The 56,465-nt window shown below is 71.5% G+C and carries 52 protein-coding genes (2 of these 52 only partly in view); 33 read left to right on the top strand and 19 right to left on the bottom strand.

From position 1 onward, the window contains the following. On the top strand, positions 1-17 hold the end of the coding sequence (locus ACM26Y_RS08045; protein WP_416063121.1) for an SDR family oxidoreductase. The gene continues 1,024 nt to the left of window position 1, outside the view; the window shows 17 of its 1,041 coding nt (coding positions 1,025-1,041); the start codon falls outside the window, past its left edge; it ends in the stop codon at positions 15-17. Positions 18-87: 70 nt separating this feature from the next. Further along, positions 88-2,001, top strand: coding sequence for a DEAD/DEAH box helicase (locus ACM26Y_RS08050; RefSeq protein ID WP_289380609.1), 1,914 nt, complete (start codon positions 88-90; stop codon positions 1,999-2,001). A 46-nt stretch (positions 2,002-2,047) separates the two neighbouring features. Here ACM26Y_RS08050 and ACM26Y_RS08055 read toward each other — a convergent pair whose 3' ends face one another. From ACM26Y_RS08055 to ACM26Y_RS08065, 3 genes are all read right to left on the bottom strand, one after another. After that, on the bottom strand, positions 2,048-2,851 hold the full coding sequence (locus ACM26Y_RS08055) for a DUF1206 domain-containing protein (protein ID WP_003936165.1): 804 nt from the start codon (positions 2,849-2,851) through the stop codon (positions 2,048-2,050). A gap of 109 nt (positions 2,852-2,960) precedes the next feature. Beyond that, positions 2,961-3,476, bottom strand: coding sequence for a DUF664 domain-containing protein (locus ACM26Y_RS08060; RefSeq protein ID WP_289380611.1), 516 nt, complete (start codon positions 3,474-3,476; stop codon positions 2,961-2,963). Next, complete coding sequence (locus ACM26Y_RS08065) at positions 3,473-5,374, bottom strand: ABC transporter ATP-binding protein (protein ID WP_289380612.1); 1,902 nt, start codon at positions 5,372-5,374, stop codon at positions 3,473-3,475. The genes ACM26Y_RS08060 and ACM26Y_RS08065 overlap by 4 nt, the downstream gene beginning before the upstream one ends. Positions 5,375-5,573: 199 nt before the next feature. Here ACM26Y_RS08065 and ACM26Y_RS08070 point away from each other — a divergent pair, with 199 nt between their 5' ends. Beyond that, on the top strand, positions 5,574-6,035 hold the full coding sequence (locus ACM26Y_RS08070) for a PPOX class F420-dependent oxidoreductase (protein ID WP_289380613.1): 462 nt from the start codon (positions 5,574-5,576) through the stop codon (positions 6,033-6,035). Between the two features lie 9 nt (positions 6,036-6,044). Here ACM26Y_RS08070 and ACM26Y_RS08075 read toward each other — a convergent pair whose 3' ends face one another. Further along, a complete protein-coding gene (locus ACM26Y_RS08075; protein WP_003936169.1) occupies positions 6,045-6,653 on the bottom strand; it encodes a hypothetical protein in 609 nt (202 codons plus the stop codon). A gap of 47 nt (positions 6,654-6,700) precedes the next feature. Beyond that, positions 6,701-7,471, bottom strand: coding sequence for a deoxyribonuclease IV (locus ACM26Y_RS08080; RefSeq protein ID WP_416063122.1), 771 nt, complete (start codon positions 7,469-7,471; stop codon positions 6,701-6,703). A gap of 127 nt (positions 7,472-7,598) precedes the next feature. On the opposite strand from ACM26Y_RS08080, the gene ACM26Y_RS08085 reads away from it, so the two are divergent. The 5 genes from ACM26Y_RS08085 to ACM26Y_RS08105 all read left to right on the top strand — a co-directional run bounded on the left by ACM26Y_RS08085 (position 7,599) and on the right by ACM26Y_RS08105 (position 14,243). Next, positions 7,599-8,357, top strand: a complete 759-nt coding sequence (locus ACM26Y_RS08085; protein ID WP_003936171.1) for an ABC transporter ATP-binding protein — start codon at positions 7,599-7,601, stop codon at positions 8,355-8,357. 12 nt (positions 8,358-8,369) lie between these two features. Continuing rightward, complete coding sequence (locus ACM26Y_RS08090) at positions 8,370-10,892, top strand: ABC transporter permease (protein ID WP_416063123.1); 2,523 nt, start codon at positions 8,370-8,372, stop codon at positions 10,890-10,892. Positions 10,893-11,074: 182 nt separating this feature from the next. Then, on the top strand, positions 11,075-12,658 hold the full coding sequence (locus tag ACM26Y_RS08095) for an alpha/beta hydrolase (RefSeq protein WP_416063124.1): 1,584 nt from the start codon (positions 11,075-11,077) through the stop codon (positions 12,656-12,658). Further along, positions 12,655-13,134, top strand: coding sequence for a hypothetical protein (locus ACM26Y_RS08100; protein ID WP_416063125.1), 480 nt, complete (start codon positions 12,655-12,657; stop codon positions 13,132-13,134). The genes ACM26Y_RS08095 and ACM26Y_RS08100 overlap by 4 nt, the downstream gene beginning before the upstream one ends. A gap of 122 nt (positions 13,135-13,256) precedes the next feature. Next, on the top strand, positions 13,257-14,243 hold the full coding sequence (locus ACM26Y_RS08105) for a hypothetical protein (protein WP_416063126.1): 987 nt from the start codon (positions 13,257-13,259) through the stop codon (positions 14,241-14,243). 24 nt (positions 14,244-14,267) lie between these two features. Here ACM26Y_RS08105 and ACM26Y_RS08110 read toward each other — a convergent pair whose 3' ends face one another. Genes ACM26Y_RS08110 through ACM26Y_RS08120 form a run of 3 tightly spaced genes read right to left on the bottom strand, consistent with a single transcriptional unit; the run spans position 14,268 to position 17,403 of the window. After that, positions 14,268-15,245, bottom strand: a complete 978-nt coding sequence (locus ACM26Y_RS08110; protein WP_416063127.1) for a glycerate kinase — start codon at positions 15,243-15,245, stop codon at positions 14,268-14,270. Next, positions 15,227-16,180: a hydroxymethylglutaryl-CoA lyase gene (locus tag ACM26Y_RS08115; protein WP_416063128.1), complete on the bottom strand. Its 954-nt coding sequence runs from the start codon at positions 16,178-16,180 to the stop codon at positions 15,227-15,229. The genes ACM26Y_RS08110 and ACM26Y_RS08115 overlap by 19 nt, the downstream gene beginning before the upstream one ends. Then, the gene (locus tag ACM26Y_RS08120; protein ID WP_003936178.1) at positions 16,177-17,403 is read right to left on the bottom strand and encodes a CaiB/BaiF CoA transferase family protein; all 1,227 of its coding nucleotides are present in this window, start codon (positions 17,401-17,403) and stop codon (positions 16,177-16,179) included. Before ACM26Y_RS08120 ends, ACM26Y_RS08115 begins: the two co-directional genes overlap by 4 nt. Before the next feature lie 316 nt (positions 17,404-17,719). Here ACM26Y_RS08120 and ACM26Y_RS08125 point away from each other — a divergent pair, with 316 nt between their 5' ends. From ACM26Y_RS08125 to ACM26Y_RS08205, 17 genes are all read left to right on the top strand, one after another. After that, complete coding sequence (locus ACM26Y_RS08125) at positions 17,720-17,911, top strand: hypothetical protein (protein ID WP_003936179.1); 192 nt, start codon at positions 17,720-17,722, stop codon at positions 17,909-17,911. Positions 17,912-18,072: 161 nt separating this feature from the next. Next, the gene (locus tag ACM26Y_RS08130) at positions 18,073-18,315 is read left to right on the top strand and encodes a helix-turn-helix transcriptional regulator (protein WP_416063129.1); all 243 of its coding nucleotides are present in this window, start codon (positions 18,073-18,075) and stop codon (positions 18,313-18,315) included. A 5-nt stretch (positions 18,316-18,320) separates the two neighbouring features. Continuing rightward, positions 18,321-19,556 (top strand): type II toxin-antitoxin system HipA family toxin, encoded by a 1,236-nt coding sequence (locus ACM26Y_RS08135; RefSeq protein ID WP_416063130.1) that lies wholly within the window; start codon positions 18,321-18,323, stop codon positions 19,554-19,556. A 138-nt stretch (positions 19,557-19,694) separates the two neighbouring features. Continuing rightward, complete coding sequence (locus ACM26Y_RS08140) at positions 19,695-21,746, top strand: hypothetical protein (RefSeq protein ID WP_416063131.1); 2,052 nt, start codon at positions 19,695-19,697, stop codon at positions 21,744-21,746. Positions 21,747-21,750: 4 nt separating this feature from the next. Further along, entirely contained in the window at positions 21,751-23,406 is a 1,656-nt protein-coding gene (locus ACM26Y_RS08145) for an NERD domain-containing protein (RefSeq protein WP_416063132.1), read from the top strand. Further along, the gene (locus ACM26Y_RS08150) at positions 23,403-24,026 is read left to right on the top strand and encodes a hypothetical protein (RefSeq protein ID WP_416063133.1); all 624 of its coding nucleotides are present in this window, start codon (positions 23,403-23,405) and stop codon (positions 24,024-24,026) included. The genes ACM26Y_RS08145 and ACM26Y_RS08150 overlap by 4 nt, the downstream gene beginning before the upstream one ends. Positions 24,027-24,038: 12 nt before the next feature. Continuing rightward, positions 24,039-25,034, top strand: a complete 996-nt coding sequence (locus ACM26Y_RS08155; RefSeq protein ID WP_416063134.1) for a hypothetical protein — start codon at positions 24,039-24,041, stop codon at positions 25,032-25,034. Positions 25,035-25,068: 34 nt separating this feature from the next. Further along, entirely contained in the window at positions 25,069-25,992 is a 924-nt protein-coding gene (locus ACM26Y_RS08160; RefSeq protein ID WP_289380454.1) for a LysR substrate-binding domain-containing protein, read from the top strand. Between the two features lie 321 nt (positions 25,993-26,313). Then, positions 26,314-27,501 (top strand): acyl-CoA dehydrogenase family protein, encoded by a 1,188-nt coding sequence (locus ACM26Y_RS08165; RefSeq protein WP_371383852.1) that lies wholly within the window; start codon positions 26,314-26,316, stop codon positions 27,499-27,501. Then, positions 27,498-28,751 carry a CaiB/BaiF CoA transferase family protein gene (locus ACM26Y_RS08170; RefSeq protein ID WP_416063135.1) on the top strand — a complete coding sequence of 418 codons (1,254 nt, stop codon included), beginning with the start codon at positions 27,498-27,500 and terminating at the stop codon, positions 28,749-28,751. The genes ACM26Y_RS08165 and ACM26Y_RS08170 overlap by 4 nt, the downstream gene beginning before the upstream one ends. After that, complete coding sequence (locus ACM26Y_RS08175; protein ID WP_416063136.1) at positions 28,748-29,929, top strand: mandelate racemase/muconate lactonizing enzyme family protein; 1,182 nt, start codon at positions 28,748-28,750, stop codon at positions 29,927-29,929. The genes ACM26Y_RS08170 and ACM26Y_RS08175 overlap by 4 nt, the downstream gene beginning before the upstream one ends. Before the next feature lie 71 nt (positions 29,930-30,000). Further along, the gene (locus tag ACM26Y_RS08180) at positions 30,001-31,140 is read left to right on the top strand and encodes a CaiB/BaiF CoA transferase family protein (RefSeq protein ID WP_416063137.1); all 1,140 of its coding nucleotides are present in this window, start codon (positions 30,001-30,003) and stop codon (positions 31,138-31,140) included. Positions 31,141-31,434: 294 nt separating this feature from the next. Continuing rightward, the gene (locus ACM26Y_RS08185; protein ID WP_416063138.1) at positions 31,435-32,895 is read left to right on the top strand and encodes a benzaldehyde dehydrogenase; all 1,461 of its coding nucleotides are present in this window, start codon (positions 31,435-31,437) and stop codon (positions 32,893-32,895) included. A 51-nt stretch (positions 32,896-32,946) separates the two neighbouring features. Then, positions 32,947-34,272: an MFS transporter gene (locus tag ACM26Y_RS08190; protein WP_416063139.1), complete on the top strand. Its 1,326-nt coding sequence runs from the start codon at positions 32,947-32,949 to the stop codon at positions 34,270-34,272. A gap of 224 nt (positions 34,273-34,496) precedes the next feature. Then, a complete protein-coding gene (locus tag ACM26Y_RS08195) occupies positions 34,497-35,432 on the top strand; it encodes a LysR family transcriptional regulator (protein WP_054374948.1) in 936 nt (311 codons plus the stop codon). Positions 35,433-35,566: 134 nt separating this feature from the next. Continuing rightward, a complete protein-coding gene (locus ACM26Y_RS08200; protein ID WP_416063140.1) occupies positions 35,567-36,907 on the top strand; it encodes an MFS transporter in 1,341 nt (446 codons plus the stop codon). Positions 36,908-36,910: 3 nt separating this feature from the next. Next, positions 36,911-38,827, top strand: a complete 1,917-nt coding sequence (locus ACM26Y_RS08205) for an FAD-dependent monooxygenase (protein ID WP_416063141.1) — start codon at positions 36,911-36,913, stop codon at positions 38,825-38,827. 86 nt (positions 38,828-38,913) lie between these two features. Here ACM26Y_RS08205 and ACM26Y_RS08210 read toward each other — a convergent pair whose 3' ends face one another. The 5 genes from ACM26Y_RS08210 to ACM26Y_RS08230 form a co-directional block, all read right to left on the bottom strand. Further along, positions 38,914-39,933 (bottom strand): alpha/beta hydrolase, encoded by a 1,020-nt coding sequence (locus ACM26Y_RS08210; protein WP_416063142.1) that lies wholly within the window; start codon positions 39,931-39,933, stop codon positions 38,914-38,916. Between the two features lie 437 nt (positions 39,934-40,370). Then, complete coding sequence (locus tag ACM26Y_RS08215; protein WP_416063143.1) at positions 40,371-40,901, bottom strand: flavodoxin domain-containing protein; 531 nt, start codon at positions 40,899-40,901, stop codon at positions 40,371-40,373. A 57-nt stretch (positions 40,902-40,958) separates the two neighbouring features. Next, the gene (locus ACM26Y_RS08220; protein ID WP_416063144.1) at positions 40,959-41,807 is read right to left on the bottom strand and encodes an alpha/beta fold hydrolase; all 849 of its coding nucleotides are present in this window, start codon (positions 41,805-41,807) and stop codon (positions 40,959-40,961) included. Next, a complete protein-coding gene (locus tag ACM26Y_RS08225) occupies positions 41,804-42,325 on the bottom strand; it encodes a flavodoxin domain-containing protein (RefSeq protein WP_416063145.1) in 522 nt (173 codons plus the stop codon). Before ACM26Y_RS08225 ends, ACM26Y_RS08220 begins: the two co-directional genes overlap by 4 nt. A gap of 78 nt (positions 42,326-42,403) precedes the next feature. Further along, a complete protein-coding gene (locus ACM26Y_RS08230) occupies positions 42,404-43,057 on the bottom strand; it encodes an NAD(P)H-binding protein (RefSeq protein WP_416063146.1) in 654 nt (217 codons plus the stop codon). 160 nt (positions 43,058-43,217) lie between these two features. On the opposite strand from ACM26Y_RS08230, the gene ACM26Y_RS08235 reads away from it, so the two are divergent. Both ACM26Y_RS08235 and ACM26Y_RS08240 read left to right on the top strand, forming a co-directional pair. After that, on the top strand, positions 43,218-43,925 hold the full coding sequence (locus ACM26Y_RS08235) for a type 1 glutamine amidotransferase (RefSeq protein ID WP_416063147.1): 708 nt from the start codon (positions 43,218-43,220) through the stop codon (positions 43,923-43,925). Between the two features lie 88 nt (positions 43,926-44,013). Further along, a complete protein-coding gene (locus ACM26Y_RS08240; protein ID WP_416063148.1) occupies positions 44,014-44,661 on the top strand; it encodes a dihydrofolate reductase family protein in 648 nt (215 codons plus the stop codon). Between the two features lie 10 nt (positions 44,662-44,671). On the opposite strand, the gene lhgO is transcribed toward ACM26Y_RS08240, so the two are convergent. From lhgO to ACM26Y_RS08255, 3 genes are all read right to left on the bottom strand, one after another. After that, entirely contained in the window at positions 44,672-45,877 is a 1,206-nt protein-coding gene (lhgO, locus tag ACM26Y_RS08245; RefSeq protein ID WP_416063149.1) for an L-2-hydroxyglutarate oxidase, read from the bottom strand. A gap of 108 nt (positions 45,878-45,985) precedes the next feature. Beyond that, positions 45,986-47,182 (bottom strand): FAD-dependent monooxygenase, encoded by a 1,197-nt coding sequence (locus ACM26Y_RS08250; RefSeq protein ID WP_416063150.1) that lies wholly within the window; start codon positions 47,180-47,182, stop codon positions 45,986-45,988. Between the two features lie 37 nt (positions 47,183-47,219). Next, positions 47,220-48,470, bottom strand: coding sequence for an MFS transporter (locus tag ACM26Y_RS08255; protein WP_416063151.1), 1,251 nt, complete (start codon positions 48,468-48,470; stop codon positions 47,220-47,222). Positions 48,471-48,518: 48 nt separating this feature from the next. Here ACM26Y_RS08255 and ACM26Y_RS08260 point away from each other — a divergent pair, with 48 nt between their 5' ends. The 4 genes from ACM26Y_RS08260 to ACM26Y_RS08275 all read left to right on the top strand — a co-directional run bounded on the left by ACM26Y_RS08260 (position 48,519) and on the right by ACM26Y_RS08275 (position 52,111). Continuing rightward, positions 48,519-49,361 (top strand): IclR family transcriptional regulator, encoded by an 843-nt coding sequence (locus ACM26Y_RS08260; RefSeq protein ID WP_003936206.1) that lies wholly within the window; start codon positions 48,519-48,521, stop codon positions 49,359-49,361. Between the two features lie 124 nt (positions 49,362-49,485). Beyond that, positions 49,486-50,556: a cupin domain-containing protein gene (locus tag ACM26Y_RS08265; protein ID WP_416063152.1), complete on the top strand. Its 1,071-nt coding sequence runs from the start codon at positions 49,486-49,488 to the stop codon at positions 50,554-50,556. A gap of 6 nt (positions 50,557-50,562) precedes the next feature. After that, on the top strand, positions 50,563-51,384 hold the full coding sequence (locus ACM26Y_RS08270) for a fumarylacetoacetate hydrolase family protein (protein ID WP_416063153.1): 822 nt from the start codon (positions 50,563-50,565) through the stop codon (positions 51,382-51,384). Positions 51,385-51,394: 10 nt separating this feature from the next. Beyond that, a complete protein-coding gene (locus tag ACM26Y_RS08275; protein ID WP_140188432.1) occupies positions 51,395-52,111 on the top strand; it encodes a maleylpyruvate isomerase family mycothiol-dependent enzyme in 717 nt (238 codons plus the stop codon). Positions 52,112-52,166: 55 nt separating this feature from the next. Here ACM26Y_RS08275 and ACM26Y_RS08280 read toward each other — a convergent pair whose 3' ends face one another. Next, on the bottom strand, positions 52,167-52,919 hold the full coding sequence (locus ACM26Y_RS08280) for an ABC transporter permease (protein WP_416063154.1): 753 nt from the start codon (positions 52,917-52,919) through the stop codon (positions 52,167-52,169). Further along, positions 52,916-53,845: an ABC transporter ATP-binding protein gene (locus tag ACM26Y_RS08285; RefSeq protein ID WP_416063155.1), complete on the bottom strand. Its 930-nt coding sequence runs from the start codon at positions 53,843-53,845 to the stop codon at positions 52,916-52,918. Before ACM26Y_RS08285 ends, ACM26Y_RS08280 begins: the two co-directional genes overlap by 4 nt. A 132-nt stretch (positions 53,846-53,977) precedes the next feature. Between ACM26Y_RS08285 and ACM26Y_RS08290 the strand changes: the two genes are divergently transcribed. Together ACM26Y_RS08290 and ACM26Y_RS08295 are read left to right on the top strand one after the other, a co-directional pair. Then, positions 53,978-54,355 carry a hypothetical protein gene (locus tag ACM26Y_RS08290; RefSeq protein WP_416063156.1) on the top strand — a complete coding sequence of 126 codons (378 nt, stop codon included), beginning with the start codon at positions 53,978-53,980 and terminating at the stop codon, positions 54,353-54,355. Positions 54,356-54,523: 168 nt separating this feature from the next. Further along, a complete protein-coding gene (locus ACM26Y_RS08295) occupies positions 54,524-55,300 on the top strand; it encodes an alpha/beta fold hydrolase (RefSeq protein ID WP_416063157.1) in 777 nt (258 codons plus the stop codon). A gap of 85 nt (positions 55,301-55,385) precedes the next feature. Here ACM26Y_RS08295 and ACM26Y_RS08300 read toward each other — a convergent pair whose 3' ends face one another. Next, positions 55,386-56,465, bottom strand: the 3' portion of a protein-coding gene (locus tag ACM26Y_RS08300; RefSeq protein WP_003936216.1) for a 3-oxoacyl-ACP synthase III family protein. It continues 786 nt past the right edge of the window; the window shows 1,080 of its 1,866 coding nt (coding positions 787-1,866); its start codon lies beyond the right edge, outside the window — the gene reads right to left on this strand; its stop codon occupies positions 55,386-55,388.

Raw genomic sequence — 56,465 nt, forward strand, 5'->3', positions numbered from 1 at the left:
ATCCGGCGGACGGCTAGGGTGGTCGGGGACCCTCGTCCGGGCGCTGTGGAGGGGCCATGGCCGTCCATCCGATAAACTGCAGGTCAAATGAGTGATACTGTGCAAGACCCCGAAGCCGACACCGCCACCCCCACGTTCGCCGATCTCGACATCGACGCCCGTGTGCTGCAGGCGCTTTCGGATGTGGGCTACGAGACCCCGTCGCCGATCCAGGCGGCCACCATCCCGCCGCTGCTGGAGGGACGCGACGTCGTCGGTCTCGCGCAGACCGGTACCGGCAAGACCGCCGCGTTCGCGGTGCCGATCCTGTCGCGGATCGACACCACGGTGAAGCGGCCCCAGGCGCTGATCCTGGCTCCCACCCGCGAGCTCGCCCTGCAGGTCGCGGAGGCTTTCGGCAAGTATTCGGCGCACATCCCGGGGCTGCACGTGCTGCCCATCTACGGCGGCCAGAGCTACGGCGTGCAACTGTCCGGGCTGCGCCGGGGCGCGCAGGTCATCGTGGGCACGCCCGGACGTGTGATCGATCACCTCGCCAAGGGCACCCTCGACATCTCCGAACTCGAGTTCCTCGTGCTCGACGAGGCCGACGAGATGCTCACCATGGGCTTCCAGGAGGACGTCGAGCGGATCCTCGCCGACACCCCCGAGAGCAAGCAGGTCGCGCTGTTCTCGGCGACCATGCCGGGCGCGATCCGCCGGTTGTCCAAGCAGTATCTGCACGACCCGGTCGAGATCACGGTCAAGTCGAAGACGACGACCTCGGCGAACATCACCCAGCGCTGGGTGCTCGTGTCGCACCAGCGCAAGCTCGACGCCCTGACCCGGATCCTCGAGGTCGAGCAGTTCGAGGCGATGATCATCTTCGTCCGGACGAAGCAGGCCACCGAGGACCTCGCGGAGCGGCTGCGGGCCCGGGGCTTCTCGGCGTCCGCGATCAACGGCGACATCGTCCAGGCCCAGCGCGAACGCACCATCGGACAGCTCAAGAGCGGTGCGCTGGACATCCTCGTCGCGACGGACGTGGCGGCCCGCGGCCTGGACGTCGACCGCATCAGCCACGTCGTGAACTACGACATCCCGCACGACACCGAGTCCTACGTGCACCGCATCGGCCGCACCGGCCGTGCCGGGCGCAGCGGTGACGCGCTCCTGTTCGTCGCCCCCCGCGAACGGCACCTGCTCAAGGCGATCGAGCGGGCCACCCGGCAGCCGCTCACCGAGATCCAGCTGCCGTCGGTGGAGGATGTCAACGCCCAGCGCGTCGAGAAGTTCAACGACTCGATCACCGAGGCGCTGGCATCCGACCACCTGGCGTTGTTCCGCCGATTCGTCGAGGACTACGAGCGCGAGCACGACGTGCCCCTCGCCGACATCGCGGCAGCGCTCGCGGTGCTCTCCCGCGACGGGGAGTCGTTCCTCATGGAGGCCGAACCCGAGCCCGTGGCACCGCCGCGGCGCGACCGCGAGCCGCGGGAGCGGCCGCCGCGCCGATTCGACGACGACGGTGCGTCCCGCGTCGGGCGCGACGGGCAGGAACTGGTCACCTACCGCATCGCCGTGGGCAAGCGCCACCGCGTGGTGCCCGGCGCGATCGTCGGCGCCATCGCCAACGAGGGCGGCCTGCGCCGCAGCGATTTCGGGCACATCAGCATCCGCCCGGATCACAGCCTCGTCGAGCTGCCGAAGGACCTGTCGCCGGAGACGCTCGAGGCGTTGCGGGGCACCCGCATCTCGGGTGTGCTGATCCAGCTGCAGCCCGACAGCGGGGCACCGTCGGGCCGCCCGTCGTCCTATCGTCCGCGCGACGACCGGGGGGAGCGCCGCCACGGTGAGCGCCGGGAGTACGGCGGCAAGAAGGACTGGGGCGACCGGGGCGGCCGCGGCAAGGACTTCGGTGGGCGTGGCGACAAGCCGCACCGCGGCTTCCGCGAACGGTCCGGCGAGCGCGGGCAGTCCGGTGGACACGGTTCCGGTGGCGGGTATCGCGGGCGCGACTGAGCGCGCCGGTGGCGATCGCGGGCGCGCCTGAGCGCGCCCGCGGCACTCACATCTTCCCGTACCGCGCGAGGACGAAGCAGTACACGCCGTACGCGGCGATGCCGAGGCCGGCCGCGACGAGCAGGAACTGACCGAACGGGGCGGTGCCCAGCGTCTTGAGGGCACCGTCCAGTCCCGTCGCCTTGGACGGGTCGGCGGTGAACGTCGCGACGAGGACCAGGACGCCGGCGCCGGCGATCGCCAGGCCCTTCGCGACGTACCCGACGACACCGAGCGGCTCGGCGTAGCGGGGCAGTCGCCCACGGTGCAGGTCGTCGAGGAACTTCTTCGCCGCGCCCTTGTAGACGTGGTAGGCGCCGATGCCGATGATCACCAGACCGGCCGCGACGAGCAGGAACTTGCCGCCGCCGGACTGCATCAACCGGGCGCTCAGTCCGGCGTTCTGCTCACTGCTCGACTTGCCGCTGCCCCGTGCGAACTGGAACGCGGTCAGAGCCAGCGCCAGGTAGGCCACGGCGACACCGAGGGTCTTGACCCGGTCCAGCGCCGAGGGCTGCTCGACCTCCGAGCGTTTGCCTACCGCGGCCTCCACCAGTCGCCACAGCGCCAGGGCGGTGAGCGTCACGGCCAGGACCCACAGGACGATCCTGCCGCCGGGCTGGGCGGCGAGTTCGCGGAGCGCGCCGGACTGGTCGGCACTGGCCGGATCACCGAACGCGACCTGGATCACCACGTACGCGATCAGCAGGTGCACGACGCCGCTCGCCGCCTGCCCGACCCGCGCCACCTTCTCGAACATCGGGTGCTGCGCGGCGCCCGCAGGTCCCGTGCTGGTCTGTTGTCCGGTCACGCGACGGCCTCCAGGATCTCGCGGCGACGGCGCCGGGGGCGCCCGGGCATTGGTGCCTACGGGGAGCCTATCGCGGCTGCGGTGTGCCGTCCGGGTTCGCCGATCCCGGTTACCAGGCCCCGCCCGCCAGGACGTCGGCGGTGGCGCCGTCGACGGATTCGCGGATGATGTCGGCGTGACCGGCGTGCCGGGCCCATTCCTCGATCTGGTGCAGGACCAGGAAGCGGACGCTGAGCGGCACGCCCTGGTCCAGCCATCGGGCGATGCTCTCGGGCAGGTCCACCACCCGGTCGAGATCCGGCTCCGCCCGCAGCACGTCGGCGAAGCGGGCCGCGACGGTGTCGAGCCGCGCGAGCTGGTCCGCGACGGTCTCGTCGTCGCGCACCGCCCACCCGGCCGTCCACGCCGCGACGGGGTCGGGGTCGCGGGACTCGGTTCCCGAGATCCGGTCGGCGGCCGCGACCTCGCCGTCGATCACATGGTTCAGCAGGGAGGCCAGGCTCATCGCCGAGGCGCTGGGCGTACTGCGGGCCTGGTCCTCGGTCAGGCCGGACAGCGCATTGCGGAACGCGGTGCGCTGAGTGTCGAGCAGCAGGAGCAGCAGGTCGGTCTCGTTCGTCGTCATGAGCCCAGTGTGGGCGCCATTGCGGACACCTTCGGTCCTGAATCGGCGAACTGGGTGCGGTACAACTCTCCGTAGCGGCCGTCGGCGGCGAGCAGTTCGGTATGGGTGCCGCGCTCGACGATGCGGCCGTTCTCGACCACGAGGATGAGGTCCGCCGCGCGGACGGTGGACAACCGGTGCGCGATCACCACCGCGGTCCGGCCGGCCAGCGCCTCGGTGAGCGCCTCCTGCACGGCGGCCTCCGAGGTCGAGTCCAGGTGCGCGGTGGCCTCGTCGAGGATCACCACCCGCGGATGGGCGAGCAGCAGCCGCGCGATGGTCAGCCGCTGGCGCTCACCCCCGGAGAGCCGGTAGCCGCGCTCGCCGACGACGGTGTCCAGGCCGTCGGGGAGGGAGCGGATCAGCTCGGTGAGCCGGGCCCGGCGCAGTACGTCCCACAACTCGTCCTCGGTCGCCTCCGGGCGGGCCAGGAGCAGGTTGGCCCGCACGGTGTCGTGGAACAGGTGCCCGTCCTGGGTCACCATGCCGACGGCGCCGCGGATCGAGGCGGTCGTCAGCCGGCGCACGTCGACGTCGCCGAGCAGTACGGAGCCGGCGTCGGTGTCGTAGAGCCGCGGCACCAGCTGCGCGATCGTGGACTTGCCGGCGCCGGAGGAGCCCACCAGAGCCACCATCTGCCCGGGCTCGGCCCGGAAGCTCACGTCGTGCAGGACCGGTGCGCCGCCACGGGTGTCGAGGGTGGCCACCTCCTCGAGCGACGCCAGCGAGACCTTGTCGGCGGAGGGGTACGCGAAGTCCACGTGCCGGAACTCGACGGCGACCGGACCGTCGGGGACGGGGCGGGCGTCGGGCGCCTCCTCGATCAGCGGCCGCAGGTCGAGCACCTCGAAGACCCGCTCGAAGCTCACCATCGCGCTCATCACGTCGACGCGGGCGCTCGCGAGTGCCGTCAGCGGCGAGTACAGCCGCGTGAGCAGCATCGCCATCGCCACGACGGCGCCCGGCTCGAGTTGCCCGCGCAGTGCGTAGAAGCCGCCGAGTCCGTAGACCAGGGCCAGAGCCAGAGCGGACACGAGAGTCAGGGCGGTGACGAACACCGACTGCAGCATCGCCGTCTTCACCCCGATGTCGCGCACTCGGCGGGCCCGGACGGCGAACTCCGACGACTCCTGCGACGGGCGCCCGAACAGCTTCACCAGCGTTGCGCCGGGCGCGGAGAACCGCTCCGTCATCTGGGTACTCATCACCGAATTATGGTTGGCCGCTTCACGATTCAGTCGGGCCAGTCGCACGCCCATGTGCCGGGCGGGGACCACGAAGATCGGCAGCAGCAGCAGCGCGAGCAGCGTGATCTGCCACGAGATGCCGACCATCACCACCAGCGTGATCGCAAGGGTGACGAGGTTGCCGACCACCCCGGACAGGGTGTCGCTGAACGCCCGCTGGGCGCCGATCACGTCGCTGTTGAGTCGGCTGACCAGAGCGCCGGTGCGGGTGCGGGTGAAGAAGGCGACCGGCATGCGCTGCACGTGGTCGAACACGGTGGTGCGCAGGTCGAGGATCAGGTCCTCGCCGATGCTCGCGGACAGCCAGCGGTTCAGGATGCCCAGGCCGGCCTCGACGAGCGCGATCGCGGCGATCAGCACCGCCAGCCAGGTGATCACCGAGAGGTCGGCGCGGTCGACGATCGCATCGATCACGCGGCCGGCGAGCACCGGGGTGGCCACCCCGAGCGCGGCGATCACGACGCTCAGCAGCAGATACATGCCGATGTTGCGGCGGTGGGGGCGGGCGAATTCGGCGATGCGGCGCAGACTCGCGCGCGAGAACGGGCGCCGGTCGCTCTGCGCGTGCATCGCGTTGTACATCGCGTTCCACGCGGTCACTTCCATGCTCATTCGGGAGCCTCCTGAAGTCGGTCGCCCGACCGTAGAACCTCGAGTGGACTCGAGGTCAAGGGTAGGTCGCGCAGCGTCACGCGGCCGTGTCGTCACCACCGGATCCGTCGGCGCGGTCGCGTCCCGCCGGCGAATTCTGCCCGGCCACTCCGACAGGAATGTTCGTCGCCGTCACGGCCGTGCACGTAGGGTCGGGAACATGGCACCGAAGATCGCAACCGCAGACCGCGTGGACCGCGACCGGTTGCTCGAATTCGTCCGTCCCCGCCACCGCGGCACCCTGGTGACCGTGCGGTCCGACGGGCGGCTGCAGATGTCTCCGGTCACGTGCGGGCTCGACGACGCCGGCCGCATCGTCGTCGCGACCTACCCGGAACGCGCCAAGGTCGTGAACATCCGCCGCCACCCGGCTGTGTCGATCCTGATCCACTCCGACGACTGGAACGGCCCCTACGTCCAGATCGACGGCACCGCCGAGGTGATCGACCTGCCGGATTCGGTCGAGCCCCTGGTCGAGTACTTCCGCGCGGTCGCCGGGGAACACTCCGACTGGGACGAGTACCGGGAGGCGATGCGCAAGCAGGGCAAGTCGCTGATCCGCATCACCGTCGACGACTGGGGTCCCGTGGCGACGGGCGGCTTCCCGCCCGGCCGGGTCTGAGCCGCGCGGTCAGCGAGCGACGTCGACGACCAGCCGCGTCGGGTTCGTCAGTGCGTACACGTCGAACGGTGTGTTCGGCTCCGCGACGCCGACGAACGACTGGGTCACGCCCTCGAAGACACCGGAGCCGGTGACCTCGACGACCGATCCGCCCGGCTGCGCGAGCACCGGGTCGGGCCCGGAGTAGGGCTCGACACCGCTGTCGAACGGGTACGCCGATCCGTCGATGAGCACCTGCAGGATCGCGCCGCCCGCGACGGTCACGTCGTTGCCGCTGCCGTCCTGCACCGCCCGGTCGACGTAGCCGACGCGCCACCCCGGGGTGCCGGTTCCACCCATCTCGTACACGACCCGGTCGAAGTTCTCGTGCCGGCCGGTGCGGATGTCGGTGACGGTCAGCTTCGCGTCCGCCGAGGCGGGTGACGTCTTGTCCGACGCGTCGGTGGGGGCGGGCTCGTCGCCCGGCGAGTCCGACGAACCCGACGACCCCGACGAGGACCCGGACGGGACGGACGAGGTGGCGGTGCTCGCCGACGCGGACGGAGCAGGACTGTCGGAGTCCGAGCAGCCCGCGAGGACCAAGGCGAGGGCGACGACGGCGATCCGGGCGTGCTTCATGGGCAAGATGTTACGGCTGTGACGGAGCGGTGTGCGGGAGGCGTGCGTCAACCGAGCAGTTCGCGCAGGTAGGCGATGTCGTCGGCAATTCCCTCCGCGGGGGTTTCGAGGACGACCGGCGCGTCCGCCGCCCGGCACACCGCCACCAGCAGGTCGGGGTCGATCGTGCCGGAGGTGATGCCGGCGTGGCGGTCCCGGCCGGAACCGAAGCCGTCGCGGGAATTGTTCAGGTGGACCAGGTCGATCCTGCCGGTCGCGGCCCGTACCCGTTCGACCACGTCGACGAGGTCCTCGCCGCCCGCCCACGCGTGGCAGGTGTCCAGGCACAAACCCACGTCGTAGTCGCCGACGGCGTCCCACAACCGCGCGATCGCGGCCACGTGCCGCGCCATCGCGAAGTCGCCACCCGCGGTGTTCTCGATCAGGACGGGTACCGCGAACCCGCCGCTGTCCTCCTGCCGCTCGAACAGCTTGCGCCAGTTCTCCACGCCCGCCGCGACCTCCTCCCCGGACCGGACGTGACCGCCGTGCACGACCAGACCGAAGGCGCCGAGCCGGGCGGCCGCCTCCGCGTGCTCGGCCACGGCCTTGCGCGACGGCATCCGCAGCCGGTTGTTCGTGCTGGCGACGTTGATCACGTAGGGGGCGTGCACCACCACCGCGACGTCGGACGCACGGATCTGCTCCTGCCGGGGGTGCGTGCCCGGTCTCGTCCACCCCTGGGGATCGCCGAGGAACAGTTGCACCAGGTCTGCGCCGTATCGTTCGCCGCAGCCGATCGGATCGTCGTCCTGCCGGACGTGTGCTCCTATCCGCATGATCTCGACGGTAGCGCCCGGCGGTGCCTCGCCGGCGCCTCGCCGCGCGTCACCCTGAGATCCGGCCGCGAGGAATCCGGGACGTCCCCGATGGTGCCCCGTCGGAAAAGTCAGGAAGATGGTGGGCATGCCAGCCCACACCGCCACCGCCGCGCGCGCTATCGACCTGATCAAGATCTACGGAACCGGTGAGACCGCTGTCCACGCCCTCGACGGCGTGAACGCGGAGTTCGCGGCGGGGGAGTTCACCGCCATCATGGGCCCCTCGGGTTCGGGGAAGTCGACACTCATGCACTGCCTCGCCGGCCTCGACACCGCCACGTCCGGTGCAGTGGTCCTCGGTGACACCGATCTGACCGACCTGTCCGACAAGCAGATGACCCAGTTGCGCCGCGACCGGATCGGCTTCGTCTTCCAGGCGTTCAACCTGGTGCCCACGCTCACCGCCCTCGAGAACATCACGCTGCCCGTCGACATCGCCGGACGCAAGGTCGACCGGGAATGGCTGGACACCGTCGTGACCCGCCTCGGGCTCGGCGACCGGCTCGATCACCGGCCGGGGGAGCTGTCCGGCGGTCAGCAGCAGCGGGTGGCCTGCGCTCGCGCACTCGCCGGCCGGCCCGACATCATCTTCGGTGACGAGCCCACCGGAAACCTCGACTCCCGCTCCTCGGGGGAGGTGATGTCGATCCTGCGGGCCGCGGTCGACGAGTTCGGGCAGACCGTCGTGATCGTCACCCACGACCCCCGGGCGGCCAGCTACGCGGACCGCGTGGTGTTCCTCGCGGACGGGCGCATCGTCGACGAGATGCGCGATCCGACCGCAGAGTCGGTCCTCGACCGGATGAAGCAGTTCGACGCCGTCGCCGTTCCCACGGCGAAGTAGGGCGAGCCGACCATGAGCGCGAATCCCGTCCGCAGGGTTGCCCTGCGCAACCTCGCCGCCCACAAGGTGCGGCTGCTGCTGACCGTTCTGTCCGTGGTGCTCGGCACGGCGTTCGTCACCGGCTCCTTCGTCTTCACCGACACGCTGCAGCGCACGTTCGACGGCCTCTTCGCCGACGCCGCCCAGGGCGTCGACGTCCGCGTCAGCAGCGAACAGCAGGGCTCGAGCGGCGTCCCCGACTCCGACGTCGCGGTCGTCTCCGCGGTCCCCGGTGTGCGGACCGTGGTGCCGGCGTTCGGGGGGCCGGTCATCGTCCTCGACTCCGAGGGGGCGGCCATCCAGACCGGCGGTGCCCCCAGCGAGGGGACCGCCTACCTGCCGCCCGACCAGCAGCTCGGTGATCCGACCGAGTTCGTTGCCGGGCAGCCGCCCACCGCCGACGGCCAGATCGCGCTCAACTCGAGCGCCGCCGAACGTGCCGGTCTGTCCGTCGGTGACTCGACGAAGGTCCTCGCCGCGTCGGCCGGGATCCTTCCGGTCACGGTCAGCGGCATCTACGACGTCGAGACCGACACCGGCGGTTACGTCGGGGCGATGTTCACCGAGAACCAGGCCCGTGCCCTGTTCACCGACGGCACCCACGTGCAGTACATCGACGTCGCCGGGGACGGGGTCCCCGCCGACGAGCTGCGGGACCGGATCGCCGCCGCCGTGCCCGACCAGAAGGTCCAGACCGGCGCCGAGGTGAGCGAGGAGATCAAGTCCGAGATCGAGGAGGCGCTGAGCTTCCTGAACTACTTCCTGCTCGCGTTCGGCGCGATCGCGCTGCTGGTGGGCACCTTCATCATCTACAACACCTTCTCGATGATCGTCGCGCAGCGCCTGCGGGAGCTCGCGCTGCTCCGGGCGATCGGCGCGAGCCGCGGCCAGGTGGGCCGGTCGGTGACCCTCGAGGCGCTGGTCGTCGGGGTCGTGGGCAGTGCCCTCGGCATCGTCGGCGGCGTGGCCCTCGCCTACGGGCTGCGCGCCGCGCTCAACGCGTTCGACGTCGGCCTGCCCTCGGGGCCCCTGCAGCTCGCGCCGCGCACCGTGCTCGTGGCCCTGCTCATCGGCATCGTCGTCACCGTCGTCAGCGCCTACGCCCCGGCCCGTCGGGCGAGCAAGGTCCCGCCGGTCGCGGCCATGCGGGAGGAATCGACCGCGACCGTCGAGTCGCTGCGGCTGCGCACCGTCGTCGGGGCCGTCGCCGCCGTCGTCGGTGCCGCCGTCGTCGTCGGCGGCGCCCAGGGCACCGGCGGGGGCGCGGCCTCCACCGTCGGCATCGGGGCGTTCGCCCTGATCATCGCGGTACTGCTCGCGGCGCCCGCGCTGTCGCGGCCCTTCGTCGCGGGGCTCGGCGCGGTCGTCGCCCGCCCGTTCGGAGCCGTGGGCCGGCTCGCGCGCACCAATGCGGTGCGCAATCCCCGCCGCACCGCCGCGACCGCGTTCGCCCTGACCCTGGGCCTGATGCTGGTGTCCGTGATCGGGGTGTTCGGCGCGTCCGCCAAGGCGAGCGTCAATTCACTCGTAGACACCGGCGTCAAGTCCGACTTCATGCTCACCGGACCGCAGATGATCGGCGTGCCCGTGGGGGCGGCTGCGGCGGCCGCCCGCGCCGAGGGCGTGGAGGAGACCGTCGCGATGCACGGTGTCCCGGCGCGCATCGGCGACGAGGACACGTTCGGCGTCGCGCTGTCCGGGCCCGTCGCCGACGTGCTCGAGGTCGACGTCGTCGAGGGACGCGAGGACGTCGCCGGTACCGACCTGCTCGTGTCGCAGACCACGGCCACGGAGAAGGGCTGGCGGGTCGGCGATGCGGTCACCCTCACCAGCCGCGACGGTGAGGACGTCGCCACGACGGTGAGCGGCATCTTCGCCGACAACCAGTTGCTCGGCTCGTGGGTCGTCTCCGAGGAGGTCTACCAGCAGTTCACCGCACCGGCATCCCGCGCGGACTTCGTGGTGTTCGTCAACACCGCGGCCGGCAGCGACCCGGAGACGATCCGCACGGCCCTCGAGGACGCCACCAAGCAGTTCGTCGTGGTCCAGGTGCTCGACCGGGAACAGTTCAAGGGTCAGCAGGCCGCCCAGATCGACACCCTGCTCGCCGTGCTCTACGGGCTCCTCGCGCTGGCGGTGGTCATCGCGGTCCTGGGCATCGTCAACACTCTCGCGCTGTCCGTCGTGGAACGCCGCCGGGAGATCGGCATGCTCCGCGCGGTGGGCATGCAGCGGGTCCAGGTCCGCCGCACCATCTACCTCGAGTCGATGCTCATCGCGGTGTTCGGGGCGGTCGTCGGCCTGGTGCTGGGTCTGGCGTTCGGCTGGGGCTTCGTCCGGACCCTGGCCGATCAGGGCCTCGATCAGATCGCCGTCCCGTGGGGGCAGGTGCTCGGCATGCTCGTCGGCTCCGCCGTGGTCGGGGTGCTCGCCGCCCTGTGGCCGGGCGTGCGCGCCGCACGCACCCCGCCGCTCGAGGCGATCTCGGACATCTGACGCGGCAGTCCGCGACATCCGCCCCCGGTGCCACGCGCCGGGGGCGGACCGCGTCCAGCCCCTCGTCCCGGGCACGAGTTGTCCACAACCGGCCCGTTTCTCCACAGTTCGGCACCCGCAGCGTCGCATCGTGCCGCGGCGGGTGCCCAGCCGGTTACGCTGCCGCGCCAGGGGGTGGGTCGATGGATCTTCGGCAGTTGCAGCGGTGGGACCCGGATGCGCTGGACGGTCTCGGCACGGTGCTGGACCGGCACGCGGAGGAACTCGAGCGGATCGGCGCGCAGATCATCGGGCGGTTCGGCGGTCGGTGGTCGGGCGTCGCGCATGCCGCCGCCGAGCGGCGGATCGGTGACGTCGCCGAGCAGATCGCGCGACGGTCCGACGCGTATCGGGGGGTGAGCCGCTGCGCGACCCGGTGCGCGCCGCGGCTGCGGGCGCTGCGCGCGGAACTCGACGACGCGACCCGCTGGGCCCGGGAGCGGGCGCTGACCGTGCGGGACGACGGAACCGTCACCGCCGGCCCGGCCTCGGGCGCCGACCTGCACCGCTCCGAGGCCCAGGCCCGCATTCGTGCGGTCCTCGACCGGGCCGAGGCGCTGGATCGGTGGGCCGCGGCCGATCTCGGTCGGACGGTGTACGACCCGGCTGCGCGTCCGCTCGGTTTCGGGGGTGTGCGCGCTGCGCCCGCACCCACGGCGGCGGTGCCGCCGGCCGGGATGGCTGCGGCGGAGGTGGCGGCATGGTGGGCCGGGCTCGACGACGGCGAGCGCACGTGGATCGTCACCTCGGCGCCCGAGCTGATCGGCAACCTCGACGGGGTGCCCGCCGCGGTGCGGGACCGGGCCAACCGCGCGCAGCTGGCGGCCGAACGGCGCCGGCTCGAGGCGGTCGCCGCCCGCCTGCAGGCCCAGCTCGACGCCGCTCCGCTCGGCGGACTGGCGAGCAACGCCGACGCCGGGCTCGCCCAGACCCGCAACAAGATCGCCGCGCTCGACGCCCTCGAAGTGACGCTGGTCCGCCCGGCACGACAGCTGCTGAATCTCGATCTCTCGGGCCGCGAAGCGATGGCCGCCGTGGCGGTCGGGGATGTCGACACCGCCGACCACGTCACCGTCTTCACTCCGGGCGCCGGGTCCACGGTGCAGGGCAATCTCGCCGGATACGACAGCCGGATGGCGGCGCTGAAGGACGAGGCCGAGCGCCAGCTGCAGGCAGCGGGCCGGGGCGCCGAATCGGTCGCCGCCGTGACCTGGCTGAACTATCAGGTGCCGCAATGGGGCTGGGGCCTCGCCCGCACCGAGTCGAGTCCTGTCTCCGACCTCGCCGCGGTCCGTGCCGCCCCGCGGCTCGCCGGTTTTCTCGACGGCCTGCACGCCGAGCGGGATCCGCACGTGACCGCCGTCGGTCACTCCTACGGCGCGCTCGCCACCGGACTGGCGCTGCAGCAGGGCGGCGGCGTGGACGCCGCGGTGTTCCTCGGCGCCCCGGGAATCGGCACCGACGACGTCGCCGAACTCGGGGTACCGCCGGGCGCGGCCTACCTCGTCGAGGCCGATCGTGATCCGGTCGGGGACCTCGGCACGTTCGACGGCGATCCGAGTTTCCTCGACGGGGTGACCCAGCTGTCGAGCGACGCCGGGCCGGACGCGGCCGGCCGGCCGCGTCTCGGCTCGACCGGGCACAGCGAGTACCTGAACGACGGCACGATGAGCCTGTACAACGTCGCCGCGGTCGCCGGCGGGCTCACGGATCGAGTGGTGCGATGAAGCGGCTCGGCGTGCCGATGCTGACGCTGGCGGTCGCCGGGTGCGCGGGCGCACCGTTCCCCGTCGCCGTGCCCGAGCCGGTGGCCGCGGACCGCGCCGGTGCCGTCGAGTACTACACCCGGATCCGGCACGACGCGACCGCCGCCCTCTCCCGCGAGTTCCCGGAGATGCAGTTCCGGCAGTCGAGTCGGGGGACGACGGGTTACTGTGAACTGCCCGACGGCTCGGCGGGCACCACGGTGTTCCTCCCCACCCAGCTCTCCGATCGGCCCGTGCCGGCCGGGCAACTGGAGCGGGCGGCACGGGTGTTCGAGGAATCGCTGGCGGGCAGCGGTTTCCACGGCTCCCGGTCCATACCGGTCGGCACCGGGCTCGAGATCCGGATGTTCGCGGCCGACGGTTCCGTCATCTCGTTCGGCAGTTATGTCGCCGCGACCGTGGGGCTGACGGTGGGCTGCTACCCCGAGCCGCCGTAGTCCGGGGTCCGCCGGCGCCGAGTGCACGAGTGCTCGACCGCGGCGTGTCTGTTCCCGCTCGCCGTGTCCTTGCCTCGCCGTGCGTTACGCTCGGGCCTCGTCCCGTCGGCGAAAGGGCAGTGATGCGTGCGGTGCTCGGCGTCGCGGTCGATGCCGGTGAGGTCTGTGCGGTGCTCGTGGATGCCGACGTCCCGGCCCTCGGCCCGTTCGACACGCAACGCTGGCCCGTGGGGGACCGCACCGAGGCGGAGGCGGTGGGCCACGCGTTCACGGCGATGACCGAGCGCGCCGCGCGGGCGGAGGTGCGCTTCACCCGGGCCGGACTGGTGGCGGCCGGGACTACCGTGCCGGACTCCATGCCGGACTCCGGGGCGACCGAGGTGCGGATTGTGGGGACCGACGAGGCCCGGCTGGCCTTCCTCGCAGCGGCCCCGGAGCTCGACGGTGTGCGGACGGTGGTCCTGATCGGCCGCGACGATGCCACCGGCCGTGTGTCGGTCGCCGACATCCGCTCGGGAGCGGTGCTCGCGTCGGTTGCCGTGGCGGAGGACGACTTCGGTCAGATCGCGCCCGCCCTCCCGGGGGCCGCCGACGAGGCCGTGGCGCTCGCCGGTGTCGGTCCGGAGGCCCTGGTGTTCCCGGACCTGCGCCCCGGCGACGTCGCCGTCGCCCGTGCACTGGCGGCGGCTCTCGACGTGCCGTTCGTGACCCCGCACGGCGGGCCGTGGCACCGGGCCACCGGAGCCGCGCTCGTGGCCGCACGCACCGAACCGTTACCGGCGGCGCCGTCGCCGTCGTCGTCCCGGCGGGTCGCGCTGCTGGTGGCGGTCGTCGTCGCGCTGGCCGTCCTGCTCGGCGGCGGGCTGGCCGTCGCCATCGGTGGGGCCGGCCCGTCCGAGCCGCCGCGCCCGGCCGACGCCGCCCGGTCCGTGCCCGTCCCCTCGGCCGGCCCCACGCCGGACACCGGCGCGCCGGCCGCGGTTCCGTGCCCGGAGCGCGACACTCCGCAGGTCCGGCCCGCGGGCTGGTCGATGCGGGCGTCCGACCCCGATCCCGGCCCCCACCCCGACCCGACGCCGCCGTCCGTCACCGCACCGCCGTGCGAATGACGGTCCTTCCCGGCCGCGACCGGGTCAGCCGAGGCGTGCGAGCCGGGCGCCGGCCGCGCGCAGGGCGTCGCGATCGGTGGCGACCATGATCTCCGCGAACCGGTCCCGGTAGTCGCCGAGATCGTCGCCCACCGATCCCACCACCGCCACGACCGGCGCCGCGTGGACCCGGGCGAGGATCGCCGAGACGATCTTTCCCGAGCGGGACTGCCCGTCGAGGCGTCCTTCGCCGACGACGACGAGGTCGGCTCCGGCGAGTGCGGCGTCGAACCCGAGCGCGTCGAGCACGAAGTCGGCCCCCGAGCGCAGGTCCGCGCCGAACTGCGCCCACATGCCGCCGGCGAAGCCCCCGGCCGCGCCGGTCCCGTCGACCTCCCGGGGATCACGCGGCAATGTCACGGCCGCGTCCTCGAGGCGGCGGGTGAGCCGTTCCACGGTCGTCTCGTCCGCGCCCTTCTGCGGGCCGAACACCCGAGCGGCGTCGGTGTAGCGGGTGGTCACGTCCGTCAGCACCGTGACGGTGGCGGTGCCCAGGCCGCCGGCGTCCACGACGGCGGCGATCGCCCCGAGTCCGCCGTCGGTCGTGGCCGATCCTCCCGCCGCGACGACGACATGCGTGGCGCCGCGCCGCACGGCCTCGGCCATCGCCAGGCCGGTGCCGTAGGTGTCCGCCGTCATCGGATCGCGGAAACCCTTGTGCGGGGTGGTGATTCCGCTGAAGGTGGCGAGCTCGACGACCGCGGTGCCGTCCTCGCCGAGCCCGAACGAACCCGAACACGGGGCGCGCCACGGATTGACGGAGTCGATCTCGATCAGCTCGAGACCGAGCGGACCGGTGAGCACCTCGAGGGTGCCGTCGCCGCCGTCGGCGACCGGCATCCGGATCGTCTCGAGCCCAGCCGATTCCGCGCCGTCCGCCACGGCGTCGGCCACCTCGGCGGCGCGGTACGTGCCCTTGAAACTGTCCGGGGCGATCAGCACCCTCACCGCTGCACCACCCATTCGAACGCCGCGGCCTCGGATCGGGCGCCCTGCGCGGCGCGGGAGCGGTTCGGCTCGCCCAGCTCGGCGACGACGGACTCGCCCAGCCGGACCAGGTCGGCGAACACCGGCGGCGTCAGCCACGCGGGCCGGGTGGCGAAGAGCAGGTCCTCGCTCGCGGTGTTGCCACTCGCGCCGGGCGCGAAGGGGCAGCCACCGAGTCCGCCGAGCGACCCGTCCACCACTGCGGCGCCCGCGCCGATCGCAGCGAGGCTGTTGGCGACGCCCAGCCCCCACGTGTCGTGGCCGTGGAAGACGATGCGGCGGGCGGGGGACTGCTCGCGTACCCGGGCGACCAGCGCCGCGACCTGCGCCGGCACGGCCTGGCCGAGGGTATCGGCGAGGACGATGTCGGCGGCGCCGTCGGCGCGCGGGTCGCACGCGATCTCGAGCACCCGGCCGGGGTCGACGGGCCCGTCGAACGGGCAGGTGAACGCGGTGGCGAGGCAGAGCTGGATGGTGCCGCCCGCGGTGCGGGCATGTTCCACCGCGGCGGGCATCGCGGCGAGGCTCGCGTCGGTGTCCCGGCCGATGTTGGCGCGGTTGTGGGCATCCGACACCGACAGGCAGTACTGGAAGTGTCGGGCGCCGGCGGCAGCCGCCTTCTCCACGTGCCGCGGCGTGGCCACCCAGATGTAGCAGCGGTCGAGCTCTTCGGGGGTGAGCATCCCGATCAGCTCGACCGTGCCGGCCATCGGTGGGACCAGGTCGGGCCGGGCCATCGAGCCGATCTCGAGTTGCGGCACGCCCGCGGCCAGCAGCGCACGGACGATCTGCGCCTTCCGCTCCGTGGGCAGCACCTTGCCGGTCAGTTGCAGCCCGTCGCGCAGGGTCACGTCGCGCAGCTGCGGTGCCGCGGCACCTACGACGTCACCGCTTGCCACACCACCGCTCACGACACGACCTCCAGTAGTTCGTCGATCTCGGCTTCGGTCCGGCCGAGCAGGCCCCCGAGCACCTCGCGGGTGTGTTCACCCAGATCCGGTCCGACGTTGCGGATGGGCAGTGACCGCCCGCCGAGCACGGGCACGATGCCGGGGAACCCGACCTGCTTCGGCTCGTCCTCGCCGACGTCGACGGCGAAGTGCTGGATCATGTTCCGGGCCCGGTACTGCTCGTCGTCGACGATGTCGGCCGCCGTGTAGATCGGCCCGCACGGCACGCCCGCGGCGTCGAGGATCTCGAGCACCTCCCCGCGCGGCCGTCGCCGGGTCCAGTCGGCGATCGCGGCGTCGAGTTCCTCCCGGCGGGCCCAGCGGCCGGCGTTGGTGGCGAGATCGGGATCGTCGGCGAGATCGGGTCGCTCGATGGTGCGCATGTAGCGCTGGAAGATGGCGTCCGCGTTCCCGGCGATGATCACGGAGGTGCCGTCCGAGCAGGGATAGGCGTTGGAGGGGGCGATGCCCTCCATGCGGCCGCCCACCCGTTCCCGCCGGACGCCGTAGGCGAGGTAGTCGGGAATCAGCGACTCCATCATCGAGAGCATCGACTCGTTCAGTGCGACGTCGACGACCCGGTTCGCCGGCGGCAGCGACCCGATCAGCTGGCGCTGCAGCAGCGCCGTGACCGAGCCGAAGGCCGCGTACAGCCCGGCGATGGAGTCGCCGATCGACACCCCGACCCGCACCGGCGGCCGGTCCGGATCTCCGACGAGTTCCCGGAACCCGCCCACGGCCTCGGCGACGGCCGCGAATCCGGGACGCTCCGCGAGGGGGCCGGTCTGGCCGAACGCGGAGATCCGGGTGACCACCAGGTCCGGCTTGATCTGCGCGAGCACCTCGGGCCCCATTCCCCACTTCTCCAGGGTGCCGGGCCGGAAGTTCTCGAGCAGCACGTCGCAGTGACGCACCAGATCCAGGATCACGGCCCGGCCCGCCTCGGTGCGCAGGTCCACCACGATGGACTTCTTGTTGCGGTTCACCGTGCGGTACAGCATCGACGTGTCCCCGGCGTACAGGCGCCAGTTGCGCAGTTCGTCGCCGGTGCGGGGCCGTTCGACCTTGATGACCTCCGCGCCGAAGTCGGCGAGCAGCCGGCCCGCGGTGGGTGCGGCGATGTAGTTGCCGAGTTCGAGGACGCGGATGCCTTCGAGAGGGCGCAGGATCTCCTCCGAGTTCATGGGCAACAGTGTGCCCTGTGCTGCGCCGCAGCGGTGTGCCCTGTGCTGCGCCGCAGCGGTGTGCCCTGTGCTGCGCCGCAGCGGTGTGCCCTGTGCTGCGCCGCAGCGGTGTGCCCTGTGCTGCGCCGCAGCGGTGTGCCCTGTGCTGCGCCGCAGCGGTGTGCCCTGTGCTGCGCCGCAGCGGTGTGCCCTGTGCTGCGCCGCAGCGCGGGCGAGGCGTTCCCGGTGGTGGACACGCCGCGACCTTCCCGTGCTCGTGTGACGTGGCGCACTATCCTTCCTCTCGGGCAGGGGGTCTCGGGAAGGTGCTTGGGTCATGGTGGTCGCGAAAGTCGTTCTGTGGTGTGCGCTGCTGGTGGGTCTGGTCGGTGCCGGGATCGCCGTCAATGCGCTGCATGTGCACGGCGCCGTCGGGTCGCTGATCGTGGCGTCCGTCGCGGGTCTGGTGCTGCTGCGGCTGCGGCCTGCCGCTCAGCTCGAGGTCGAACCGGATCACGCCACGCCCTGACTCTTGGGCTTGCGAGGGCAGGCCGAAGCCGTGAATGCGTCGCGAAAGGCGAACCTCTGCGTCCTTGAGCTTGTCATCACAGGCATAACCCTGGACAACCGGGCGCAGTGCGGGCACACTCGGATCAATGCCTGCCGTCGCAAGCACAGAGAGGAGCCGCTGTGGCCACGCCCCGCCGTCGCGCCCGCACGGAACGCGGCGGTCTCGGCGACCACTTCGTGGACCGTCGGCACCGGCTCGGCCTCACCCAGTCCGAGCTCGCCGACCTCGCGGGGGTATCGCGCTCGAGCGTGCAGTCGCTCGAGTCCGGCCGCGCCACCGTGCAACTCGACCTCGTCGTGGCGATCGCCGACGCACTGGGCTGCGACCTGGAGCTCACCCCGCGCGGCGACCGGACCGGGTGAGCCCGGTGGTCGAACGCCTCGTCGCCGTCGACAGCGCCGACGTGTACAAGGGCGACCGTCTGGCCGGCCACCTCACCCGGGACGGTCACGACGTCGTGTTCCGATACGAGCCGGACTACCTCGACGATCCGGCCGCGCCCGCGCTCGCGTGGACGGTGCCCAAGACGGGGGAGGAGCTCCGCGCCGGCGGCGGCAGCGTCCCGCCGTTCTTCGCGGGTCTGCTGCCGGAGGGCATCCGGCTCCGCGGCGCCGTCGCCGCCACCAAGACCTCCGAGGACGACCACCTCACCATCCTCATGGCCGTGGGCGCGGACACCATCGGCGACGTGCGGGTGTTCCCCGCCGGCGCCCGGCCTCCGACGTCGACGCTTCTGCTCGACCCGGAGGCCGTCCGAAGCGAGGACCTGCACGAGCTGTTCGACCGGATCTCCGGCCACGAGTCCGTCGCTCTCGATCCCACCTCTCTGCCAGGGGTGCAGGCGAAGGTGTCGGCCCGGATGTACTCCGCTCCCGTCGCGACGGTGCAGGGTCCCGCCATCCTCAAACTCGCCCCGCCGCGCGGCTACCCGCGGCTGGTCGAGAACGAGCACTTCTTCATGGGTCTCGCGTCCGCCTGCGGTCTGGCCGTCGCCGGACACCAGCTCGTCTACGACCGCCGGGGCAATGCGGGACTGCTCGTCGCACGCTTCGACCGGTGGGTCGGCCCCGGCCACACCCTCCACCGCACCGCCCAGGAGGACGCCTGCCAGGTCCTCGGCGTCTACCCGGCCGCCAAGTACCGGCTGAAGACCGAACGGGTCGTCGAGGCGCTGGCCGGGGCGTGCGAGCGCGGCGGTGGATCGGCCCGCGTAGCCACCCTCGAGCTGCTGCGCCTGGTGGCCTACTCCTATGCCGTCGGCAACGGCGACCTGCACGGGAAGAACTTCTCGATCCGCCTCACCGAATCCGGGCTGTGGGCCGTCACCCCGGCCTACGACCTGCTGTGCACCCAGCCCTACCTCGGGTGGCGCGACCCGATGGCCCTCGACCTGTACGGCAAGGCGAACAAGCTCACCCGCCGCCACCTCGTCGAGTCCGGTGGCCGGCTGGGGGTACCCGAGCGTGCCGTCACCCGGATGCTCGACGGGATCCGGCGGGGGATCGCCGGGGGCCTGGACCGTCTCGCCGAGATCGGGTTCGGTGAGCGGGACACGGCGCGCCTGCGGGACCTGCTGGTCCGGCGCGCCGACGAACTCGGCTGATCCGGTCGTCGTACGACGGCCGGAGCCCCGGCCGGTAGAGTCCCCGGCGGGCGTCCCGCACGAGACCGCGGTCGCCAGTCGCGCATCGAAGAGGAGCACCGGGTCGTGTCGCTGTGGTCGACTGCACTGTCTCCCGGGATGCTCAGCGAGTACGTCTGGGTCGACCTGATGCCGTGGCTCGACCGGTACGGCTCGGCCCGCAACGCGCAACTGGCCGCCCTCGCGCCCGACGAGCGCTGGTGGGAACGCCGGTCCCCGGCGGAGACCGCCGCGTCCGCCGACGTCGTGGCGATCTGCGGGGAACTGGCCCGAATCTACGTCACCGAGCATCCCGACCTGGTGTTCTCCGCGGGCATCGCCGACACCGTCGACGTCCCCGTCGCCGCACTCGGTCTCGGCACCCGGGCCGCCGCGACCGTCGCGCGGCTGCCTCGCGCGGCGACCACCGCCGGTCTGCTCGGCTACACGCCCGCCGCCCTGTTCTCCGTGCGCGGCGCGGGCCCGGAGACCGTGCACCAGATCGTGCAGGCCGTCCTCGTCCTCGCCATCCTGCGGGATCCGGCGTCGCTGCGGGTGGCCACCGACGCCCCCACCCTTCCGCCCGCGCTGTCCCTGCTGCTCGACGACCTCGTCGCACTCGCGCGGTGGCGCGGGCTGCGCGCCGACCCGGACCGGCCGCTGGTGCGGGTCGAACTCGAGGACGGCGCTCCCGAGGAGATCCAGCAGGTCGCCGCGCGCATCGCCGCCCTGACCGCACGGGACCTGCCCCTGCCCGCGCCGCCGCGTGCCCTCGACGAGCTCGCCGCGTACGTGGCCGGGCTGGCCGCACCCGAGCGCGACGCGATCCGCCGCCGGGTGCTCGGCGACGAACCGCCGGACCCGGACGCTCCGTCGACCTTCGCGTTCGGCACCGCCGTCGGCGATCTGCTCGCGGCGCTGCGCGTCGACGTCCGTCCCGTCGCCACCCTCGAGCGGATCCTGGCGTCGCGACCGGAGCTGGCTCAGCCCGTCCCGGGGCTCGAGGTGCCGCTGTGGCGGGCTCTCGCGCGCCTCGACGATCGCTTCGAGGTGGTCGACGGGTGGGTCGCGGTCCCGGGTCTCGCCGAAGCCGAGCGCCGGACCCATGCACTGCTCGCCGAGTTCGAATCCCCGAACGGGGTCGTCGAACCCGCAGCCGTCGCCGTCGTGTGGAACCTGCCCGCCGCGGAATTCGCCGCGTGGCTGCGCCGGTGCGGAGTCCCGATGTTCGAGGGCCGCGCCCTGACGCGGCGGTCCGCGTTCGCCGATCACGCCGCCGCCGTGCTCGAGGTGATCGGGGATCCGCTCACGGCCGCGGAACTCGTCGACCGCATGGGCACCCCCGCCGGTCCCGCCGCCGTGATCGACGCGATGGGCGCCGACGAGCGGTTCTCGCTCGCCGAGGACGACCGGTGGGCGCTCACCGAATGGGAGACCGACGAGGAGAACGCGGTGCGCGGCCGCATCGCCCGGATCGTCGACGCCGACGGCGGAGCCGCGGACCTCGGCCGCGTCGTCGACCGGCTGGTCGAACGCTTCGGGGTGTCGCCGACCAGCGCCCGGATCTTCGCCGGCAGTGGTGACTTCGAGATCGTCGACGGCCGGGTGCGCCGACGCCGGCGCACCCACGTGAGCATCAAGCCCCCGCACCGCACCCGTCGTCTCTACCGTCTCGGGGACGTGTGGCGGCTGCGGGTCACCGCCACGCGGGACCACTTGCGCGGCGCCGATTTCCCGGTGCCGTCCGCGGTCGCGGGCGTCGTCGGCTGCGTCCCGGGACGCGAGGTCGCCCTGTCGTCCCGGCTGGGCACCCAGGTCGTGCGCTGGACGGGTGCGTCCCCGCATCTCGGCAGCGTGCGACGGTTCCTCGAGGATCTCGGAGTCGACGAGGGCAACGAGATGTTCCTCGAGTTCCACCCCGGCGGACGGTTCGACGTGCTGCCGCTGCGCACCGTCGCCGACAACGCCGAGCCGCTGCGCAAGGCACTGGCCCTCATCGGCCATTCGGCCCCGGAGATCGTGCCGGAGGACGGCGTCGCGCCGGCCTTCGCGGCCGCCGTCGGTCTGGGCGACGAGACCCGCCCGCGCCGGGTGCTCAGTGCCTACCGGGCCCGGCACGAGGCCGAAGTGACCGCATTGCTCGAGCAGGCGTGGGTGCGCGTGCCAAGCTGAGCGCATGCCGATCCGCAGACCCGAGCGTCCGCTGCTGGCGAACGACGCCGAACGCCTCGTCTGGGAGGCCCTCGTCCGGCAGCTCGGCGACGGGGACCTCATCGCCGCGGGCCTGCGCGTCACCGACCACCTCAAGGACCACGAGATCGACTTCGTCGTCGCGCTCGAGGGCCACGGCGTCGTGTGCCTCGAGGTCAAGGGCGGTCAGGTGTGGCACGACGGCTTCCAGTGGGTGCAGGCCCGGCAGGGCAAGGACCGCGAGATCGATCCGGTCCGGCAGGTGCTGCAGTCCTGCTACGCGCTGCGCCGCTACGTCGAGGCCGATCCTCGCTGGACGCAGGGCCGGCTGCGCTGGGACCACTTCGTCGTCCTGCCCCACACCGAGGTCCGCGCCGACTTCGCCCTGCCCGAGTGCCCTCGCTGGAAGGTGATCGACCGCAACGACCTCGGCAGCATCGCCGAACGGCTGCGCGCGGTGCTCGACAAACAGGAACTCGACCGGCCGGCCCTCACCGCCGACGGCGTCGACCGGTTCGCCGAGGTGCTCGCGGGCCGTGGCCTGCCGCAGCGCGACGTGGTCTCGCGCGCCGTCGCCAACGAGGATGCCGCGGACCGGCTCACCGAGCAGCAGGCCGTCATCCTCGACGCGACGCGCCTGCTCCGCCGTGTCGAGGTGCGCGGCGGCGCCGGCACCGGGAAGACGTTCCTCGCGCTCGAGCAGGCCCGGCGCCTCGCCGAGCAGCAGCAGCGGGTCGCGCTGATCTGCTATTCGCACGGCCTCGCGTCGTACCTGCAGCGGATCACCGCGACGTGGAACCGGAAGAAGCGGCCCGCCTACGTCGGCGAGTTCCACGCCCTCGGCCGGCTGTGGGGTGCGGCCGAAGGCCCCGACGAGGCGCTGCGCACCGCCGACACCGTGCGCTTCTGGGAACACGACCTGCCCGCTCAGATGACGGAACTGGCCCGGTCCCTGCCGGAGGGGCAGCGTTTCGACGCGGTCGTCGTCGACGAGGCGCAGGACTTCGCCGACGCCTGGTGGGATCCGATCACGGCCGCCCTGCGCGACGAGGAGACCAGCGGCATCTACGTGTTCACCGACGAGGCGCAGCGGGTGTTCGACCGGGAGGGCCGGCCCCCGGTGCCGCTGGTCCCGCTGGTGCTCGACCACAACCTGCGCAACACCCGGCAGATCGCGGGGACCTTCGGTCCGCTCGTCGGCCAGCGCATGCGGCTGCTCGGCGGGGAGGGACCCGATGTGCAGTTCGTCGCGTGCCGCGGCGACGAGGCGCTCGCCGTGGCCGACGACCGGATCGACGCCCTGCTCGACGAGGGCTGGCGGCCCGGCGACGTCGCGCTGCTCGCCACCGGCAGCCGGCACCCGGAGCAGGTGGCGCGGCAGGCCGAGGGCAACGCGGCGTACTGGGACAGTTTCTGGGACACCGAACAGGTCTTCTACGGACATGTCCTCGGCTTCAAGGGTCTCGAGCGCCGCGCGGTGGTGCTCGCGGTGAACGAGACGCAGCCGCAGGAGCGTTCGCGAGAGCGGCTGTACGTCGGGTTGTCCCGGGCCCGCGACCAGCTGGTGGTGTGCGGGGACCCGGACTTCGTCCGGCAGGTCGGCGGACCGGAACTGGCGGTCCGGCTGGGGCTGGGCCGATGAGCCTGCTGCGGGACTGGACGGTGTCGGCGACGGTGGGGGAGTTCGCCGGCTTCCTCGTTCCCGCCGTCGTCGGCGCGGTGCTGTTCGACAGCGCCGCCGCGTTGCCGGCGTTGATGGCCGCCGGCGTCGTCGAGGGCTCGGTGCTGGGATGGTCGCAGGCGCGGGTGCTGCGGCACCGGCTGCCGGCGATGTCGGTGCGGCGCTGGGTGCTGGGCACGGGCGTCGCCGCGGCGTGCGCCTACTTCCTGGGGATGTCGCCCTCGGCGTTCTACGAGACGTGGTCCGCGTGGCCGGAGGCGCTCCCGGTCGCGCTCGGAGTCGTCTTCGGCGTGGCGCTGCTGGCGTCGATCGGGTTCGCCCAGTGGCTCGAGCTGCGTCGGCACGTCCCCCGCGCGGGCCGCTGGATCGCGTGGACCGCCGCCGCGTGGCTGGCCGGCCTCACCGTGTTCCTCCTGGTGTGTACCCCGCTGTGGCAACCCGGTCAGCCGTGGTGGCTCGTCGCGGCGATCGGGGCGCTCGGCGGCCTGCTGATGGCGCTCGTCACCGCCCTCGTCACCGGCTACGGTATCCGTCAGCTGCTCACCGCGAAGGATCCTGCTGCGTCCGTCGCGCGCACGTAGCACCATGGAGCCATGACCGACGACGTGCACCCCGAGGAACCGGGTCCCGCCGACGACGCCGTCGCCCGCGCCCTGCGGGAGGCGATCGTCTCGGTGGAGGCCGCCGTCGCGCGCGTGCACGAGCTCTCCGCGGAGATCTTCGAGCTGGTCGGTGCGCCCGAGGGTGGCGACGCCGTCGACCACCACAATGCGCTGACCCGGGTGGCGGGGATCCTCGACGGCACCGGCCGGCTGCGCGGCGCCGACTGGGAATCGGTGCGCCGGCTCGGCGACGTCCTCGCCGATCGAGGCGAGCGGCTCCGCGCCCACGCCGGGCGGGTGCTCGACGGGCTCGCCGTCGACGCACCCGCGCAGGACCGGGTGGCCTGCCTGCAGCAGGCCGTGGAGACCGACCGGCTCGGGGAGACGGTGCAGCTGCTCGTCCTCGTCGAGGACTCGCTGAACCTGTGGCAGCGGCTGCGGCTCGAGCAGGTACGTGCCACCGAACCGGACCGGCTCGAGGACGCACGCGCGGCAATCGGCGCGTCGCTCGCCGGGCGGGTGGAGCGGGACGTTGCGCTGCTGCTGCGCGCCCGCGCGCGGCTGGCGAGCTACGCGGTGCACACGCCGTTCGAACTGGTGCGGTGGCTGTCGTCCGCCCGGGTGAAGCGGGACATCGCCCGGCTCCGCGCGGACCTGGACGATGTCGCCGCGGCGTTCGGCAGCGCCGCGCAGCGCGCTCTCGAGGCCGAGGACCCGGCGGTGGCCGAGAACCTGGCGGAGCTGGGCAATCCGGTCCGGGCCGTGGGCGGGGCCCTCGGCGAGAGTGCCCGCACCCTGGGTGACAGTGCCCGCACTCTGGGCGAGAGTGCCCGCACCTTGAGCGACAGTGCCCGCACCCTCGGCGGCCGGGCGGTCGGGGCGGGCACCACCGGGGTGGGCAAGCTGGGGCGGGGGTTGCACCGGGTTGCTGAGCCCCGCCGGCGGCCCGACGGCGACGTGCCGCTGACGGCCGCCCCCGACGCCTGAAATCCCTGGTGCCGGCCGCCCATATGATCGATCGATGAGCAGCGACCGGGCGCCGGCCTTCACCATGCGGCAACTGGTCGCCTTCGTTGCGGTCGCCGAGACCGGCACGATCAGCGCGGCCGCCGACCGGCTGCTGGTCTCGCAGTCGGCCGTGTCGCTGGCGGTCACCGAACTCGAGAAGGCCCTCTCGACACAGCTGTGCGTGCGCCGCCGCGCCCACGGCGTCCAGCTCACGCCGGCCGGGGAGTCGCTGCTGGCCCGGGCGCGGGCACTGCTGCAGCAGGCGAGCGAGATCGAGGACGAGATGCTCGGTGCGGGCGGCGAGCTCGCCGGCCGTCTCGCCGTCGGGTGCTACACGACGGTCGGGCCGACGATCCTGCCGCCGCTGCTGTCCGAGTTCACCGACCTGCATCCGCGGGTGTCGCTCGAGTTCCGGGAGGCGATGGCCGACGAGCTGGCCGAGCGGCTCGAAGGCGGGGCGCTGGACGCGGTGATCACCTACGACCTGGAGCTGCCGCCGGCGTGGCGCACCGCCACGCTGATGACGAGGCGACCGGCCCTGGTCGTCCCGGCGGGCCACCGGCTGGCGACGACGCCCGGCCCGGTGGAGCTGGCGGCGGTGCGGGACGAACCGATGGTGCTGCTCGATGCGGCCCCGGCGTCGACACACGCGCTGCAGGTGTGCGCGCGAGCCGGGTTCACGCCCCGGATCGAGTACCGGTCGGCGAACTACGAGACCGTGCGGGCGTACGTCGGACGGGGCCTGGGCTGGACGATCATGCTGCACCAGCCGCAGCTCAACCGCACCTACGGCGGACTGAAGATCGTGCTGTTGCCGATCGACGTCCCCGAACTCGATCCCGTGCGGCTGGTCATCGCCTGGCGCCCCGACGTGGTGCTCAGCCGGGTCGTGCGTGAGTTCATCACGTTCGCGACCGCTCGCGTGGGCCGGCTCTAACGGCACTGTCGGCCGCACGCGAGCGGGAGGATGTCGCGGCCACCGGGCGGTCTCTGCGCCATCCGTCGAGTGACGCCCACGGCAACCTCCCGCTGGACCCGTAAAGCTCCCGCTCGGACGGGGCCACGACCGGCAGGTCGGGGCAGAGCGCCCCTGCTTCCTGAGTTTTTCTCATATCGATCAGCAGATTCCTGTTCTTTTCTGAGGTTGTGACTGCGGACATACTGGGTTCCGACGCGCTGATCGGCAGCGCGCGGCCCGGGTCTTCTGTCCGGCGCCGACGACAAGCGCTGATTCACAACCACTTCGAGGAGATCGATCATGTCTGCCACGGACGCCCTGCACCCACCGGTCCTCTTCGCGCCGGAATACGAGGAATTCGCCCAGTGGGTCCGCGAGTTCGCGGCACCGCACGCCGAGAGCTACCTCGAACGCGCCCACCGCGAGGAGTTCCCGTGGGATCTCGCCGAGAAGATGGCCGCGCAGGGCCTGCTCGGGCTGGGCGTCTCCGAGGAGAACGGCGGCCAGGGCCGCATCGGCGAGGTGCTCACCAAGACCCACCTCGGCATCGCCCACGAGGAACTGGCCTACTCGAACTTCTACCTCACCCAGCTCGCCTACACGAACAACCTCACCGGCCCGCTGCTCGAACGCTTCCTCGCCCCCGAGGTCGCGAAGGACTGGGTGCGCGGCATCGTCGAGGGCCGGCACGTCGTCGCCCTCGGCCTGACCGAGCCGGGCAGCGGCTCGGACGCGATGGCCATGCGCGCCAAGGCGGAGAAGGTCGACGGCGGTTGGAAGCTCAACGGCGAGAAGACCTCCATCACCTTCGCCCCGCACGCCAAGGCGATGATCACGTTCGTCAAGGCCCGCGGCGCCACCCCGGAGGAATCCGGCGTCACCGCCTTCCTCGTGCCCCTCGACGCCGAGGGCGTGAGCATGCAGAAGTTCCCGGACGCCGGCTGGAAGCCGCTCGGCCGGGCCGGGGTGTTCCTCGACGACGTGTTCGTCCCGGACGAGTACGTCATCGGTGGTGTCGGCAACGGATTCCGGCTCGTCATGAGCGAATTCGACTACACCCGCTCGGTCATCGGCCTGATGTCGACCGGCGTCGCCCGCAAGGCCCTCGACATCACCATCGACTACGTCAAGTCCCGCAAGGCATTCGGCAAGCCGGTGTCCTCGTTCCAGGGCGTGTCCTTCCCGATCGCCGAGAACGCCACCAAGCTCGAGGCGGCCCGCTGGCTCACCTACCGCGCCCTCTCGCTCGCCGACGCCGGCAAGCCTTTCACCAAGGAGGCCGCGATGACCAAGCTCTACGCCACCGAGGTTTCGCTGCAGACCATCCGGGACTGCATCGTCGCCCACGGCCACAGCGGCTTCGCCGAGGAGCTGCCGCTGCAGGCCATGCTGCGCGACGTCTCCGGCCTCGAGATCGGCGAGGGCACCCCGCAGATCCAGAAGGTCGTCATCGGCCGCGCGCTGCTCGGGCGGGAGGCCACCGCATGAACACCGCTGCCCGCCGCGCCCTCGACGGGGTGCGGGTCGTCGACCTGACCCAGGCTCTGGCCGGCCCGTTCTGCACGTCGCTGCTCGCCGACCAGGGCGCCGACGTGATCAAGGTGGAGCCGCCGCGTGGCGACTTCCTCCGCTACGCCGGCCCGTTCGCCTCCGACGACGAACCCCGCGACTACGGCGGGGTGTTCCAGTCCGCCAACCGCAACAAGCGGTCGCTCGTGCTGGACCTGAAGAAGCCCGAGGCGCGCGAGGTGCTGCTGCGCCTGATCGACGACGCCGACATCGTCGTCGAGAACTTCAGCGCCGGGGTCATGGACCGCTTCGGTCTCGACTACGACACCCTCGCGGCCCGCAATCCCCGCCTGGTCTACGCCTCGATCCGCGGCTTCGGCGACAAGACGGGCGGGCACAGCCCCTACCGGGACTGGCCGGCGTTCGACATCGTCGCGCAGGCCATGGGCGGTCTCATGTCCATCACCGGCACCGACGCCGCGCACCCCGTCCGAGTGGGATCCGGTGTGGGAGACACCGTTCCGGGACTGTTTGCCGCGTTCGGGATCCTCGCCGCGCTGCGGGACGCCGAACGCACCGGGCAGGGCCAGTACGTCGACGTCGCCATGGCCGACGCCGTGCTCGCGGTCTCCGAGGTCGTGGTCAACACCTACGGCCACACCGGTCAGGTGCCCGGCCCGCTCGGCAACCAGCTGCAGGGCTTCGCGCCGTTCGACACGGTGCAGGCGAAGGACGGGGTCGTCGCGCTCGGCGCTCCGCACAATCCGCAGTGGGCCAAGCTCGCCGCCGTCATGGGTCAGCCGGAACTCGTCGACGACCCCCGGTTCGCCACCGACCACGACCGGTGGCTCAACCGCGAGGCCGTCTACGAGGTGGTCAACGCCTGGACCCGCACCCACACCGTCGCCGAGCTCGTCGAGGTGCTCGGCGGGAAGGTGCCGCTCGGCCCGATCCTCGACGCCGCGGACATCTTCGCGGACCCCCACTTCCGGGCCCGCGACATGCTGCCGACCGTCACGCACCCGCACAACGGCCGCGCGGTCACCGTCCCCGGCATCCCCACCAAGCTCTCCAACACTCCCGGCACGGTCGAGCGCCGCGCCCCGCTCGTCGGCGAGCACACCGTCGAGATCCTCCGCGAGGCCGGTCTCGACACCGCAGAACTCACGGCTCTGGCCGACGCCGGCGCCACCGTCATTCCTTCGTCCGTTCAGGAGCACGTCGCATGATCATCACCAAGGTCGAACTGATCCCGGTCTCCACCCCGCTCGTCAAGCCGTTCATCATGCCGGGAACCCGGATCACCCACATCCATTCCGTCGTGCTGAAGCTGCACACCGACGAGGGGATCGTCGGCTACGGCGACAGCGGCGACACCTCCACCTGGTACCGGGGCGAGACCCAGGAATCGATGACGGCGATGATCGCGAACCACATCGCCCCGGCGTTCCTGATCGGCCAGGACCCGCTCAACATCGAGAAGATCGTCGGGCAGATGGACACTTTCGTCCGCGACAACAACCAGGCCAAGGCGCTCGTCGACTTCGCGCTGCACGACCTCAAGGGCAAGGCCCTGGGCGTGCCGGTGTACCAGCTGCTCGGCGGCAAGAACGCCGAGGCCTCCGTGCAGGGCTGGGTCGCGTCCGCCGGACCGGTCGACCAGGTGGTCGCCGAGGCCGTCCAGGCCCACGAGAACGGTTTCTGCCTGATCAAGCTCAAGTCCGACGGCAACTCCGACCACGACGTGGACAATGTCCGCGAGGTCCGGGCGGCCCTCGGCGACTCGGCGCGGATCGTGGTCGACGCCAACGGATTCTGGAACTACGACCAGGCCCTGAAGACGATGCGCCGGCTCGACCGGTACGGCATGGAGTGCATCGAGCAGCCCGTCCCGCACTGGGACATCGAGGGCATGGCGCGCCTGCGCACCCGCATCGACACGCCGATCTTCGCCGACGAGTCCGCGCAGGAGCTGCACAACATCCGGGAGATCATCGAACGTCGCGCCGCCGACGGGTTGTTCATCAAGATGCAGAAGGCCGGTGGTCTGCTCAAGGCGCAGCGCTGGCTGACGATGGCCCGCCTCGCCGACATGGCCGTCATGAGCGGGTGCATGATCGGCTCCGGCCTCGAGGCCAGCCCGTCGGCGCACCTGATGGTTGCGAACAACTGGGCGTCGCAGTTCACCCATGAGAACCTCGGCCCGCTGATCATCAACAACCAGTGGGAGAACGCCGAGCAGACGATCACGCAGGACATCGCCCTGAACGTCCCGGTCTTCGCCGACGGCAAGCTCTACCCGAACGAGGGGCCGGGCTTCGGGATCGAGCTGAACGAGGAGTTCATCGCCACCCACATCACCGAGGGCAAGCAGACCGTCACCGTCGGCGAACTCGTCGGCGTCTAGACGGCAACGGACCCCGGCCGGCGGCCGTCTCGTGCCGCCGGCCGCGCCACCACCCGTAGGAGAAGATCACGATGACCGAATCCCGACAGGGCCCCCTGGCCGGACTGAAGGTCGTGGAACTGGCGGGACTCGGTCCGGCGCCGTTCGCCGCGATGTTCCTCGCCGACCAGGGCGCCGACGTCGTGCGCGTCGAGCGCACCGGAGCCGGGTTCACCATGCCCATCGACCCGCGGCTGGACACCCTCCAACGCGGCAAACGGATGATCGCCGCCGACCTGAAGGACCCCGACGGGCTCGCCACCGTGCTCGCGCTGGTCGAGAAGGCCGACGTGCTCATCGAGGGCTACCGGCCCGGCGTCACCGAACGGCTGGGTCTGGGCCCCGAGGACTGCTGGGCCCGCAACCCGGAACTGGTCTACGGCCGGATGACCGGCTGGGGGCAGGACGGGCCGCTCGCACAGCGTGCCGGGCACGACCCCACCTATCAGGCCCTGGTCGGATCGCTGCACGCGATCGGCCGGGCCGGGGGACCGCCGCAGCTCCCGCTCAGTCTGGTCGGTGACTTCGGAGGCGGCGCAATGTATCTCGTGTCCGGCATTCTCGCCGCCCTGTGGGAGGCGCAGCGCTCCGGGCGCGGTCAGGTCGTCGATGCCGCGATCGTCGACGGCGTCGCGCACCTGATGGCCAACCCGTACTCGATGCTCGCCGGGGACGCGTGGAACGACGAGCGCGGCACCAACCTCATCGACTCCGGGGCACCGTTCGTCGACGTGTACGAGACCTCCGACGGCGGGCACGTCGCGGTCGCGGCCCTCGAACCACCGTTCTACGCGCAGCTTCTCGCGGGACTCGGCCTCGACGCGGACGACGCGCTGCCGGGGCAGTGGGACCGTCGGCGCTGGCCGGAACTGCGCGCGCGGATCGCCGGCGTGTTCGCCACCCGCCCCCGTGACGAGTGGGCGGCGATCTTCCGGGACACCGATGCGTGCGTCGCGCCGATCCTCTCGATGAGCGAGGCGCCCGCGGACGCCCACCTCACCGCCCGGGGCACCTTCCTGTACCGGGACGGTCACCCCGAACCTGCTCCGGCGCCCCGCTTCTCGCGTACACCGGCGGGCCGGCCCACGGCCCCGCCCGTGCCCGGGCAGGACGATCCGGACGAGATCCTGCGCACGTGGGGCGTTCTCGGCGCGGCCGTGCCGCACCACTGACCTGCTGCGCTGTCCGCGGGCGGCGACCGGCTCCGGCGCCGCCCGCGGTCCCACATGCCGCCATTGTTGAGCAGACCTGTGGAATATCACCGGCTAATTCTGCTTTTCACGCGAATGTGACGTGACCCATACTTCAGGGGCCGAACGGAGGGCCCACTCCACAGAGCGAGCGCCCAGCCCGCACCGCGCGGCCCGCACTGTCCGGCCGTCTCGGCCGTCCCTTCACCCGATCGCGCTCGCCGCGACCCGCTTCGCCCGCCGGCCGGTCCGGCACCCGTACACAAGGAGTTCGTGATGGCACTTCTCGACGAATCCATCTGGCAGGGAAAGATCTTCACCGGGGACTGGACCCCCGGCGGGGCCGGTGAGATCAAGGTCGTCGAACCGGCGACCGGCGCGACGCTCGGCAGCGTCGGCCTCGCCGACGAGGGTGACCTCGGGCGCGCCGTCGACCGTGCCGTCGCGGCCCAGCGCGACTGGGCGGCCCGCCCGCACACCGAGCGTGCCGCGGTCATGCGCCGCGCCGGCGACCTGTGGCAGCAGCACGCCGACGAGATCGAGCGCTGGATCATGCGCGAGTCCGGGTCCCTGCGTCCCAAGGCGCAGCTCGAGACGCACGTCGCGGCGCAGGAGTGCTACGAGGGTGCCGCTCTGCCCTCCCATGCGCTCGGCGAGATCCTGCCCAGCGAGGCGCCGCGCCTGAGCATGTCGAAGCGGGTCCCGGTCGGGGTCGTCGGGGTCATCGCGCCGTTCAACTTCCCGTTGATCCTCGCGATCCGTTCCGTCGCACCGGCGCTGGCCCTCGGCAACGCCGTGATCCTCAAGCCCGACCCGCGTACCGCGGTCTGCGGCGGCGTGGCCCTCGCCCGCATCTTCGAGCAGGCGGGTCTGCCGGCCGGGGTGCTGTCCGTGCTGCCCGCCGGCGCGGACGTCGGCGCCGCCCTCGTCGACGACCCGCGGGTGCCGGTGATCTCCTTCACCGGCTCCACCCCGGCCGGCCGGGCCGTCGGCGCCGCCGCCTCCCGCAACCTCAAGAAGGTCCACCTCGAACTCGGCGGCAACTCCGCGATCGTCGTCCTCGACGACGCCGACCTCGCCGCCACCGTCTCGGCCGGTGCCGCCGGATCCTTCCTGCACCAGGGCCAGGTGTGCATGACCACCGGCCGGCACATCGTGCACGAGTCCGTCTACGACGAGTACGTCGCCCGGCTCGCCGCCAAGGCCGAGGCGCTGCCCGTCGGCGACCCCGTCACCGAGCAGGTCGCGCTCGGCCCGATCATCGACCGGGGCCAGCTCGAGAAGATCCACGCCCTGGTCACCGCGTCGGTCGACGCCGGCGCCCGGCTCGTCGCCGGCGGCACCTACGAGGGCCTGTTCTACCGGCCCACCGTCCTCACCGACGTCCCCGCCGACGCGCCCGCCTACGCCCAGGAGGTGTTCGGACCCGTCGCTCCCGTCGTGAAGTTCTCGACCCTCGACGAGGCGGTGGCGCTGGCCACCGACACCGAGTACGGGCTCTCGCTCGGCATCTTCACCCGCGACGTCGGCAAGGGCCTCGCGCTCGCGGACCGGATCCCCACCGGCATCGCCCACATCAACGACCAGACCGTCGGCGACGAAGCCAACATCCCCTTCGGCGGTCTCGGCGCCTCCGGCAACGGGGCCCGCTTCGGCGGTGCCGCCAACAGCATCGAGGCGTTCACCGAGTCGCGCTGGATCACCGTCAGCCGCGACGTGCCCGCCTACCCCTTCTGAGCGGCCCCGCCGACCGGATCTAGCATCGTCCTCGCAAAGTAAGGACCCACCATGACCCTCGCAGACCCAGAACGCACGGCCGTCGCCGCACCGGCGGAGCGGAACAAGGACATCCGTCGCGTCGTCTTCTCGAGCTACCTCGGGAGCACCGTCGAGTTCTACGACTTCATCCTCTATGCGACCGCCTCCGCGCTCGTGTTCGGCCCGGTGTTCTTCGCGAACCTCAGCCCCGGCCTCGCGCTGATCGCCTCGTACGCGACGTTCGCCATCGGGTACCTGTCCCGTCCGCTCGGCGGCATCGTCTTCGGTCACTTCGGCGACCGCGTCGGCCGCAAGAAGATGCTGATGCTGTCGATGACGATCATGGGCGTCGCCTCGTTCCTCATCGGCCTCGTCCCGGCGATCCCCACCTGGGGCGCGGTGATGCTGATCGTGCTGCGCGCTGTGCAGGGCATCGCGATCGGCGGCGAATGGGGCGGGGCGGCCCTGATGTCGCTCGAACACGTCAAGGGCCGCAACCGCGGTTTCGCGGCGGCGTTCACCAACGCCGGTGGACCCACCGGTGCCGTGCTCGGCACCGTCGCCCTCTCGCTCGCCGCCCAGCTGCCGGAGGACGACTTCCTCTCGTGGGGCTGGCGCGTCCCGTTCCTGTTCTCCGCGGTCCTGCTCGCCGTCGGCCTGTTCGTCCGGGCCCGCATCGCCGAGAGCCCGGTCTTCGAGGAGGCACTGCGCGCCGCCGAGGAGAAGAAGTCCCGGACCAAGGAACCCATTCCGCTGCTGACGATCGTGCGGGCCCCCCGCACCCTGATCCTCGCGGGACTGGTGTGCACCGCGCCGTTCGTGATCCAGGCGCTGTTCTCGACGTTCGTGATCAGCTACGCCGCCGAGAACGGTGTGTCGCGCTCGGCCGGCCTCAACGCCTTCGCGATCTGCCAGTTCGTCGCGATCTTCGGCATCCTCGGCGCCGCCCGGCTGTCGGACATCTACGGGCGCAAGCCCGTCATGATGACCGGCTTCGTCGGCATGGTCGTCCTGGCGTGGCCGCTGTTCCAGCTCGCCTCGTCCGGCAACTTCCTGCTGGTCGTGCTGGCCTTCGTGATCGCCTGCTCGGTCCTGCAGTCGCTGACGTTCGGTCCCATGCCGGCGTTCCTCGCCGAGCAGTTCGGCACCCGCGCCCGCTACACCGGTGCGTCGCTCGGCTACCAGATCGGCAGCCTGCTCGGCGCCGGCTTCACCCCGGTCATCGTCGCCTCGCTGTACGCCGGTTCCGGCTCCGTCGGCAGCGTGGTCGTCTATCTGGTCGCCGGGTGCGCCCTCAGCGCCGTGGTCCTGGCGCTGTTCGTCAAGGAGAGCAAGGACGTCGACCTGACCGCCTGATCCGCGTCACCGGTGGGGCCGGGCACCGCACAGGTGCCCGGCCCCACCGCGCTCGGTCGATCCCGGGCGGGACGTGGCGCTGCTGCGCGCCCACCTGAGCGCCGCGACGGGCGCGAGCGGGAGGTTGTCGCGACCACCGGGCTGTCGCTGTGCCATTCGTCGAGTGGCACCGGCGACAACCTCCCGCTGGGGACGAGAAGCTCCCGCTCGATACCGTGGCCTGCATGACCCGGCCCGACGCGGTTCCCACCTTCACCATGCGCCAGCTGGCGGCGTTCGTCGCCGTCGCCGAGACGGGAACGATCAGCGGCGCCGCCGAGCGGCTGCACCTGTCGCAGTCCGCGCTGTCCGCGGCGCTCACCGACCTCGAGAAATCCCTCCAGACGCAACTGGCCGTGCGACGGCGGGCGCGGGGCGTGCAGCTCACGGCGATGGGGGAGGCGGTGCTCGCCCGCGCCCGCGTGCTGCTCCACCAGGCGAGCGAACTGCAGGCCGACGCGGTGGGCGCGGGCGGCAGCGTGGCCGGACCCGTCGCCATCGGGTGCTATCCCGCCCTCGGGCCGACCGTGCTGCCCGGGCTGCTCGCCGGATTCACCCAGCGCTTCCCGCGGGCGCGGGTCGAGTTCCGGGAGGACACCCAGAACCGGCTGCGCACCCAGCTCGACAACGGCGAGCTCGACCTCGCGATCGTCTACGACCTCGAGCTGTCCGTGGAATGGCGCAAGGCGACCCTGATGACGCGCGAGCCGATGGTGCTGCTCGGCCCGGACCACCGTCTCGCCGGCGGGAACGGTCCGGTGCGGCTGGCCGACCTGCGCGACGACCCGATGGTGCTGCTCGACGCGCCGCCCAGCAGCAACCACGCGATGGAGGTGTGCCGGGGCGCCGGGTTCGCGCCGCGCGTCGCCTACCGCACCTCCAACTACGAGACGGCGCGAGCCTTCGTCGGCCGTGGCCTCGGGTGGACCCTGTTGTTGCAGCGGCCCCCGCTCGACGTGACGTACGAGAATCTCCCGCTCGTCGTCCGGCCGCTCGTCGACCCGGTTCCGGATTCGGTCGACGTGGTCGTCGCGTGGCATCAGGATTCGATGCTCAGCCGGGTGACACGAGCATTCATTCACTTCGCCTCCACCGGTGGGACACCGAGTGCACGGCCCTGAAGTGCGGTTATCCCGAGTACCACGGATTTTCCGGGGAAACAGCGCGAATAGTTGAGCTTTTCAACGGCTTGTGATGGGGGTCATGCTTGCCGGGTCCGCCGTGACGCGGGCCGCATCGTGAAAGGCAAGCACCCATGACGATCACCGCACCGGCGCCCTCGCCGGAGGTACTGCAGCGCAAGGCCCGCAAGGCCGCGCTCGGCAGCTTCGTCGGCACCGCGATCGAGTGGTACGACTTCTTCATCTACGGCACCGCCGCGGCCCTCGTGCTCGGGCCGCAGTTCTTCCCCGGAACCTCCGAACTGGCCGGCACCCTCGCCGCCTTCGCGACCCTCGCCGTCGGCTTCGTGGCCCGGCCCATCGGCGGCATCGTCATGGGTCACTTCGGTGATCGCGTCGGCCGCAAGTCGATGCTCGTCACCTCGCTGCTGCTGATGGGCTTCGCGACCGTCGCCATCGGCCTGCTGCCCAACTACGCCGCGATCGGCGTCGCCGCCCCGGTCCTGCTGGTGGCCCTGCGTTTCGTCCAGGGCCTCGGCGTCGGCGGCGAATGGGGCGGCGCGGTCCTCGTCGCCACCGAGAACGCCCCGCGCGGCAAGCGCGGCCTCTACGGCGCCGCGCCCCAGATCGGCGTCCCCGCCGGCGTCCTCCTCGCCAATCTCGTCTTCCTGCCGCTGACTACCGTCCTCGACGACGCCGCCTTCGCGGCCTGGGGCTGGCGCGTGCCGTTCCTGCTCAGCGCCGTCCTCGTCGTCGTCGCCATGTGGATCCGGCTCGGGCTCGAGGAGAGCGCCGACTTCGAGGCCAGCCGCGATGCGGCCGGTGAGGTCAAGCTCCCGCTCGCCGAGGTCCTCGCCAAGCACTGGAAGACCGTGTTGCTCGCCGGCGGCACCTTCGTCGCCACCAACGGCATCGCCTACGCCTACATGGTCTACGTCCTCAAGTACGGCGAGGCGGAGCTGGGCTTCGGCAAGTCCACGATGCTGTTCCTGCTCATCGCCTCGTGCCCGTTCTGGATGGCCGGCATGGCGATCAGCGCCTACAAGTCCGACATCATCGGCCGGCGCCGCGTCTACATCATCAGCTCGAGCGCCCTCGTGATCGTCGCAGCCCTGTTCTTCCCGCTGATGGACACCGCGATGCTGCCCGTGATGCTCGTCGCGATGATCGCCCTCGGCTTCGTCCTCGGGGCCTGCGCCGGACCCCAGTCCGCCCTGTTCGCCGAATTGTTCCCCGCCCACATCCGCTACAGCGGCGCGTCGCTCGGCTACCAGATCGGGGCGATCCTCGGCGGCGGTCTCGCCCCCATCGTGGCGACCTCCCTCTTCGCGGCCTTCGGCACCTCGCTCGCCGTCACCGCGTACTTCGTGCTGATCGCGCTCGTCAGCCTGGTCAGCATCCTTCTTCTCCGTCACCCCCACGACCCGGCGGTCGCGGTGGCGCAATCCCGTCGGTCCGAGCAGGAAGTGGCCTGAGACATGTCGACCTACTACCAGCCCCGCAAGTACCCTGCCTCCGACTTCGCGTCGATGCAGCCCGACGCCGAGGCGCTGCCCGTGGTCGTCGTCGGCGCCGGACCCGTCGGCATGGCCGTCGCCCTCGGCCTGGCCCAGCGCGGCATCCCCGTGACGATCCTCGAGGCGGCAGACCAGGTCTCCTTCGGCAGCCGCGCCATCTGCATCTCCCGGCACAGCCTCGAGGCCGCCGCACGCCTCGGCTTCGGCGCCGAACTCGAGAAGATCGTCCTGCCCTGGGTCGGCGGCCGCAGCTTCTACCGCGACCAGCAGGTGCTGCACTTCCGGATGCCGCAGCGTGAGTTCGACGTGCGACCGCCGATGATCAACGTCTCGCAGTCCGAGTACGAGCAGATCGTCGTCGACACCATCGAGCAGAACCCGCTGATCACCCTGCACTGGCAGGCGAGCATCGCCGGCATCCTGCGGGACGACGACCAGGTGACCCTGGAGGTCGACACTGCCTTCGGCAAGCGCCACCTGCGGGCCGCGTGGGTCGTCGCCGCCGACGGTGGCCGCAGCCGCATGCGAGAACTCGCCGGTCTGCGACTCGAGGGCACCAACTACGAGGGCCGCTACGTCATCGCCGACATCCACTGGGAGTCGGAGCTGCCCGCCGAGCGCATGGTCTGGTTCGATCCGCCGAGCAACCCCGGCTCGACGATCATCATGCACAAGCAGCCGAAGAACATCTGGCGCATCGACTACCAGCTCGATCCGTCCGAGGACGCGGAGATCGAGACCCGGGAGGACGCCATCCGGGCCCGCATCACCAAGCACCTGGACTGGCTGCAGAACGACCTGCCCTGGACGCTCGAGTGGCACGGGTTCTACAGCGCCCGCGCCCTCGCGCTGCGCGAGTTCACCCACGACCGCATCCTCTTCGCCGGCGACGCCGCGCACCTCGTGCCGATCTTCGGCGTGCGCGGCCTGAACTCCGGCATGGAGGACGCCGAGACGCTGGCCTGGCAGCTCGCCGCCGTCGTCCACGGCAACGCCGATCGCGCGCTGCTGCAGGCGTACTCGATCGAGCGGCACGACGCCTGGGAGCAGAACGTCGCGAACGCCGGCAAGTCCACCCTCATCATGTCCCCGGGAACCCACGGCTACCGCACCACCCGCGACGCCGTGCTCGCCCTCGCCGTGAACCGTCCCGAATTCGGGGAACTGATCAACCCGCGCCAGTCCAGCGCCACCCACGCCCGGCTGTCGCCGCTGACCTGGCCCGTCGCGGAGGGCCTGACCGGGGTCCTGCCCGGTGACCCCGTCGAGGACCGCCGCGTGCGGGTCGCCGCCGCCGGCGGCAGCATCGAGTCGTCGCTCAACGCAGTGCGCGGCAACGGTTTCGCGGTCGTGGGCTTCGGTCTCGACGCTGCCGGCAGCGCCGCGCTCTCCGCGGCCGCGGCCGACCTCGCCGCCGCGCTGGCGCCGGAGAGTGTGCGGGCCGTCGTCGTCGGCGCCGACAGTTCCGGTGCCGACGAGGTCACGGTGCTCGACGCGCCCGACCTGGCCGAAGCGCTCGGTGCGACCGGGGGTGAGGCGTTCGTGATCCGGCCAGACGGGCTGCTGCTGTGCCGGGTGCCGGTGGGTGAGTTGTCCGGCGTGGCCGCTGCGCTCCGCGCCGGCACGGCCCCCGAGGGGCCGGCGGTCCCCGCGCGGCCTGCGCAGATCCTCACCGAGGACGAGCAGCGCCGTGAGAACGTCTGGCTCGGCCTGTCCGACGCGCTCGACCAGGTCGATCCGTCCGACCGGGAAGGCTTCCTGGTGCGGCTCGCGTTGCAGCTCGGGTCGCAGGCCGGTCACCGCGAGTTCGAAGAAGCCATCGCAGCGGCGACCGACACGTCGCCGGTGTCCACCCGGGAACTGGCGCCACAGGCCTGATTCCGTCCGGCGACGGCGCCGGCGTCCGGCGATCCCGGGCGTCGGCGCCGTCGTGTCTCCCCGGCACCCACTACGCCGCCGCGTCTTCAGGCACCCACCGAGGCGCCGAGCATGGGCCACGCGCGGTGCAGGTCCTGCTGCCAGTAGCCCCAGGAATGGGTACCTACGGGCCGGAAGTCGACGGTGGCCGGGATGCCGAGCTCGGCGAGGCGGCGGGCCAGCTGGTGCGTGCACTCGTTGGTGGCGGCCTCGATGATGCCTCCGACGACGACCTGTTCGGCGAGGTTCGCCGGGTCGCCGCCGACGTTCGGATGATCGAGCCGGTCGTACGGACCGGGCAGCCCGGTGCCGTTGGACAGGTAGATCTGCGTTCCGCGCAGCTTCTCGGCGTGGACGTACGGATCGTTCGCCATCCAGGCGGGATCGCCCTCGGGCCCCCACATGTTGTCGGTGTCGCCTCCGCCGCGCACCTCGACGACGAGCTCGACGTAGGTCCGGCCGGGACGGGTGCTGGTCTGGGCGCAGCCGCTGAAGGCACCGACCCCGCGGTACAACCCCGGCGCCGACTGCGCGAGACTCAGGACCGAAGTGCCCGACATCGACAGGCCCGCAATGGCATTGGCTCCGGTAGTGCCGAGAGTCGCGTCGACGATCGGCGGCAGTTCCCGGGTCAGGAAGGTCGTCCACTTGTTCCGGCCGAGGACAGGATCGTCCTGCTTCCAGTCGGTGTAGTAGCTGAACGCGCCGTCGAGCGGCAGCACGACGTTGACGTCCTTGTCGGCGAAGAAGTCGGCGACGTCCGTGCGGTCGAGCCAGGTGAGGGTGCCGCCGTCGCCGCCGCCTGCACCGGCGAGCAGATACAGGACCGGGCGTGGGGCACCGGTGTCCCGCGGCGTCAGCACGGCCACCGGGATCACGCGCTGCATCGACGCCGAGTACACGAACAGGGTGCGCTGCCGGGCGCCGTGCTCCTCGACCCGCTGGATGTACGAGCCACCGGGACCGGGCTGGGCGATCGCCGGTGCGCCGACGAGGAGGGCGGCCCCGATCAGGGCGGCCGAGAGCGCCGCGGTCGTTCGCGAGCGGGACGATCGCGCACGGCGCATGAGAGTCACCTTCGAGGGTCGGCAGGTCCCGGATCTTCGATGCTACGGCGAGAGATGCTGCGACGGGAAAGGGTCCGCACGGGGCATGTGCGGACCCTCGATTCTCCGACGATCAGCTACCGAGACTGTCGAGCAGTCGCGCCAGGATTTCCCCGAGGTCGAGGGAGCCGAGCAATTCCAGAATTTGCGCTGACATGCGAGCCCTTTCGTTCGATGTGCGGGTGTCCTTCCATGTGTAACACGGGGCCCGGGAGTGTCGCAGGTGTACGAGGATACCGATCAACCTGTTTTGCTGACGGTCGGGTATCGTCGCTGTTCAGGGCCGTCTGAAGGAGAAATATAATTCTCTCGCAGCGTCGCGGACGAGGTGCCGGAGAATTGCCGAAATGTTCTGTTCGCGTGAAATACGAGGTCGATCGGAAATGTGATTTTCGGCCCTACAGTCCGTCGATGTTCCGGATGATCCGCGCGGCGAAGGCATCGATGTCGGCCCAGTCCCGGTGATCGCCGTACCGGCCGCCGGCCAGGCGGAACACCACCCGGCCCACGATCCCCGGCCACTGCTCCGGCTCGATCGCGCCGGCGAACGCCCGGTATTCGCGCACGTTCGCCGTCGCCCGCAGCGTGGCCGCCACCTTCGGTTCCTTCATTTTCGGTCGCACCCAGCGGGCGAGGCGCGCGGAGATCATGGCGCTCGTCGTGCCGACGGTCTGCACCGAGAACAACCACGCGGGTTTGCCCGCGAGGTGCGCGCGATGCAGATCCGCGAAACGGGCGGCGGGTGCGAGCCACTGCCCGTTGTGTACCGAGCTGCCGAGCACGACGGCGGCATGGGCCGACGGATCGACCGGCCCGGCGAGATCGCACAGGTCCGCCTCGTGCCCGGCCTCGGTGAGCCGCTGCGCGATCCGTTCTGCCACGCCGCGCGTCGCCCCGTACGCCGTCGTGTACGCGACCAGTACCTTCACGTGCGCTCCCTCCGCCGGCCTGTCCCGATGATCATCCGGCCGCGCCGGACCTGCCGATTATCCGGCCGCGACGGAAGGCGGCTGCCACGTCTCGGGGAAGCCCGGCGCGTCGGGCGTGTCGAGAAAGCTCGACGCGTCCCGCACCCACCGGTCGCCGGACATCACGCCCAGGTGGCCCACCCCGGGCCGGACGACGGCTCGTCCCCGCGGCACGGCGGCCGCCACCTCCCGGAACAGGTCGGCGCCGTAGAACCCGTCCCGGTCACCGCCGAGCACCAGCACCGGACATGTCACCTCGCCGAGCCGGGCGGTCACGTCGAAGCGGTCCTCGGCGTCGACGACGACGAGGAAATCGTCGTATCCGTGCCGGGCGCCCGACGGTTCGAGCAGCCATCCCAGTACCCACAGCAGCCGGCGCGACCACGGTCGCGCGCCCGTCGTCGCCGCGAGCGCCGCCATCGCCCGTCGCGGGTGCCCCGCCCGCACGGCCGCCGCGACCCGTCGCTGGACGTCGCGGCCGGGGCCGAGGTGGGCCGCCGAGACCACGAGCACCAGCCGGCGCACCAGCTGCGGATGGTCGAGAGCCAGCTGGAGCGCGACGCTGCCGCCGGTCGAGACGCCGAGCACATCGACCGGACCGGGAAAGCGGCCGGGCATCGCCACCGCGTAGTCGTGGGCGAGATCGGCCATGGCGGTCCCCGGCGGCAGGCCCGGCCGGCGGTTCACCCACCACACCCGCCGCGTCGTCGTCCAGGGCGCGATCTGCGCGAGCTGGGTGCGGCGGTCGAAGCCGCGGGGCTGCCGGTGGTGAGTGGACAAGCCGGGCATGAACAGCAGCGGCGGTCCCGTCCCGGCGCACAGGTAGGGCATGCCCGAGTCCCAGGTGCCCTCCTGCGCTGCGATCACGCCAGCGCCCGGACGATGCTCCGCGCCCAGTCCTCGATCTCCGGCCAGTCCCGGAAATCTCCTTCGGGCAGCAGTTTCCGGCCGGCGGGAAGCTTGCGCATTACCCGCGCCCCGACTCCGAGCGTCTTCGGGTCGAGCGCGCCGAAGAACACGTGATGCTCGCGGGGCGCGATCGCATCCGTCAGCTCCGGCAGTTCCCGCGGGGCCGCGCTCTCCCGCACGTTCTGTCCCTGCTCGTCGACCTCCTCGGTGCCGAGCGGTCCGCTGGTGAACAGCCAGACCGGCCGGGCGACGAGCCCGTCGCGATGCTCCCGGACGAACGCGCTCGCCGCTTTCTCCCAGTGCCCCAGGTACGCGGAGCTGCCGACGACGCAGGCGTCGTAGTCGTCCACCGATGTCGCCGCCGGCAGTTCTACCGTGTCCGCCGTGTGCCCCTCCGCCCGGATCACCTCGGCGATCCGCTCCGCGATCCCGGCGGTGGCGCCGTGGCGGCTGGCGTACGCAACGAGAACCTTCATGGCGGTGCCCCTGTCGTCGAGCGATACTGCCGACCGTTTCCACGATCGGCCTCGCCCGCGGTGCCCGTCAAGAGGATCTCAGCCGAGGGCGTCGAGGACGTCCTCGATCGGGGTGTCTCCATTGTCGAACTCGATCGTGCGTCGCACCGTCGCGGGCCGGTGGAGCACCGCGGCCGCGACCGCCGCCACGTCCGCCCGCGAGACCTGTCCCTTGCCGGCGTCCGGGCCGGTCGCGATCCGGCCGGTCGGCGGATCGAGGGTCAGCGCGCTCGGGCCCAGGATCGTCCAGTCCAGGTCCGTGCCGCGCAGGTGCGCGTCCGCGGCTGCCTTCGCCTCGGCGTACGCGTAGAAGCCGTTGTCCTCGGGGACGCCGTGATCCGGGCCGGCCCCGAAGTACGACACCATCACGTAGCGGCGCACCCCCGCACGCTCGGCCGCGGTCATCGAGTCGATCGCCGCGTCGCGGTCCACGGCGTACGTGCGCTGCGGGTTGCCACCGCCCGCGCCCGCCGACCACACCACCGCGTCGTGCCCCTCGAGCAGCGGCACCAGGTCGTCGACGCCGAGGTGCTCGACGTCGGCCACGACCGGCGTCGCACCGGCAGCGCGCACGTCGTCCGCGTGATCCGGGTTGCGGATCACCGCGGTCACCTCGTCGCCGGCGTCGGCGAGCAGCCGCTCGAGGTGCAGTGCCACCTTCCCGTGCCCGCCGATGATCACGATCCGTGCCATGTCGACTCCTTCCGTCGTCGGCCCGCCCGTCGGACCGCGTCCTTCCCATCGCACCACGGCAACGGTCGTCGGTGGGGGAGCACGGACCGGCGACGTCCGCTCACCGAACGTTCACGCTCCGGGCACCCGCGCGGCAACGTACAACGGGCATGCTGGGGCGATGAACCCTGTCGTCCTGGAACTCCGCCACGTCGAATGCGAGGGCCCGGCCGCGTACCTGCCGGTGCTCGAGCAGTACGCGCAGGTCCACACCGTGCGGCTCTGGCGCGACCCGGTGCCCGCGGCGCTCGACTACGCCGCCGTCGTGGTCATGGGCGGCCCGATGGGCGTCGCCGACGTCGCGACGGTGCCGTGGCTCGGCGAGGAGATCGCCTACCTGCGGGCGGCCGTGGCCGCCGGCATTCCGGTGTGGGGCGTGTGTCTCGGCGCCCAGTTGCTCGCCGCGGCCCTCGGCGCCGACGTCCGCACCGGTCCCGTCCCGGAGGTCGGTGTGTGCGAGGTCGAACTCGCGCACGCCTCGGCGGCCGATCCGGTGTGGGGCGAGCTGCCGGCCACGTTCCCGGTCCTGCAGTGGCACGCCGACACCTTCGACCTGCCGGCGGGCGCGACCCTGCTCGCGTCGTCCCGGGCCTACCCTAACCAGGTGTTCCGGCACGGGAGCAGCTACGGCGTGCAGTTCCATCTCGAGGCCGACGCCGACCAGCTGGCCGACTGGCTCGCGATCGACGAGTACCGGGCATCGCTCGAGGCGGCTCTCGGGGCCGGGTCGGCCGACGTCGTCGCGGCCGAGCTGCGGTCGGTGCAGCCCGAGACGCTCGCGCACGCCACCGCAGTGATGAAGCGGTGGCTCGAGACGTACGTCGTGTGAGCGGCCGGATCTCTCGTGCGCCGATGAATTCGCTCGCCTCGCGGAGTCCGAACCTGTGCAATGCTGTCGACAATGCAGGAGGTGCCCGGTGCATCAGCTGGTGAGGGTTCAGAACTTCGCCGTCTCAGGGGACGGTTTCGGAGCCGGGGAAGGCCAGAGCCTCGAGCGGCCGTTCGGGCACGCGGACCCCGGTTCGATGTTCGCGTGGGCCGGCGCGACCGCGAGCTGGCCCAACCGTACCGACCCGGGCGGGAGCCGGGGCCTCGACGACTACTTCACGCGGGACTTCGCCCACAACATCGGTGCCGAGATCATGGGCCGGAACAAGTTCGGTCCGCAGCGGGGGCCGTGGCAGGACCACGACTGGCGCGGCTGGTGGGGCGGCGAACCGCCCTTCCACACCCCGGTGTTCGTGCTGACCCACCATCTGCGACCGTCGTTCACGCTGTCCGACACAACCTTCCACTTCGTCGACGGCGACCCGGCCACGGTCCTCGCGCGGGCACGGGCGGCGGCGCAGGGCAAGGACGTCCGGCTCGGGGGCGGGGCCACCACCATCCGAGAATTCCTCGACGCCGACCTCGTCGACACCATGCACGTGGCGGTGGTGCCGGCGGTGCAGCTCGGAGCCGGAGTGCGACTGTGGGAGTCGCCCGACGAGCTGCTCGATCGGTTCCACCTCGAGGTCGTGCCCAGCCCGAGCGGAGTGATCCACCACCTGTTCTGGCGACGGTGACACCGGGACGTCAGGTCTGCAGGCCCGCCCGTTCGAGCGCCGCCTCCACCAGGTACTCGGCGATCGCCATCGACGACGTCGCGCCGGGGGAGGGCGCATTGCGCAGGTGCACCACGCGCCCGTGCCCGGTGATGACGAAGTCGTCGACGAGCGAGCCGTCGGCTTCCATCGCCTGCGCGCGAATCCCCCGCGGGCCCGGCAACACATCGGCGACGGTCAGTCCGGGCACGTACTTCGCGGCCTCGGCGACGAACCGCCGGATGCTCACCGCCGTGCGCAACTCGCGCATCGCGGCCGGGACGTTGCGCGCGGCGAACCTGCGGAAGCCGGGAAAGAACACGGCGTCACGCAGGTCACGCAGCGACCTCGACCGGCGGTCGTACGCTTCCCGGCCCGGGGCGAGGAAGGCGTTGGGACCCACCATGATCTGCCCGTCGATCCGTTTGGTCAGGTGGACCCCGAGGAACGGGTACCGCGGATCGGGCACCGGATAGATCAACCCGCGCACCCGTCCGGCCACCTCGGGCCGCAGCAGATGGTAGTCGCCGAGGAACGGGACGATCGCGGGCGTCGCGCGATCACCCGCACCGTGGGCGAGCCGGTCCGACTGCAGGCCCGCGCACGTGATCACCAGGTCGAAGCTGTCCGTGCCGGTGTCGGTGCCGACCAGCACCTCGTCGCCGCGGGGGCGGATCGCCGTGACGGGCGTCGCGAGCCGGACGGTGCCACCCGCCGCGTCGACGTCGGCGGCGAGCGCGGTGGTCACCGCGGCGTAGTCGACGATCGCGGTGTGCGGGGAGTGCAGGGCGGCGATGCCGCGCGCGTGCGGCTCGATGCCGGTGATCTCGTCCGGCCCGATGCGGCGGATCCCGGGCACGCCGTTGGCGACGGCGCGTTCGTGGATGGCGTCGAGCCGGCCGAGTTCACTCTCGTCGAGTGCGACGACGATCTTGCCGCACTCGTCGTACGGCAGGCCGCGGGCGGCGGTGAATTCGGCGAGCAGGTGCACCCCGCGCCGGCACAGGCGCGCCTTGAGGCTGCCGGGTGGGTAGTACAGCCCGGCGTGCACGACGCCGCTGTTGTGGCCGGTCTGGTGCGCGGCGAGCCGGGGCTCCTTCTCGAACAGCGTGACGTCGGCGCCGTGTATCGCCAGCTCGCGCGCGGTGGCGGCCCCGATGATCCCCCCGCCCACGACGGCAGCCCGCAGTGACCCCATGTGCGCCAGCCTACGAGCCCGTGGCCGAATGTCACACCGGTTCGATTCAATCGAACCGGTGTGACATTCGGCCCGCTCGTTCGGCCGACCGGGCCGGCGACGGTGGGGTCAGCGGTTGCGGTCGGAGCTGTAGCCCCACAGCCAGTCGGTGTACTTGTAGCTCGAGGTGTCGCGGGTGCGGAACAGCTCGTTGCGGGCCTCGCGGCCGGCGCCGTCGAGGTGCCACAGGTCGCCCCACATGCGGCCGGTGGTGAGGATGCGGTTGCAGCGCGGGGCGCGCTCGGCGTTGACGTCGCGCAGGATCTTCGGCCAGTTGGCGTTGTCGCCCCGGTAGTCCTCGGCGGCGTAGTCGGCCAGGCACTTGGCGTCCTCGAGGGCCATCACGGCACCGGAGGCGAGGTACTGCAGCGGGGGATGGGCGGCATCGCCGAGCAGGATCATGCGGCCGTCGACCCAGTTGTCGATCGGGTCGCGGTCGAACATCGGCCACCACCGGTCGGTCCACAGGTACTTCAGCGCGGTCTGCACGCTCTCGTGGCAGTGGTCGTAGGCGTGCGCGAGTTCTTCGGGGCTGCCCCACTTCTCCTCGCCGCGCAGGAAGGCGGGCGACTGGAAGACGGCCACCTGGTTGAGCATCTCGCCCTGGCGCAGCGGGTACTGGATGAAGTGGCAGCGCGGGCCGATGTAGCCGACGACGTCCTCGATCTCCTCCTCGAGCGGGACCTCGTTCATCGGGAACGTGCCGCGGAAGGCGACGTATCCGGAGCCGACCGGCTTGTCGTCGGACAGCTTCGGGCGCAGCCGCGAGTGCAGGCCGTCCATGCCGAGAGCGATGTCGCCGACGTGCTCCTCACCGTTTTCGAGGATGACGCGGACCTTGTCGCCCTCGGTGACGACGTCGTGCACAGGGGCGTCGGTGCGCAGGTCGGCGCCGGCCCGGCGGGCGGCCTCGACGAGGACCGAGTGCAGATCGGAGCGGTGCACGACGAAGTACACGCCGCCGTAGTGCTGCTGGTAGTCGTGGCCGAGGTCGACCTTGGTGAGGATCTCGGCGGTGACGGCGTCGCGGAAGACGAGGTTCTTCGGCAGGACACCCTTGGAGATGACCTCGTCGTAGACCCCGAGGGCCTGGAGGATGCGCGAGCCGTGCGGGCCGATCTGCAGTCCGGCGCCCACCTCGCCGAACTCCGACGCGCGTTCGAACAGCGTGACCTCGGCACCCCGGAGGGCGAGGGCGAGGGCGTTGGCGACGCCGCCGATTCCGCCGCCGGCGATGAGAACCCGTGCGTCCTTCAGATCGGACATGACACTCCTTGTGGTCGGTATCGAGATGAGGGGTGGATCAGTGGGCGAGGACCGGCCCGCGCGGCGCGTCGTCGCTGACGGGGAATCGCTTCCACACGACGGTCAGCAGCAGCGAAGCGATCAGTGCGCTCACACCGAAGAGGATGAAGTTGGAGTTCGCGCCCAGCCCGGCGGCGAGCAGCAAGCCGCCGATCTGCGGGGCCGCGACGGCGCCGATCCGGCCGACGCCCAGAGCCCAGCCGAGCGCGGTGCCGCGCAGGTGGTCGGGGTAGTAGGAGGCCACTGCCGCGATGATCAGGCACTGGGTTCCGTGGGTGCCGACGCCGGCGAGCACGAAGATCGCGTACACGATCGCGGTGGGTGGGGAGAGCAGCAGGGCGAGCAGCGCGACACCGGCGACGAACGCGGCGACGATGCTCGTGGGCACGGTGCCGAACCGGACGCCACCCCAGGCGGTGATGAACGAACCGGCCACCGCGCCGAGGTTCAGCGCGAGCGCGAAGGTCAGGGCGCTGCCGAGGTCGGTGCCCTCGTTCAGCATCAGCTTCGGCAGCCAGGTGCCCAGTCCGTACCAGGCGAGCAGCGTCACCACGGTGACGAGGGCGAACATGATGCTGATGGTCCGGAACCGGGCACCGAGCAGTTCGCGGAAACCGCCTCCGACGGGGGCGTCCGTCTTGGAATGCGTGTTGGGCAGGTACTTCAGCGCCAACGGAACCAGGACGAACAGGGGCACGAGGGCGAACAGGAACATCGGGCGCCAGCCCCAGTTGGGAATGACCGGGATGCCGAGCAGGGCCGCGACGGACCCGCCGATCGGCACGCCCGACATCATCATCGTCGCGACGGCGGCACGCCACCGCGGCGGGACGAGTTCGGCGGCCAGCGCGTTCGACGTGGGGACCAGGCCGCCGAGGCCCAGTCCGGCGATCAGCCGCATCGCCCCGAATATGATCGGGCCGGTCGCGACGGCACAGAGCGTGGTGAACACCGACAAAACCACGACGCAGCCGATGACGGCCTGCTTGCGGCCGATCGCGTCGGACAGGCGCCCGGCGAGCACCGCCCCGATCATCATGCCGAGGAAGGCGAGGCTGCCGAGGGTGCCGGCGGTCGCGGCGCTGATGCCCCACTCGTCCTGGAGGCTCGAGATGACGTTGCCGTAGACGATGAGGTCGTACCCGTCGAAGACGACGAACAGCCAGCAGACGATCACGGCGAGCGCTGTCCCGCGATGCAGGACGATCGTGCGGTCGCCGGAGGCGACGGCGTCGGGGGAACTGTGCATGCCTCTACCGTGATGCGCCCCACTACGCCGGTGCAATAAAGTTCTGTTGTGCAGAAAAAACCGGCGGCGTCGAAGAAGGCGTCCAAGACGATCACCCGGCCGTCGTATGCGCTCGAGTCGGTGGACAACGCGCTGCGGTTGCTGCAGATGCTCCGCGACGTCGGCGCGCTGCGGCTCAAGGACGCCGCGGAGGAACTCGGGACGGCGCCGTCGACGGCCCACCGCCTGCTGTCGATGCTGGTCTACCGCGGGTTCGCCGTGCAGGACGAGAAGCGCCGCTACCATCCCGGTCCCGCGATGGGGGTGGGGCCCGCGCAACAGGGCTGGACGCGGGAGCTCACCGACATCAGCAGGCCGCACATGGAGGCCCTGGCGATCCTGACCGGCGAGACGATCAACCTCGTCGTCCGGGTGGGGTCGCAGGCCCGGTTCCTCTACTCCGCGGAGTCCGAGTCGATGCTGCGGGTCGGTGACCGGCAGGGGCAGGTGCTCCCCGCCGAACTCACCGCTGGAGGGCGAATCCTTTTGGCGGAGTTGCCGAGACAGACGCTCGAGCAGCTCTACCTGCGGCCGCCGGAGGAGCCGCACGTCGATCCGCGCCCGACCGTGGGTTACGGGGTGGACCGCCGGCTCGCCCCCGGCGAATTCGAGGTGTTCCTCACCGAACTCGAGGCGGCCCGCAAGGTGGGGTTCGCCGTCAACGTCGAGCAGACGGAGGAGGGGGTCGCCGCCTTCGGTGTCGCCGTCCGCAACGGGCAGGGACGGGCGATCGCGGCGCTCACGGCGGCCGTGCCGGTCACGCGGTACCGCCAGCACCTCAACGGTCCCCTCGTCTCCCGGATGCGGGCGGCGATCCGGGGGATCGAGGTCGAGGTCGCGCACATCGAGTGACGCACGGTGCCCCGACAGCAGGCCGGGCAAATATTCCGTATAGAAGAATTGCATGGGCTACGCGGGACCGGGGGACCTACGTTGAGATCAACGCCGCATGTGTCCCGCTTCACGAGGAGAGGTCATGACCGCAACCGAGAACACCGATCCCGAGCTCCAGCAGCTCTACACGAACTTCGAGGCCGAGCACCTCAACCCGCTGTGGACCCAGCTCGGCGACCTGATGCCGATGGTGCCGACGTCGAAGGCCGTGCCGTTCGTCTGGAAGTGGTCGACCCTGTACCCGCTCGCCCAGCGGGCCGGTGACCTCGTCCCCGTGGGCCGCGGCGGCGAGCGGCGTGCCATCGCCCTGGCCAACCCCGGTCTCGGCGGCGTCCCCTACGTCACCCCCACGCTGTGGGCGGCGATCCAGTACCTCGGGCCCAAGGAGACCGCGCCCGAGCACCGGCACTCGCAGAACGCCTTCCGGTTCGTCGTCGAGGGTGAGGGCGTGTGGACCGTCGTCAACGGCGATCCGGTGGCCATGTGCCGCGGCGACTTCCTGCTCACCCCCGGCTGGAACTTCCACGGTCACCACAACGAGACCGACCACCCGATGGCGTGGATCGACGGCCTCGACATCCCGTTCGTCAACTACACCGACACCGGGTTCTTCGAGTTCGGATCCGACGGGGTGACCGACGAGTCCACCCCCGACGTCTCCCGTTCCGAGCGGCTGTGGGTGCACCCGGGCCTGCGCCCGCTGGTCGGTCTCGACGCCAAGGCCAGCTCGCCGATCGCGTGCTACCGCTGGAAGTACACCGACGCCGCGCTGAACGAGCAGCTCGCCCTCGAGGACGAGGGCTACGCCGCCACCCCCGAACCGGGCCATGCCGCGATCCGGTACACCAACCCGACCACCGGCGGCGACGTCATGCCCACCATCCGCGCCGAGTTCCACCGGCTGCGGGCCGGCGCCCACACCCGCACCCGGCGCGACGTCGGCTCGACCGTGTTCCAGGTCTTCGAGGGCGAAGGCCGGTTCCACCTCGGCGGCACCGACCACGACGTCACCAAGGGCGACATGATCGTCGTGCCGTCCTGGGTGGAGTGGTCGCTCGAGACCGACGGCGGCGTCGACCTGTTCGCCTTCTCCGACGCCCCCATCGTCGAACGCCTGCACTTCAACCGCACCTACATCTCCGAAGGAGCCTGACCCGACATGCGACTCGCCACCCTCCGCCTCGACGGCACCACCGCCGCCGTGCGCGTCGATTCCGACACCACCGCCACCGTGATCGACGGCTACGCCGACCTGTCCGCGCTGCTGGCCGATCCGAACTGGAAGACCGTCGCCGAGCAGGCCTCCGGCCGCACCGTCGACCTGGCGAACGCCGACTACGCGCCGGTCGTGCCCAACCCCGGCAAGATCGTCTGCGTCGGCCTGAACTACGCGACCCACATCAAGGAGATGGGCCGCGACCTGCCCGAGTACCCGACGCTGTTCTCGAAGTTCAAGGAGGCCCTCACCGGCCCCTACGACGACGTGATCGTCCCCGAGTACGCCGCCGGTCAGCTCGACTGGGAGGCCGAGCTCGCCGTCGTCGTCGGCAAGCAGGCCTACCAGGTGTCCGAGGCCGACGCCGAGCAGTACATCGCCGGCTACTCGGTGATCAACGACTACACGATGCGTGACTACCAGTACCGCACGCTGCAGTGGGACCAGGGCAAGACCTTCGAGAAGACCAGCGGCTTCGGTCCGTTCCTGAGCACCGACTACACCCTCGGCAGCCGCATCGAGACCCGGCTCGAAGGGGAGGTCATGCAGTCGGCCACCACCGACGACCTGGTGTTCACCCCGGCCAAGCTGGTGGACTACATCTCCCACATCGTCACCCTCCAGCCCGGCGACGTCATCATCACCGGCACCACCGGCGGCGTCGGGCACGCCCGCAAGCCCGCCCGCTACATCGGCAACGGGGAGACCGTCGAGGTCAGCATCGAGGGCCTCGGTACGGTGCGCAACAAGACCGTCGTCAAGTAGGAGCACGCCTGTGGGGTTCAACGATCTCGACCTGTCCGAGCGGCTGCTGATCGCCCGGCGCGGCACCGCGTACTTCTCCCAGCGGCTCGCCGAACTCACCGACGACGAGCTGGACGCCCCGACCGCGCTCGAGGGATGGACCCGCAAGCACCTCGTCGCGCACGTCGGCTACAACGCCGCGGCCCTGTGCCGGCTCATGGACTGGGCGGCCACGGGCGTCGAGACGCCCATGTACGCCTCTACCGAGCAGCGCGCACAGGAGATCGCCGAAGGCGCCACCCTGAACGCCGCGGCGCTGCGGAACCTGTTCGCCCACACCGTGGCCCGGCTCGACGAGAAGTGGCGGCACCTGCCGGAGTCGGCATGGCAGGCGCAGGTCCGCACCGCGCAGGGCCGGATGGTGCCGGCCGAGGAGACCGCGTGGATGCGCACCCGCGAGGTGTGGATCCACGCGGTGGACCTGGGCAACGGTGCGCGCTTCGGCGACTTCCCGCCCGTCGTCCTCGACTCGCTGCTCGACGACATCGTGGGCATGTGGCGCAAGAAGGACCTCGGCGCCGGTCTCGTGCTCGAGGTGGAGGGCCACGCCCCGATCGCGGTCCGCGACGAGGCCGGCACGACCGCGAAGGTGAGCGGCCCGCTCGCCGCCGTCGTGCGCTGGGCCGCCGGGCGTGGCGCCGTCGGCCTCACCGCCGGCGCGGAGGAGCAACCACCGCGCTGGCTCTGAGCACCGTATACGGCAACGGGGGCCTGCGACCGGAGACGGTCGCAGGCCCCGTCGCTCAGCGCGTGTCCTCGGCGTGCAACCGCCACGCGATCGCGGCCACGCTGACGACCAGCAACCCGGCCATGACGGCAGCCGCACCGAGATCCCAGCCTCGATCCAGCCAGGGTCCGCGCAGCAGTCGCGCGGCGTAGGTGAGGGGGATGCCGTCGCCGAGCCGGCCCATCGTGGTGGGCAGGATCTCGCGCGGCGGGCCGGCGCCGCCGAGCATCATGAAGGTTAAGAACAGCAGCACCCCGAGGCCCTGGGCGGCGCGTGCGGTGGGCATGAGGATTCCGAGCAGCGCGCCGAGTGCGGCGAAAGCCGCGGTGACGAGTGTGTAGGCGGCGGCGAATCCGAGTGGGTTTCGCGGGAACGGGGCGTCGTAGCCGAGTATGGATGCGGCGGTCAGCAGGATCACCCCGGCCGTGGCGATGGCGGCGGTCACCGCCATATGCGCGGCGACCAGTGTCGCGGGCGCGATCGCCGAGGCCCGGAAGCGTCGTAGTACCCCCTGCTCCCGGTAACCCGCAAGGTGTACCGACAACGACAGCACCCCTGCCGTCGCCGCCACCAGCGCCACGTAGGAGGGCGTGTAGAAGTCGATGGCGCGCAGCCCCTCCCAGACCGTCGGATCGGCCCGCTGGCTGCTGAAGGCACCGTTGAGCACGTACAGGATCACCACCGGCAGCACGAGGACGAACAGCACCGTCAGTGGTTCCCGGGCGAAGAGCTTGATCTCCACCCAGGCCATCGCGGCGAACGTCTTCATCCGCCGCTCCCGGAACCCGCACCGTGGTCGGCCGTCAACGCGAGGTAGGCATCCTCGAGTGTGGGCAGCTCGGGCCGCAGGTCGTCGGGTTCGATGCCCCGCGCGACGAGCGCATGGGCGACGCGGGCGAGCAGCGGCCCCGTGCCGCTGACCCGGACCGTGCCGTCGGGTCCACGGTCCACGGCCGCGACGCCGGACACGGTGCCGACGAAGTCGAGATCGGTGTCCGGGGGAGCGGTGAAGTGCACTTGCTTGACGGGCTGGTACGCGGCGACGAGGTCGGCCGGCGTGCCGCCGGCGATCACGCGGCCGTCGACGAGCACGGCCAGACGGTCACAGAGCCGTTCGGCCTCGTCCATGAAGTGAGTCACCAGGATCACGGTCGAGCCGCGGTCCCGGACGGCGGCGACGAGATCCCACGCTATCCGACGCGCGGCCGGGTCCAGACCGGTGGTCATCTCGTCGAGGATCACCAGCTTCGGATCGGCGATCAGTGCCAGGGCGACGAACAGACGCTGTTTCTGGCCGCCGGACAGCTCACCGAATGCGGCCTTACGCCGCTCCGCCAGGCCCCACTCCTCGAGCAGGTGCTGCCACGGCGGCCCGCCTGGGTTGATCGTGGAGAACAACTGCAGCGCCTCGCCTACGCGCAAGCGGTCCGGTAACGCCGAATCCTGGAGCTGGCTGCCGACGATGCGCCGCACGCGCATCGGTTCGGTGACGGCGTCGTACCCGAAGACCTCGACACTGCCGGCGGTCGGACGCCGCAGCCCCTGCACACATTCCACGGTGGTGGTCTTGCCCGAGCCGTTGGGGCCGAGCAGTCCGAAGATCTCGCCCTGCTCGACTCGGAAGGACACGTCGGCCACGGCGACCGTGCGCCCGTACTGCTTGCGTAGTCCCCGCACCTCGACTGCCGCCCCCATGAGTTCACCGTAGGCCCGCCGTCCGGATTCCGTCCACGGTGATCATGTTGCGACCTGAAGGCAGTGACCCGGGGGCCTCGGCCTCTACCTTCCCTGTGCCCCGCCGAGGAGACTGACCCGCAAGAAGGCGCGGTGTGCGAGGAGGTGCTGGTCGTGCGCTGGGATCTGGGGATCGAGGGTGTGGGACTGCTCGCTGCCATGTCGCTGGGGTTCGGACTGATCGCGCACCTGATCGTGGGCAGAGGTGTGACGAGACGGCTGTGGCTCGTCTCGGCGATCGCGTATTTCGTTGCGGGAATTGCGGTCAGCGAAGTCTGGTTCGGTTGGGCGACAGAGGAGGACCTGCAGCCGAACATCGACGGGCTGTCCGTCGACGAGGTCCACCTGGTGACTTTCGCGGGTCTTCTTGCAGCCCTGATCGCGCGGTATGTGGTGCGGAGGAAGAGACACGGCGGGGATCGATCGGGGATCCGCATCCGACATTCCGGGAGAGCCGGCAAAGACCTGTAAGGCCGGCCGCTACCTGATCGAGAAGATCACGGCGATCGGGGTCCGCCGGACCTCGGCGCGGGGCATGATCTGCTCGGCCGCGAATGCGGGACGTGGAGCTGACGACCGGCTACCGCCCTGCACGCACCGGAAACGGGTGCGGCACGTCGGCGCTGGAAGGATGTCGGCATGAGCGAAACACACACCGTCGAATTCGGCGACGTGGAGATCGAGGTGCTCGTCGACGGAACCGGTCCGGCAGTGGTGTTGCTGCCGTCGCTCGGCCGCGACTCCTACGAGTTCGATCCGATCGCAGCCGATCTCGCCGCCGCGGGCTTCCGCGCGATCCGCCCCCAGCCGCGCGGCGTGGGCACGAGCCGCGGTCCGCTCGACGACCTCGACCTGCACGACCTCGCCCGCGACGTCGCCGAGGTGATCGAGCGGCTCGCTGTGGGCCCGGCCGTCCTCGCGGGGCACGCCTTCGGCCACTACGTCGCGCGGGTCCTCGCGACGGACCGGCCGGACCTGGTGCGCGGGGTCGCGATCCTCGCCGCGGGTGCCCGCCGGTTCCCGGAGTCGCTCACCGAGCGCGTCGCCAAGTGCTCCGACCTGACCCTGCCGGATTCCGAGCGGCTCGAGCACCTGCGGGCGGTGTTCTTCGCGGACGGGCACGACCCGTCGGTCTGGCTCGACGGCTGGTGGCCCGAGGCGATCGTCGCGCAGCGCCGCGCGATGGCCGCCACCGACAAGGAATCCTGGTGGCCGTTCGCACCGTCTCCGCTGCTGGACCTGCAGGCCGGCGACGACGTGTTCCGTCCGGCACCGACACGGGCCGAGCTCACGGAGGAGTTCGGCGCCGACCGGGTAACCGTCGTGCTGATTCCCGGTGCGGGACATGCCCTGATCCCCGAGGTTCCGCACGAGGTCGCGGACGCGCTCGTCGGCTGGGCCGGCACGTTGCCGTGACAGAGCACAGCCGCTCGGCCCCCAGTCGTCCGCCACTGCAATTGCAGCAGCGGACGACTGGGGGCCGAGCGGGTAGCCGGGTCGGCTACTGTGCGATCGCCACGACCGACGGATCGATCCGCATCACCGAGTAGCCGGCGACGGCTCCGGCGCCGAAGCCGGGTGCGAAGATCCGCACGGGCTCGGTGATGACGCCGTCGCGCACCGCGTCGTGGATCGCGAGCGGGATGCTCGCCGACGACGCGTTGCCGACCTTCTCGATGTTGAAGTACAGCCGGTCCGCCGCGAGTCCGGCCTTGGCCGCCAGGTCGATGATCATCGTCTTGTTCGCCTGATGCGGGACGACCAGGTCGATGTCGTCGAGCAGCGACTCGCCCTTGTCGAGGCCGGGCAGGGCGCGGACCTCGTCGAGCATCTGCGTCAGGTAGCGGCCCGCGAGGCTCTTGACCTCCGGCCCGTACACCGTGATCGCGTTGTCGAAGTCCGGGTTGGGCCAGATGATCGAGTTGACCTCGCTGGTGGGTCCGCTCGCGTAGGTCTGCAGGTACTCGATGTCGGGCTCGGCGCCCTCGGGGGCGACGCCGACGACGAGCGCGGCCGCACCGTCACCGAAGATCATCCGGGACGGACGGACACTGCCGATCTTGTCGGAGAACTTCTCCACACAGACCACGAGGACGGGACGGCGGATCTGCTGCAGGATCCGGGTCGCCTCGGCCAGCCCGTACGGCAGTCCCGCGCACGCCGCGACCAGGTCGAACGACGCGTGCGTCTGGGCGATGCCCAGTTCGCCCGACAGGTACGTCGCGAGCGAGGGGATGAGCCGGTCGCTGGTGCAGGTGCACACCAGCACCGCCCCGATGTCCGCCGGGCCGACCTGTGCCTTCTCGACGGCCGCGCGGGCCGCCTGCAGGGCGAGCTCGGAGAACGAGCCCGACGTGTAGCGACGCTGCTCGATCCCGGTCTTGGCGGTCACCTCGTCGGCGGTCATGGCCGACCAGTTGTACGCCGAGTTCCGGATCAGGTCCTCGTTGGTGCACACCACGTCACCGTGCGCGACGGCGAGCGCCTCGATGCGCGGCTGCACCGCGAAGTCGCGGCGCACGTCGATCGTCGGGTACGGCGTGGCCGGCGGGACGGGTTCGACGGCGGCGCGCTGGGGCGC

The sequence above is a fragment of the Rhodococcus indonesiensis genome, assembly GCF_047782815.1.
GTDB classification, from domain to species: domain Bacteria; phylum Actinomycetota; class Actinomycetes; order Mycobacteriales; family Mycobacteriaceae; genus Rhodococcus; species Rhodococcus indonesiensis.

What these genes read in the sequence shown, in the direction of transcription:
- ACM26Y_RS08295 (WP_416063157.1), top strand. Translation starts at nt 54,524, where the DNA reads ATGAGCGAAACACACACCGTCGAATTCGGCGACGTGGAGATCGAGGTG.
- ACM26Y_RS08065 (WP_289380612.1), bottom strand. Translation starts at nt 5,374, where the DNA reads ATGAGCATGGAAGTGACCGCGTGGAACGCGATGTACAACGCGATGCAC.
- ACM26Y_RS08160 (WP_289380454.1), top strand. Translation starts at nt 25,069, where the DNA reads ATGAGCAGCGACCGGGCGCCGGCCTTCACCATGCGGCAACTGGTCGCC.
- ACM26Y_RS08230 (WP_416063146.1), bottom strand. Translation starts at nt 43,057, where the DNA reads ATGGCACGGATCGTGATCATCGGCGGGCACGGGAAGGTGGCACTGCAC.
- ACM26Y_RS08060 (WP_289380611.1), bottom strand. Translation starts at nt 3,476, where the DNA reads ATGACGACGAACGAGACCGACCTGCTGCTCCTGCTGCTCGACACTCAG.
- ACM26Y_RS08140 (WP_416063131.1), top strand. Translation starts at nt 19,695, where the DNA reads ATGCTCAGCGAGTACGTCTGGGTCGACCTGATGCCGTGGCTCGACCGG.
- ACM26Y_RS08200 (WP_416063140.1), top strand. Translation starts at nt 35,567, where the DNA reads ATGACGATCACCGCACCGGCGCCCTCGCCGGAGGTACTGCAGCGCAAG.
- ACM26Y_RS08280 (WP_416063154.1), bottom strand. Translation starts at nt 52,919, where the DNA reads ATGAAGACGTTCGCCGCGATGGCCTGGGTGGAGATCAAGCTCTTCGCC.
- ACM26Y_RS08150 (WP_416063133.1), top strand. Translation starts at nt 23,403, where the DNA reads ATGAGCCTGCTGCGGGACTGGACGGTGTCGGCGACGGTGGGGGAGTTC.
- ACM26Y_RS08190 (WP_416063139.1), top strand. Translation starts at nt 32,947, where the DNA reads ATGACCCTCGCAGACCCAGAACGCACGGCCGTCGCCGCACCGGCGGAG.
- ACM26Y_RS08225 (WP_416063145.1), bottom strand. Translation starts at nt 42,325, where the DNA reads ATGAAGGTTCTCGTTGCGTACGCCAGCCGCCACGGCGCCACCGCCGGG.
- ACM26Y_RS08125 (WP_003936179.1), top strand. Translation starts at nt 17,720, where the DNA reads ATGGTGGTCGCGAAAGTCGTTCTGTGGTGTGCGCTGCTGGTGGGTCTG.
- ACM26Y_RS08285 (WP_416063155.1), bottom strand. Translation starts at nt 53,845, where the DNA reads ATGGGGGCGGCAGTCGAGGTGCGGGGACTACGCAAGCAGTACGGGCGC.
- ACM26Y_RS08175 (WP_416063136.1), top strand. Translation starts at nt 28,748, where the DNA reads ATGATCATCACCAAGGTCGAACTGATCCCGGTCTCCACCCCGCTCGTC.
- ACM26Y_RS08070 (WP_289380613.1), top strand. Translation starts at nt 5,574, where the DNA reads ATGGCACCGAAGATCGCAACCGCAGACCGCGTGGACCGCGACCGGTTG.
- ACM26Y_RS08120 (WP_003936178.1), bottom strand. Translation starts at nt 17,403, where the DNA reads ATGAACTCGGAGGAGATCCTGCGCCCTCTCGAAGGCATCCGCGTCCTC.
- ACM26Y_RS08195 (WP_054374948.1), top strand. Translation starts at nt 34,497, where the DNA reads ATGACCCGGCCCGACGCGGTTCCCACCTTCACCATGCGCCAGCTGGCG.
- ACM26Y_RS08255 (WP_416063151.1), bottom strand. Translation starts at nt 48,470, where the DNA reads ATGCACAGTTCCCCCGACGCCGTCGCCTCCGGCGACCGCACGATCGTC.
- ACM26Y_RS08085 (WP_003936171.1), top strand. Translation starts at nt 7,599, where the DNA reads ATGCCAGCCCACACCGCCACCGCCGCGCGCGCTATCGACCTGATCAAG.
- ACM26Y_RS08155 (WP_416063134.1), top strand. Translation starts at nt 24,039, where the DNA reads ATGACCGACGACGTGCACCCCGAGGAACCGGGTCCCGCCGACGACGCC.
- lhgO (WP_416063149.1), bottom strand. Translation starts at nt 45,877, where the DNA reads ATGGGGTCACTGCGGGCTGCCGTCGTGGGCGGGGGGATCATCGGGGCC.
- ACM26Y_RS08075 (WP_003936169.1), bottom strand. Translation starts at nt 6,653, where the DNA reads ATGAAGCACGCCCGGATCGCCGTCGTCGCCCTCGCCTTGGTCCTCGCG.
- ACM26Y_RS08270 (WP_416063153.1), top strand. Translation starts at nt 50,563, where the DNA reads ATGCGACTCGCCACCCTCCGCCTCGACGGCACCACCGCCGCCGTGCGC.
- ACM26Y_RS08265 (WP_416063152.1), top strand. Translation starts at nt 49,486, where the DNA reads ATGACCGCAACCGAGAACACCGATCCCGAGCTCCAGCAGCTCTACACG.
- ACM26Y_RS08080 (WP_416063122.1), bottom strand. Translation starts at nt 7,471, where the DNA reads ATGCGGATAGGAGCACACGTCCGGCAGGACGACGATCCGATCGGCTGC.
- ACM26Y_RS08235 (WP_416063147.1), top strand. Translation starts at nt 43,218, where the DNA reads ATGAACCCTGTCGTCCTGGAACTCCGCCACGTCGAATGCGAGGGCCCG.
- ACM26Y_RS08170 (WP_416063135.1), top strand. Translation starts at nt 27,498, where the DNA reads ATGAACACCGCTGCCCGCCGCGCCCTCGACGGGGTGCGGGTCGTCGAC.
- ACM26Y_RS08050 (WP_289380609.1), top strand. Translation starts at nt 88, where the DNA reads ATGAGTGATACTGTGCAAGACCCCGAAGCCGACACCGCCACCCCCACG.
- ACM26Y_RS08145 (WP_416063132.1), top strand. Translation starts at nt 21,751, where the DNA reads ATGCCGATCCGCAGACCCGAGCGTCCGCTGCTGGCGAACGACGCCGAA.
- ACM26Y_RS08165 (WP_371383852.1), top strand. Translation starts at nt 26,314, where the DNA reads ATGTCTGCCACGGACGCCCTGCACCCACCGGTCCTCTTCGCGCCGGAA.
- ACM26Y_RS08180 (WP_416063137.1), top strand. Translation starts at nt 30,001, where the DNA reads ATGACCGAATCCCGACAGGGCCCCCTGGCCGGACTGAAGGTCGTGGAA.
- ACM26Y_RS08185 (WP_416063138.1), top strand. Translation starts at nt 31,435, where the DNA reads ATGGCACTTCTCGACGAATCCATCTGGCAGGGAAAGATCTTCACCGGG.
- ACM26Y_RS08210 (WP_416063142.1), bottom strand. Translation starts at nt 39,933, where the DNA reads ATGCGCCGTGCGCGATCGTCCCGCTCGCGAACGACCGCGGCGCTCTCG.
- ACM26Y_RS08090 (WP_416063123.1), top strand. Translation starts at nt 8,370, where the DNA reads ATGAGCGCGAATCCCGTCCGCAGGGTTGCCCTGCGCAACCTCGCCGCC.
- ACM26Y_RS08205 (WP_416063141.1), top strand. Translation starts at nt 36,911, where the DNA reads ATGTCGACCTACTACCAGCCCCGCAAGTACCCTGCCTCCGACTTCGCG.
- ACM26Y_RS08110 (WP_416063127.1), bottom strand. Translation starts at nt 15,245, where the DNA reads ATGGGTGGTGCAGCGGTGAGGGTGCTGATCGCCCCGGACAGTTTCAAG.
- ACM26Y_RS08105 (WP_416063126.1), top strand. Translation starts at nt 13,257, where the DNA reads ATGCGTGCGGTGCTCGGCGTCGCGGTCGATGCCGGTGAGGTCTGTGCG.
- ACM26Y_RS08095 (WP_416063124.1), top strand. Translation starts at nt 11,075, where the DNA reads ATGGATCTTCGGCAGTTGCAGCGGTGGGACCCGGATGCGCTGGACGGT.
- ACM26Y_RS08100 (WP_416063125.1), top strand. Translation starts at nt 12,655, where the DNA reads ATGAAGCGGCTCGGCGTGCCGATGCTGACGCTGGCGGTCGCCGGGTGC.
- ACM26Y_RS08250 (WP_416063150.1), bottom strand. Translation starts at nt 47,182, where the DNA reads ATGTCCGATCTGAAGGACGCACGGGTTCTCATCGCCGGCGGCGGAATC.